This is a genomic window from Streptomyces sp. NPDC034085 (genome assembly GCF_055575555.1).
The window spans coordinates 57,120-113,407 of sequence record NZ_JBVISL010000010.1; the positions used below are offsets into that span (position 1 = coordinate 57,120).

Annotated in this window: 54 protein-coding genes and 1 tRNA gene (1 of these 55 only partly in view); 19 read left to right on the forward strand and 36 right to left on the reverse strand. The window is 73.3% G+C overall.

The window, feature by feature from the left end; genetic code table 11:
* Positions 1-132: 132 nt before the first annotated feature.
* The 8 genes from ACZ501_RS28395 to galU all read right to left on the reverse strand — a co-directional run bounded on the left by ACZ501_RS28395 (position 133) and on the right by galU (position 7,676).
* A complete protein-coding gene (locus tag ACZ501_RS28395; protein WP_468799295.1) occupies positions 133-1,449 on the reverse strand; it encodes a CoA transferase in 1,317 nt (438 codons plus the stop codon).
* Between the two features lie 855 nt (positions 1,450-2,304).
* Positions 2,305-2,378 (reverse strand) — tRNA-Ala (locus ACZ501_RS28400).
* 78 nt (positions 2,379-2,456) lie between these two features.
* A complete protein-coding gene (gene sepX, locus ACZ501_RS28405; protein ID WP_468799297.1) occupies positions 2,457-3,485 on the reverse strand; it encodes a divisome protein SepX/GlpR in 1,029 nt (342 codons plus the stop codon).
* Positions 3,486-3,639: 154 nt separating this feature from the next.
* The gene (locus ACZ501_RS28410; protein ID WP_468799299.1) at positions 3,640-4,257 is read right to left on the reverse strand and encodes a GNAT family N-acetyltransferase; all 618 of its coding nucleotides are present in this window, start codon (positions 4,255-4,257) and stop codon (positions 3,640-3,642) included.
* Positions 4,258-4,274: 17 nt separating this feature from the next.
* Positions 4,275-4,835 carry a MogA/MoaB family molybdenum cofactor biosynthesis protein gene (locus ACZ501_RS28415; RefSeq protein ID WP_468799457.1) on the reverse strand — a complete coding sequence of 187 codons (561 nt, stop codon included), beginning with the start codon at positions 4,833-4,835 and terminating at the stop codon, positions 4,275-4,277.
* A gap of 32 nt (positions 4,836-4,867) precedes the next feature.
* On the reverse strand, positions 4,868-5,347 hold the full coding sequence (moaC, locus tag ACZ501_RS28420) for a cyclic pyranopterin monophosphate synthase MoaC (protein ID WP_361597419.1): 480 nt from the start codon (positions 5,345-5,347) through the stop codon (positions 4,868-4,870).
* Between the two features lie 81 nt (positions 5,348-5,428).
* Positions 5,429-6,769 carry a molybdotransferase-like divisome protein Glp gene (gene glp / locus ACZ501_RS28425; RefSeq protein WP_468799301.1) on the reverse strand — a complete coding sequence of 447 codons (1,341 nt, stop codon included), beginning with the start codon at positions 6,767-6,769 and terminating at the stop codon, positions 5,429-5,431.
* A gap of 4 nt (positions 6,770-6,773) precedes the next feature.
* Positions 6,774-7,676 carry a UTP--glucose-1-phosphate uridylyltransferase GalU gene (galU, locus tag ACZ501_RS28430; RefSeq protein ID WP_361597425.1) on the reverse strand — a complete coding sequence of 301 codons (903 nt, stop codon included), beginning with the start codon at positions 7,674-7,676 and terminating at the stop codon, positions 6,774-6,776.
* Positions 7,677-7,770: 94 nt separating this feature from the next.
* On the opposite strand from galU, the gene ACZ501_RS28435 reads away from it, so the two are divergent.
* Positions 7,771-8,397: a 5-formyltetrahydrofolate cyclo-ligase gene (locus ACZ501_RS28435; RefSeq protein ID WP_468799303.1), complete on the forward strand. Its 627-nt coding sequence runs from the start codon at positions 7,771-7,773 to the stop codon at positions 8,395-8,397.
* Between the two features lie 24 nt (positions 8,398-8,421).
* Here ACZ501_RS28435 and ACZ501_RS28440 read toward each other — a convergent pair whose 3' ends face one another.
* Positions 8,422-11,355 carry a penicillin acylase family protein gene (locus ACZ501_RS28440; RefSeq protein WP_468799305.1) on the reverse strand — a complete coding sequence of 978 codons (2,934 nt, stop codon included), beginning with the start codon at positions 11,353-11,355 and terminating at the stop codon, positions 8,422-8,424.
* Between the two features lie 281 nt (positions 11,356-11,636).
* On the opposite strand from ACZ501_RS28440, the gene ACZ501_RS28445 reads away from it, so the two are divergent.
* The 7 genes from ACZ501_RS28445 (at position 11,637) to mscL (ending at position 18,163) form a co-directional block, all read left to right on the forward strand.
* Complete coding sequence (locus tag ACZ501_RS28445; protein WP_468799307.1) at positions 11,637-13,097, forward strand: potassium/proton antiporter; 1,461 nt, start codon at positions 11,637-11,639, stop codon at positions 13,095-13,097.
* Positions 13,098-13,514: 417 nt separating this feature from the next.
* Complete coding sequence (locus ACZ501_RS28450) at positions 13,515-14,825, forward strand: MFS transporter (protein WP_468799309.1); 1,311 nt, start codon at positions 13,515-13,517, stop codon at positions 14,823-14,825.
* Between the two features lie 67 nt (positions 14,826-14,892).
* Positions 14,893-15,192, forward strand: a complete 300-nt coding sequence (locus tag ACZ501_RS28455) for an FmdB family zinc ribbon protein (protein WP_468799311.1) — start codon at positions 14,893-14,895, stop codon at positions 15,190-15,192.
* A gap of 87 nt (positions 15,193-15,279) precedes the next feature.
* Positions 15,280-16,113: an S-methyl-5'-thioadenosine phosphorylase gene (locus tag ACZ501_RS28460; RefSeq protein WP_468799313.1), complete on the forward strand. Its 834-nt coding sequence runs from the start codon at positions 15,280-15,282 to the stop codon at positions 16,111-16,113.
* Between the two features lie 163 nt (positions 16,114-16,276).
* Entirely contained in the window at positions 16,277-16,834 is a 558-nt protein-coding gene (locus ACZ501_RS28465; RefSeq protein WP_468799315.1) for a carboxymuconolactone decarboxylase family protein, read from the forward strand.
* A 138-nt stretch (positions 16,835-16,972) separates the two neighbouring features.
* A complete protein-coding gene (locus tag ACZ501_RS28470) occupies positions 16,973-17,530 on the forward strand; it encodes a hypothetical protein (protein WP_361597449.1) in 558 nt (185 codons plus the stop codon).
* Between the two features lie 123 nt (positions 17,531-17,653).
* Positions 17,654-18,163, forward strand: a complete 510-nt coding sequence (gene mscL, locus ACZ501_RS28475) for a large conductance mechanosensitive channel protein MscL (protein WP_361597452.1) — start codon at positions 17,654-17,656, stop codon at positions 18,161-18,163.
* A gap of 13 nt (positions 18,164-18,176) precedes the next feature.
* On the opposite strand, the gene ACZ501_RS28480 is transcribed toward mscL, so the two are convergent.
* From ACZ501_RS28480 to ACZ501_RS28510, 7 genes are all read right to left on the reverse strand, one after another.
* A complete protein-coding gene (locus ACZ501_RS28480; RefSeq protein ID WP_468799317.1) occupies positions 18,177-18,404 on the reverse strand; it encodes a hypothetical protein in 228 nt (75 codons plus the stop codon).
* Between the two features lie 61 nt (positions 18,405-18,465).
* On the reverse strand, positions 18,466-19,899 hold the full coding sequence (locus ACZ501_RS28485; protein WP_468799319.1) for a NarK family nitrate/nitrite MFS transporter: 1,434 nt from the start codon (positions 19,897-19,899) through the stop codon (positions 18,466-18,468).
* 2 nt (positions 19,900-19,901) lie between these two features.
* Entirely contained in the window at positions 19,902-20,270 is a 369-nt protein-coding gene (locus tag ACZ501_RS28490; RefSeq protein ID WP_468799321.1) for a hypothetical protein, read from the reverse strand.
* Entirely contained in the window at positions 20,267-20,926 is a 660-nt protein-coding gene (locus ACZ501_RS28495; RefSeq protein ID WP_468799323.1) for a QcrA and Rieske domain-containing protein, read from the reverse strand. Before ACZ501_RS28495 ends, ACZ501_RS28490 begins: the two co-directional genes overlap by 4 nt.
* Positions 20,923-21,522, reverse strand: a complete 600-nt coding sequence (locus tag ACZ501_RS28500) for a 4Fe-4S dicluster domain-containing protein (protein ID WP_362463114.1) — start codon at positions 21,520-21,522, stop codon at positions 20,923-20,925. Before ACZ501_RS28500 ends, ACZ501_RS28495 begins: the two co-directional genes overlap by 4 nt.
* Positions 21,523-21,529: 7 nt before the next feature.
* Positions 21,530-23,860: a molybdopterin oxidoreductase family protein gene (locus tag ACZ501_RS28505; protein ID WP_468799325.1), complete on the reverse strand. Its 2,331-nt coding sequence runs from the start codon at positions 23,858-23,860 to the stop codon at positions 21,530-21,532.
* Positions 23,857-24,951 carry an MFS transporter gene (locus ACZ501_RS28510; protein WP_468799327.1) on the reverse strand — a complete coding sequence of 365 codons (1,095 nt, stop codon included), beginning with the start codon at positions 24,949-24,951 and terminating at the stop codon, positions 23,857-23,859. The genes ACZ501_RS28505 and ACZ501_RS28510 overlap by 4 nt, the downstream gene beginning before the upstream one ends.
* Before the next feature lie 328 nt (positions 24,952-25,279).
* Here ACZ501_RS28510 and ACZ501_RS28515 point away from each other — a divergent pair, with 328 nt between their 5' ends.
* Positions 25,280-26,452 carry a low temperature requirement protein A gene (locus tag ACZ501_RS28515; protein WP_361597473.1) on the forward strand — a complete coding sequence of 391 codons (1,173 nt, stop codon included), beginning with the start codon at positions 25,280-25,282 and terminating at the stop codon, positions 26,450-26,452.
* A gap of 76 nt (positions 26,453-26,528) precedes the next feature.
* Positions 26,529-27,818, forward strand: a complete 1,290-nt coding sequence (locus tag ACZ501_RS28520) for a cytochrome P450 (protein WP_468799329.1) — start codon at positions 26,529-26,531, stop codon at positions 27,816-27,818.
* 195 nt (positions 27,819-28,013) lie between these two features.
* Here ACZ501_RS28520 and ACZ501_RS28525 read toward each other — a convergent pair whose 3' ends face one another.
* Both ACZ501_RS28525 and ACZ501_RS28530 read right to left on the reverse strand, forming a co-directional pair.
* Positions 28,014-28,508, reverse strand: coding sequence for a DUF5949 family protein (locus tag ACZ501_RS28525; RefSeq protein WP_361597479.1), 495 nt, complete (start codon positions 28,506-28,508; stop codon positions 28,014-28,016).
* Between the two features lie 56 nt (positions 28,509-28,564).
* Positions 28,565-29,194: a DUF4352 domain-containing protein gene (locus ACZ501_RS28530; RefSeq protein ID WP_361597482.1), complete on the reverse strand. Its 630-nt coding sequence runs from the start codon at positions 29,192-29,194 to the stop codon at positions 28,565-28,567.
* Positions 29,195-29,363: 169 nt separating this feature from the next.
* Between ACZ501_RS28530 and ACZ501_RS28535 the strand changes: the two genes are divergently transcribed.
* Positions 29,364-29,810, forward strand: coding sequence for a DUF6299 family protein (locus tag ACZ501_RS28535; RefSeq protein WP_468799331.1), 447 nt, complete (start codon positions 29,364-29,366; stop codon positions 29,808-29,810).
* Between the two features lie 151 nt (positions 29,811-29,961).
* On the opposite strand, the gene ACZ501_RS28540 is transcribed toward ACZ501_RS28535, so the two are convergent.
* From ACZ501_RS28540 to ACZ501_RS28555, 4 genes are all read right to left on the reverse strand, one after another.
* Positions 29,962-30,153 carry a hypothetical protein gene (locus ACZ501_RS28540; RefSeq protein WP_361597488.1) on the reverse strand — a complete coding sequence of 64 codons (192 nt, stop codon included), beginning with the start codon at positions 30,151-30,153 and terminating at the stop codon, positions 29,962-29,964.
* Between the two features lie 113 nt (positions 30,154-30,266).
* Positions 30,267-32,354, reverse strand: coding sequence for a SpoIIE family protein phosphatase (locus ACZ501_RS28545; protein ID WP_468799459.1), 2,088 nt, complete (start codon positions 32,352-32,354; stop codon positions 30,267-30,269).
* A gap of 391 nt (positions 32,355-32,745) precedes the next feature.
* Positions 32,746-34,032 (reverse strand): NAD(P)-binding domain-containing protein, encoded by a 1,287-nt coding sequence (locus tag ACZ501_RS28550; protein ID WP_468799333.1) that lies wholly within the window; start codon positions 34,030-34,032, stop codon positions 32,746-32,748.
* A gap of 33 nt (positions 34,033-34,065) precedes the next feature.
* Positions 34,066-35,469, reverse strand: a complete 1,404-nt coding sequence (locus ACZ501_RS28555) for a carboxylate--amine ligase (RefSeq protein ID WP_468799335.1) — start codon at positions 35,467-35,469, stop codon at positions 34,066-34,068.
* Between the two features lie 150 nt (positions 35,470-35,619).
* Between ACZ501_RS28555 and ACZ501_RS28560 the strand changes: the two genes are divergently transcribed.
* Positions 35,620-37,077 (forward strand): glycoside hydrolase family 26 protein, encoded by a 1,458-nt coding sequence (locus ACZ501_RS28560; protein ID WP_468799337.1) that lies wholly within the window; start codon positions 35,620-35,622, stop codon positions 37,075-37,077.
* Positions 37,078-37,145: 68 nt separating this feature from the next.
* Here ACZ501_RS28560 and ACZ501_RS28565 read toward each other — a convergent pair whose 3' ends face one another.
* The 10 genes from ACZ501_RS28565 to ACZ501_RS28610 all read right to left on the reverse strand — a co-directional run bounded on the left by ACZ501_RS28565 (position 37,146) and on the right by ACZ501_RS28610 (position 49,117).
* Positions 37,146-38,288, reverse strand: coding sequence for a GNAT family N-acetyltransferase (locus ACZ501_RS28565; RefSeq protein ID WP_361597500.1), 1,143 nt, complete (start codon positions 38,286-38,288; stop codon positions 37,146-37,148).
* Positions 38,285-38,986: a YveK family protein gene (locus tag ACZ501_RS28570; protein ID WP_468799339.1), complete on the reverse strand. Its 702-nt coding sequence runs from the start codon at positions 38,984-38,986 to the stop codon at positions 38,285-38,287. Before ACZ501_RS28570 ends, ACZ501_RS28565 begins: the two co-directional genes overlap by 4 nt.
* A 110-nt stretch (positions 38,987-39,096) precedes the next feature.
* Positions 39,097-40,374: a glycosyltransferase gene (locus tag ACZ501_RS28575; RefSeq protein ID WP_468799341.1), complete on the reverse strand. Its 1,278-nt coding sequence runs from the start codon at positions 40,372-40,374 to the stop codon at positions 39,097-39,099.
* Entirely contained in the window at positions 40,371-41,153 is a 783-nt protein-coding gene (locus ACZ501_RS28580; protein WP_361611027.1) for a polysaccharide deacetylase family protein, read from the reverse strand. The genes ACZ501_RS28575 and ACZ501_RS28580 overlap by 4 nt, the downstream gene beginning before the upstream one ends.
* On the reverse strand, positions 41,143-42,708 hold the full coding sequence (locus ACZ501_RS28585; protein WP_468799343.1) for a lipid II flippase MurJ: 1,566 nt from the start codon (positions 42,706-42,708) through the stop codon (positions 41,143-41,145). Before ACZ501_RS28585 ends, ACZ501_RS28580 begins: the two co-directional genes overlap by 11 nt.
* 14 nt (positions 42,709-42,722) lie before the next feature.
* Entirely contained in the window at positions 42,723-43,301 is a 579-nt protein-coding gene (locus ACZ501_RS28590; RefSeq protein WP_468799345.1) for a hypothetical protein, read from the reverse strand.
* 441 nt (positions 43,302-43,742) lie between these two features.
* Complete coding sequence (locus ACZ501_RS28595; protein ID WP_468799347.1) at positions 43,743-45,203, reverse strand: O-antigen ligase family protein; 1,461 nt, start codon at positions 45,201-45,203, stop codon at positions 43,743-43,745.
* 2 nt (positions 45,204-45,205) lie between these two features.
* Complete coding sequence (locus ACZ501_RS28600; RefSeq protein WP_468799349.1) at positions 45,206-46,732, reverse strand: exopolysaccharide biosynthesis polyprenyl glycosylphosphotransferase; 1,527 nt, start codon at positions 46,730-46,732, stop codon at positions 45,206-45,208.
* Positions 46,729-47,922, reverse strand: coding sequence for a glycosyltransferase (locus tag ACZ501_RS28605; protein ID WP_468799351.1), 1,194 nt, complete (start codon positions 47,920-47,922; stop codon positions 46,729-46,731). Before ACZ501_RS28605 ends, ACZ501_RS28600 begins: the two co-directional genes overlap by 4 nt.
* Positions 47,923-47,941: 19 nt before the next feature.
* Positions 47,942-49,117 carry a DUF3344 domain-containing protein gene (locus tag ACZ501_RS28610; RefSeq protein WP_468799353.1) on the reverse strand — a complete coding sequence of 392 codons (1,176 nt, stop codon included), beginning with the start codon at positions 49,115-49,117 and terminating at the stop codon, positions 47,942-47,944.
* A gap of 118 nt (positions 49,118-49,235) precedes the next feature.
* On the opposite strand from ACZ501_RS28610, the gene ACZ501_RS28615 reads away from it, so the two are divergent.
* The 5 genes from ACZ501_RS28615 (at position 49,236) to ACZ501_RS28635 (ending at position 52,205) form a co-directional block, all read left to right on the forward strand.
* Entirely contained in the window at positions 49,236-49,469 is a 234-nt protein-coding gene (locus tag ACZ501_RS28615) for a chaplin (protein WP_361607578.1), read from the forward strand.
* Between the two features lie 118 nt (positions 49,470-49,587).
* A complete protein-coding gene (locus ACZ501_RS28620) occupies positions 49,588-49,998 on the forward strand; it encodes a rodlin (protein WP_361607566.1) in 411 nt (136 codons plus the stop codon).
* 235 nt (positions 49,999-50,233) lie between these two features.
* Positions 50,234-50,467: a chaplin gene (locus ACZ501_RS28625; protein ID WP_361607563.1), complete on the forward strand. Its 234-nt coding sequence runs from the start codon at positions 50,234-50,236 to the stop codon at positions 50,465-50,467.
* A gap of 121 nt (positions 50,468-50,588) precedes the next feature.
* Positions 50,589-51,683: a chaplin gene (locus tag ACZ501_RS28630; protein WP_468799355.1), complete on the forward strand. Its 1,095-nt coding sequence runs from the start codon at positions 50,589-50,591 to the stop codon at positions 51,681-51,683.
* Positions 51,684-51,860: 177 nt separating this feature from the next.
* Positions 51,861-52,205 (forward strand): hypothetical protein, encoded by a 345-nt coding sequence (locus ACZ501_RS28635; RefSeq protein ID WP_361607557.1) that lies wholly within the window; start codon positions 51,861-51,863, stop codon positions 52,203-52,205.
* Between the two features lie 78 nt (positions 52,206-52,283).
* Here the strand turns inward: ACZ501_RS28635 and ACZ501_RS28640 are convergent, their stop codons facing one another.
* Together ACZ501_RS28640 and ACZ501_RS28645 are read right to left on the reverse strand one after the other, a co-directional pair.
* Entirely contained in the window at positions 52,284-52,526 is a 243-nt protein-coding gene (locus ACZ501_RS28640; protein ID WP_361607554.1) for a chaplin, read from the reverse strand.
* A 163-nt stretch (positions 52,527-52,689) separates the two neighbouring features.
* Positions 52,690-53,163, reverse strand: coding sequence for a hypothetical protein (locus ACZ501_RS28645; RefSeq protein WP_361607551.1), 474 nt, complete (start codon positions 53,161-53,163; stop codon positions 52,690-52,692).
* A gap of 283 nt (positions 53,164-53,446) precedes the next feature.
* Here ACZ501_RS28645 and ACZ501_RS28650 point away from each other — a divergent pair, with 283 nt between their 5' ends.
* On the forward strand, positions 53,447-53,857 hold the full coding sequence (locus ACZ501_RS28650) for a rodlin (RefSeq protein ID WP_468799357.1): 411 nt from the start codon (positions 53,447-53,449) through the stop codon (positions 53,855-53,857).
* A gap of 113 nt (positions 53,858-53,970) precedes the next feature.
* Here the strand turns inward: ACZ501_RS28650 and ACZ501_RS28655 are convergent, their stop codons facing one another.
* Positions 53,971-54,609, reverse strand: a complete 639-nt coding sequence (locus ACZ501_RS28655) for a vitamin K epoxide reductase family protein (protein WP_468799359.1) — start codon at positions 54,607-54,609, stop codon at positions 53,971-53,973.
* 193 nt (positions 54,610-54,802) lie between these two features.
* On the opposite strand from ACZ501_RS28655, the gene ACZ501_RS28660 reads away from it, so the two are divergent.
* Complete coding sequence (locus tag ACZ501_RS28660; protein ID WP_468799361.1) at positions 54,803-55,576, forward strand: DUF6227 family protein; 774 nt, start codon at positions 54,803-54,805, stop codon at positions 55,574-55,576.
* Positions 55,577-55,617: 41 nt separating this feature from the next.
* Here the strand turns inward: ACZ501_RS28660 and pfkB are convergent, their stop codons facing one another.
* A protein-coding gene (gene pfkB / locus ACZ501_RS28665) for a 1-phosphofructokinase (protein ID WP_468799363.1) crosses the window boundary here: on the reverse strand, positions 55,618-56,288 show its 3' portion. 268 nt of this gene lie beyond the right edge of the window; 671 of the gene's 939 nt are visible here — the last part of the coding sequence; its start codon lies off the right edge, out of view; the stop codon is at positions 55,618-55,620.

Here is a 56,288-nt window from a genome sequence, read left to right on the forward strand (position 1 = left end):
GGGACGGAACCCGCCCGGCGGCCGCACCGGCCCGCAGGGCGCGACCGCTCGGGGAACGCACCCCGCACGGCGTGCCGCACCGGCCCGGGCGGGCAGCGCCCCGCCCCCACCCGCCGGACCGGGCACCCCCGGTCAGCGGTCGAGCCAGGCCGCTTCGTCCGAGCCCCACCGGGACGGCCCGCGCGCCCAGTCCCCGAGGGGGCTCGCCGCGTACCGCAGGACCCCGTACCCGGACTCCGCCTCCCGCAGCCACGGCTCCGGCGAGTACCCCGGCACCCCCGCGCCCGCCGTCGGAATCTCCCGCACCAGCCACGACGCCGTCCCGGCCAGGGAGAACCGCAGCGCGCGGCCGCCGCCCTCCGCCAGCGCCCGCAGCACACCCGCGGCCACCAGGTACCCCGTCCCGTGGTCCAGCGCCTGCGCCGGCAGCACCCCCGGGGCGCCGCCCTCCCCGGCACACCGCGCGGCGATCCCGTACCCCGCCTGCACCAGCGAGTCGAAGCCCCGGCGCCCCGCCCACGGCCCGCGCCACCCCCACGCGCACAGCTGCGCCACCACCAGCCCCGGCCACCGCTCCAGCAGCTTCTCCGCGCCCAGCCCGAACCGCTCCAGCGCTCCCGGCCGGTACCCCGTCACCACCACGTCGGCGCCGTCGAGCAGCCCCTCCAGCACCCCCCGGTCACCCGCGTCCGCCAGGTCCAGCAGCGCGGACCGCTTCCCGAAGCCGGTGTCCGCGTACGCGTCGTCCGCCTCGGGCAGGCGCGGGGAGTCGATCCGCAGCACGTCCGCGCCCAGCAGCCCCAGCGTCCGCGTCGCGACGGGCCCGGCGATGACCCGGGTCAGGTCCAGCACCCGCACCCCGTCCGCCGGCAGCGCGCCCGGCCCGCGCACCCGCCCGCGCCCGGGCCCCCGTACCCACTCGACCAGCGGCTGCGGCTCCCCGTAGTCCTGCGCCACGGCGACGGCCAGCCCGCCCTCCGCGTACACCGCCTCCTGGGCCTGCGCCGCGTCCATCCCCGCGAGCGCCCCCCGCACCGCCTCCGGAGTCGCCGGCACGCCGAGCGCCCGTACCAGGGCGGCCTCGTGGTGCGGGTAGTTGGCGTGGGTCCGCACCCAGCCGTCGGCCGCCGGCCAGAACCCCGACAGCGGCGCGAAGCTCACCGGCGCGCGTCCCCGCACCCGCAGGTGCCGCTCGCTGACGAACGCCGTCGCCACGGCACCCTCGTCCACCACGACCGGCGCCGCGTCCAGGGCCGTACCCCCGGCCCGTACGGCGGCCAGCTCGGCCGCCGCCAACCCGCACACCCCGACGCAGGCCCGCGCCAACTCCCGCACCGGCAGCGGCCCCGCCAGCCCGCTCGCCCCCCGATAACCCACCCGCCCGGCCAACTCCGCGGCACCGCCGAGCGCTTCCCAAGCCTGAGCCGTAGCCCTGTCCACCGTGTCCATCCCCCGATACTCGCGCAGCCCCCGCCGACCCCACCCACCGGCCGACCCCTCACACCCCACCGCCACTCCGGAAACACCCACGGCAACGCCGAGATCCCGGTAGCCACCCGGGAACTGCGCCTGTCGGCTGTTCACTGCGCATGGCAGAGTGACCTGGCCAATGAGGTGGGGGTACGCAACCCGACGTGGGCGGATCACTGAACTCGCTCAGGGCGGCGAGGCCTGACCGAGGAACAGCTTCGGCAAGGAATCAACGACGCGATGGACCAGGTGGAGCAAGCGCAGCGCAACGGCGAGAACGTCCCGCAGGTCAGGAACCGGAAGTGACTCGGGGAGAGTGGGGCTGCGCAGTCGCCCCTGTGGCCGGCCTGGCCACCGGTGTACTCGGGTCGGTGCTCCTGGCAGCCGCCTGGCGGGCATGCGACGTAGGGGTGAACGGCGCGGCCAACGGGCTCGCGCTGATCTTCTACGCAGCCCTGCTCGCGATCATGTCGGCGGTGTGGTGGGGGGGTGCTCATCGGGTACGTAGGACGTTGGAACCTCCCGGTCGCCCTACTGGGCGGCACAGCCGGCGCGGCGGTCATGGTATGGATCTTCGTGGCTCTCCTCCAGGTTCCCGACGGCTACCGCTGCTGACGAGTCCGCTCCGACCCGGTGATGCGCAGAGCACCTCAGGCGTCCGGCCAGCAGGCCGGCGTGCGTTCCCCTTCACCCCATCCCCGGCAAGCCCCGCACCGGGACGGGCCATCGGACACCGTCTCGGATGCACCCCACAAACGCCGAGATCCCGCCCAGCCTCTCGGCTGAACGGGATCTCGTGACGATTCCTGAGAGCTACTCAAGAACTGTCGTCTGTGGACCTGTGGGGATTTGAACCCCAGACCCCCTCGATGCGAACGAGGTGCGCTACCAGACTGCGCCACAGGCCCTTGCGACGTGTGAAACATTAGCATCCCCGCGCGGGTGCTCCAAAACGGGTTGTCCGGAGCGTCCGCGCAGGTCACCGATCACTCGTTCGCGGCGCGCGGGCGGTCTTCGCTCTCGTACTGGTCGAAGAGCGGCGTCCGGCCCAGATCGCGGCCGCGGGGGCGGGGCGGGGCGGCCTGGGGCTTGGGCTCCGGCTGCGCGGGCGCCGGCGGGCCCGGCTGGGCGCGCAGGCGGGGTTCGGTCGGCTCGGCGGTGCTGGAGCGGGTGGCGCTCCAGCCGTCGGGGTTGACGGGGCCGGTGGCGCGGGGCGCGACCGGGGCCGTCACGTACGTCGGCAGCGGGACCGGCACCGGCTCCCAGCTGTCGCCGCGCGCCGGGCCGCGCTCGCGCTCGCGCTGCTGGTCCACCCACTCGGCGTGGTCGGTCTGCTCGACCAGCGCACGGCGCCCCGCCTCCTGCGGGGAGAGGGGGGGTGCGGGGTCCGGTTCGGTGGCGTCGGCGGGCTCCGGCTGTTCGCGGTGGCGCTGAGGGCGGTTCTCGCGGAGGCTGCGGGCGGCCGCCTCGGCGCGGCGCCGGTCCATCGTGAACTCGTAGCGCCGCCGCTCCTGGACGCGCAGGTGCACGATGTAGGCGCTCAGCAGCAGGGCCGGCACGGCCGGGGCCCACAGGTACCGGATGCCGCCGACGGCCGCGACGATGGCGCCGCCGCTGAAGGCGAGGAAGAGGAGCGCCGTGGTGCGCCGGCGGCGCGCGAGCACCTGGAGGCGCTGCTGGCGGCGGACCCGCTCGGCCTCCGCGGACCTCGGCTCGGCTCTGGTCGGGGGCACGCCGACGGCCCGGGCGTCGGCGTCCACGGAATTCACCGTTTCGGTCGCCGCGTCCGGGTCCGCGTGGGGCTGGGCCTCCGCCTGATCCTCACCGCGCTCACGCAGCCCCTTGGCGTAACGGCGCTCCATTCCCGCCCGGCCGGAAAGCAGCCGGATGGCGGTGGAGAAGCGTTCCGTCGGACGTGCTTCGTTCAGCTCGTCCTGCCTCCGGAGCCACATGGGCACCAAGTAGGCGGCCCAGGCCCCGACGATGACTGCGTAGATGAGGCCGCTGCTGCTCACACCTCACACCGTAGAGGGGTGCGGCCGAGGGGATCAGCCAATTGGGCCGGTGTGTCGCACGATCCGGCTGATATCACCGACTTTTTTTGTGATTCTTCGGATCAGGTTATGGGTGAATCACGCAGAAATTCGAACGCTTTTGCGATTACCTGCTTTACGCGGGTGCCGACGGCGGACTTTCCCGTCGGCGCGTCCGGTGCCAGCGGCGCAGCAGCCCCTGCGGAACCTCCTCCGCCGTGAGCGCGAAGACCAGGTGGTCGCGCCACGCCCCGTCGATATGTAGATAACGCGGCCGCAGCCCCTCCTCACGGAACCCGAGCTTCTCCACGACACGCCGGCTGGGCCCGTTCTCCGGGCGGATGCACACCTCGATCCGGTGCAGGCCGACCTTCTGGAAGCAGTGGTCCACGGCGAGCGCGACCGCCGTCGGCATCACCCCGCGCCCGGCCACGTCCCGGTCCACCCAGTAGCCCACATGGGCGGCGCACATCGAGCCCCAGGTGATCCCGGCGACCGTCAGCTGGCCGACCAGCCGCCCCTGGTACTCGATGACGAAGGGCAGCATCCGGCCCGCGTTCGCCTCCGCCCGCAGATGGCGGACCATCTGCCGGTACGTCGGCCGGTGGATCACCGGCCCCCACGGCGCGGGCGGCGGGATGGTGGCCTCCCACGGCCGCAGCCAGTCGCGGTTGCGGCGGTTGACCTCGCGCCAGGCGCGCTGGTCCCGCAGCTTTATCGGCCGGAGCGTGACATCGCCGTCCGCCAGCACCACCGGCCAGGAAGGGCCGTTCAGCTCGGGCTCCCGGGCACCGCGTCCGGTCTGGGGTGGTCGCCGCCCCGGATCTGGTCGACGGCGTGCGGCAGGATCCGGGACAGCACCGCGAGACCGTCCTTCACCCCGCCCGTGGACCCGGGCAGGTTCACGATCAGGGTGCGGCCGGCGACGCCCGCCAGGCCCCGCGACAGGGCGGCGGTGGGCACCTTCGCCAGACCCTCCGCGCGGATGGCCTGCGGAATGCCGGGGATCTCGTAGTCCAGCACCCGGGCGGTGGCGTCCGGGGTCCGGTCGGTCGGCGAGATGCCGGTCCCGCCGGTGGTCAGGATGACGTCGTAGCCGGCGGCCACGCCCTCGCGCAGCGCCCCCTCGACGGGATCGCCGTCGGGGACCACGCGCGGGCCGTCCACCGTGAAGCCGAGCTTCTCCAGGGCCTCGGCCAGCAGCGGGCCGCCCTTGTCCGCGTACACCCCTTGCGAGGCACGGTTGGAGGCGGTGACGACGAGCGCCCGCCCCGGCAGGGCCTCGGCGGCGGGACGCCGCGCCTCCTCGGCCCCGGCGGCCGCCGGCGGCACGTGGCTGTGCACCTCGCCGCCGCGCGGGGGCGTCACGGCCGGCTCCAGTCGCCCGACTTGCCGCCGGTCTTCTCCTCCACCCGGACGTCGGTGATCACCGCGCCCTTGTCGACTGCCTTCACCATGTCGATCACGGTGAGGCCGGCGACGGCGACCGCGGTCAGCGCCTCCATCTCGACGCCCGTACGGTCGGTGGTCTTGACGGTGGCGAGGATCTCCACGGCGTCGTCGGCGACCTTCAGGTCCACCTTCACCCCGGAGACCGCCAGCGGGTGGCAGAGCGGGATCAGGTCGGGCGTCTTCTTGGCCCCCATGATCCCGGCGATCCGCGCGGTGGCGAGGGCGTCGCCCTTCGGCACGCCCTCACCGCGCAGCAGCTCGATCACCCGGGGCGAGACGAGGACGCGGCCGCTGGCGCGCGCCGTCCGGGTGGTGACGTCCTTCTCCGAGACGTCGACCATCCGGGCCGCGCCGGCCTCGTCGATGTGCGTCAGCCTGCTGTGCGTACTCATGTCTGCGTGCCGCTCCCGCTCCGGGCCCCCTGGAGCCGTGGGGCCTGTGTGGTGCAACACGCTACCCGCACCGGCCGTTCCTCAGCCGAGCAGGATCACTTCCAGCTCGGCGCCGGGCTCCACCGAGGTGACGTCCTCCGGTACGACCATCAGCGAGTCGGCGTGCGCGAGCGCGGCGATCAGGTGGGAGCCGGATCCGCCGACCGGGGTGACCGTGCCGGCCTCGGCGTCGTACGCGCCGCGCAGGAACTGGCGGCGGGCCGCCGGGGAGCGCAGCGGCTGGTCGGCCTTCAGCACGGCGCGCACGCTGGGCCGGGAGACCTCGGACTGCGGCAGGCCCATGAGCGCCCGGATCGCGGGACGCACGAACAGCTCGAAGGAGACGTAGGAGGACACCGGGTTGCCGGGCAGGGCCAGCAGCGGGGTGTGGTCGGGGCCTACGGTCCCGAATCCCTGCGGCTTGCCGGGCTGCATGGCGAGCTTGCGGAAGTCGACGCCGCCGGCCGCCCCGCCCTCGCCGCCGGACCCGGCGGCGGTCAGGGCCTCCTTCACCACGTCGTAGGCGCCGACGCTGACCCCGCCCGTGGTGACGAGCAGGTCGGCGCGGATCAGCTGGTCCTCGATGGTGGAGCGCAGGGTGTCGGCGTCGTCGGCGACCGCGCCGACGCGGTAGGCGATGGCGCCGGCGTCGCGGGCGGCGGCGGCCAGGGCGAAGCTGTTGGAGTCGTAGATGGTCCCGGCGGCCAGCGCCTCACCCGGCTGGACCAGCTCGCTGCCGGTGGACAGGACGACCACGCGCGGCCGCGGGCGGACCCGCACGGTGCCGCGGCCGATCGCCGCCAGCAGCGCGATCTGCGGCGGGCCGAGGACCGTACCGGCGGCCAGCGCCAGGTCGCCGGCCTGTACGTCGCTTCCGCGCGAGCGCACGTGCGCGCGGGCCTCGGCCGCGCGGTGGACGCGTACCTCGCCGCCGGCGCCCTCGGGCGCCGCGCTGGCGGGGGTCATGCCGGAGGCGGCGCCGCCGCCCGTGCCGCCGTCGGTCCACTCGACCGGTACGACGGCTTCCGCGCCGGGCGGCAGCGGGGCGCCGGTCATGATGCGGGCGGCCTGGCCGGGGCCGACGGTGGGCAGCTCGCCGCTGCCGGCCGCCACGTCGCCGATGACGGCGAGCACCGCGGGGAACTCCTCGCTCGCACCCTGGACGTCAGCCGTCCGGACGGCGTAGCCGTCCATGGAGCTGTTGTCGAAGGGCGGCAGGGCGACGGGCACGGTGACGTCCTCGACCAGGACGCAGCCCTGGGCGTCCAGCAGCTGGAGCTCGATGGGCTCGAGCGGCCTGACGGCGGCGAGGACGTCGGCGAGGTGCTCGTCCACCGACCACAGGCGGTGGTGGCCGGTGTCCTGCGGTGCGCTGCTGCTCAAGGTGCTACATCTCCTCCGTGACGTAACGGCGAAGCCAGGTGCGGAACTCCGGGCCGAGGTCCTCACGTTCGCACGCGAGTCGGACGATGGCCCGCAGGTAGTCCCCCCGGTCCCCGGTGTCGTAGCGGCGGCCGCGGAAGACCACGCCGTGCACCGGGCCGCCCACGCTCTCGTCGGCGGCCAGCTTCTGCAGGGCGTCGGTGAGCTGGATCTCCCCACCGCGGCCCGGCTCGGTCTCCCGCAGTATGCCGAAGATCGCCGGGTCCAGGACATAGCGTCCGATGACGGCGTAGTTGCTGGGCGCCTCGGCCGGCTCCGGCTTCTCGACGAGTCCGGTGACGCGGACGACGCCGTCGTCGCCGGTCGGCTCGACGGCGGCGCAGCCGTAGAGGTGCACGCTGGCGGGGTCGACCTCCATCAGCGCGATGACGGTGCCGCCGGTGCGCGCGTGGACGTCGACCATCTGCCGCAGCAGCGGGTCGCGGGGGTCGATCAGGTCGTCGCCGAGGAGGACGGCGAACGGCTCGCTGCCCACGTGCGGCTCGGCGCACAGGACGGCGTGGCCGAGGCCGCGCGGGTCGCCCTGGCGGACGTAGTGCATGGTGGCCAGGTCGCTGGACTCCTGGACCTTCTTCAGCCGGTCGTCGTCGCCCTTGGCGATCAGGGCGGATTCGAGCTCGTAGTTCCGGTCGAAGTGGTCCTCGAGGGGCCGCTTGTTACGTCCTGTGATCATGAGTACGTCGTCCAGGCCGGCGGAGACGGCTTCCTCGACCACGTACTGGATGGCCGGCTTGTCCACGACGGGGAGCATTTCCTTGGGCGTCGCCTTGGTCGCCGGGAGGAAGCGAGTGCCGAGGCCCGCAGCCGGAATGACGGCCTTCTTGATCACAGGGTGCGACTGAGTCATGGGCAGAACGATAGTGGGTCACGGCGGAGCGCCGACGAGATTCCGGTAAATATGCCCGACTTGCTCCTTATATGAAAGGAATTGTGACAGGACTGTGGTAGAGAACCTGCCCGGGAATCACCCCTTCGCGCCCGAAAAGGCCTCCCTGCGCCGGGAACTCCTCGCCGCCCGCCGGGCCTTGTCCCCCGGGGCCCGGAGCGCGGCGGCCCGCGCGCTCGCCCGCTCCGCGCTGACCCTGCCGGAACTGGCCGGCGCGCGTACGGTCGCCGCGTACGTCTCGGTCGGTGCGGAACCGGGAACCCGCGAACTCCTCGACGCGCTGCGGGCCGCCGGCAAGCGCGTGCTGCTGCCCCTGCTGCTGCCCGACAACGACCTGGACTGGGCCGAGTACGAGGGCCCGGACAGCCTCGCCGAAGCAGCGCACCCGGGCAAGATGCGGCTGCTGGAACCCTCCGGCGCACCGCTCGGCCCGGACGCCGTGACCGGCACCGACGCCGTGCTGCTGCCCGGGCTGGCGGTGGACGCGCGCGGGATGCGGCTCGGCCGCGGCGGAGGCTCGTACGACCGGGTGCTGGCGCGGCTGGAGCGCGTCGGCGCGCATCCCGCCCTCGTGGTGCTCCTCTACGACGAAGAGGTGGTCGCGCGGGTCCCGGAGGAACCGCACGACCACCCCGTCCACGCGGTGGCCACCCCGTCGGGGGTGGTGCGCTTCACCGCGTGATCAGCTGCTGATCGGACCCCGTGGTCAGGGCTTGAGCGTCAGGGTGTCCACTGTCGACTTGTCGACGGCGCTCTTTCCGAAGGACCAGTCCAGCAGTTCGCCCTTGGCCCACAGCTGCGTCTGGTCCGTGTACGTGCTCTCGTACGCGTGGCCCGAGGCGCCGGTCAGGTTGATCCAGCGGGACTTGTCCAGGTCGCCGAGGTTGACGACCATCCGCATCGACGGCACCCAGGTGACGCCGTAGCCGCTGGAGGCGTTCCAGCCGGTCGCGTTGACGGTGGCCTCGCCGCCGCCCAGGTTCCACGGGCCGCGGTTGAGGAGCCACTGCATGAAGCCGGGGCCCTCCTTGCCGATGGTCTGGTTCTTCAGCGTCAGCTGGTGCAGCCGGCCCCAGCTCCAGGTCGACTGGTCCTTGCCGAGCTTGGCCGTCAGCTCCCAGCGGGCGTCTTCCATGGCGCGGGCGAAGAGCTCGTCGCGGGTGGTGACCGGCTTGTCGTGGACGGTCTTCGGGGTGGCCTTCCACCACGGCGACTTCTCGTCCTTGACCAGCCGGCGGACCACCTCGAACCAGCGGTCGCCGCCGTCCGGCTGCGCCGAGTCGGGACCGCGCGTACCGCACTCGCGGACCGTCTGGGTGAGGTCGTCGTTCGGGCCGGTGCTCTCCTCGCTGACGTTCATGCAGCTGCCCTCGATCCGCAGCTCCTTCGGCATCTTGTCGCCGAACGCCAGCTTGAGGATGTTGCGCCACACGGCGTTGAAGTACGCGGCGGCCGCCGAGTCGGGCTCCTGCGTGTAGTTCCAGCCCTCCAGCAGCTTCTGCGCCGAGCGCACGTCCGGGTCCGAGACCTGGATCTTGGCCAGCATCGGGGTCAGCAGCGCGGCGATCTCACTGCTGTTGTCCATCTGCATGGTGCGCATGTCGTCGGTGGAGATCTTGCCGTTGTCCTTGGTCTTCGCCTCGATGAGGTCGTTGATCCGCTGGCTGCGGGCGCCGTAACCCCAGTCCGTGGTCAGCACGTACGGGTACTTGCCGGTGCTGGCGCCGGTGCCGATGCCGGTACCGGTACCTGTGCCGGTGCCGGTGCCGGTGCCGGACTCGGTGACGGCCTGGTTGGCGGTGACGATGTACCCGCGCGCCGGGTTGAGCTCCCAGGGCATCTCGTTCTGCGGGATGTAGCCGGTGTTGCCGTCCCGACCGCCCTTCCAGGCGTACTTGGGGTCCCAGCCGGGCGCCGGCAGGCGGCCGTCGCCCTGGTTGCGGATCGGGATCCGGCCCGGGGCCTGGTAGCCGATGTTGCCGTTGGCGCCCTTGTTGTCGGCGTAGATCAGGTTCTGCGAGGGGACCTCGAAGTCGGCCGCCGCGGCGCGGAAGCTGTTGAAGTCCTTGGCGCGGTTGAGCTTGAACACGGCGTCCATCGACTTGCCCGGGTCCAGGGCGGTCCAGCGCAGGGCGACGGCGTAGCCGTCGCCGCGGTCGGGGGCCGAGCTGGGGACGGGGGCGCGGGAGCCGACGCTCTCGAGCTCGTCGCTGCGGTCGGAGATCAGCGGTCCGTTGTTGGTGGTGCGGACGGTGATCTTCTTGCTCTTGCCGCCGGCGACCTTGATCTCCTCTTCACGGGTGGTGAAGGGGACGACCTTGTTGTCGTAGACGTAGCCCTCGGGCCGGACCTGCTCCAGGTAGAGGTCGGTGACGTCGGCGCCCAGGTTCGTCATGCCCCAGGCGATGTCGGCGTTGTGGCCGATGACCACGCCGGGCATCCCGGAGAAGGTGAAGCCGGCGACGTCGTACTGGCACTGGGGCGAGGCGGCACGGCAATGCAGGCCCATCTGGTACCAGACCGAGGGCAGCTGCGGGGACAGGTGCGGGTCGTTCGCGAGGAGCGGCTTGCCGGTGGTCGTGTACTGGCCCGAGACGACCCAGGAGTTCGAGCCGATGCCGCTGCCGTTGGGGCCGAGGATGGCCGGGATCTCGTCCAGGGTCTTGGCGAGGGAACCGAGCTGCGTGCGCAGGCCCACCGTCGCGCCCTGGGCGGAGGCGTTGTCGGCGAGGCCGCTGGCGGTGCCCGTGCCCGCGCTGGGGGTCGTCGGCGAGCCGGTGCCGGCGGCCGTGCCGGTGTTCGCACCCGTGCCGGTGCCGGGGGTGGTGGTTCCCGTACCGCGGGCCGCGCCGGCACCCGTACCGGCGCCGGGCGTGCCCTGGGGCGCGTACTTGCCGCCCGCGACGGTGCCGCCCTCGACGATCGGCTTGTTCCGGTCGAAGGGGTACGGCGGGTAGAGCTCGTCGATCTGTGCCTGCGAGAGCTTGTTCGTCATCAGCGAGCGGTCGATCTCGTCCTGCATGTTGCCGCGCAGGTCCCAGGCCATCGCCTTGAGCCAGGCCACCGAGTCCACCGGCGACCAGCGCTCCGGCTTGTAGCCGTCGCTCAGGTCGAGGGCGGCGTGCTCGACGGAGAGGTCCTTGCCGGCCTTCCCCTTCAGGTACGCGTTGACTCCGTCGGCGTAGGCCTGGAGGTACTTCTTCGTCTCCGGCGAGAGCTTCTTGTCGTACTCCTCCTGCGCGACCTGGCGCCAGCCGAGGGTGCGCAGGAAGGCGTCGGTCTCGACCTGGCCGGAGCCGAACATCTCCGACAGGCGGCCGGAGGTCATGTGACGGCGTACGTCCATCTCCCAGAACCGGTCCTGCGCGTGCACGAAGCCCTGCGCGCGGAAGAGGTCCTCGTCGTTGTCGGCGTAGAGCTGCGGAATGCCGTGCTCGTCGCGCTTCACGTCGACGGTCCCGGTCAGGCCTGGGACCTTGAGGGAGCCGGTCGTCTGCGGGAAGGAGGCGCGCACGGTGTCCACGCTCCAGTACGCGCCGTAGCCGAGGCCCGCCAAGAGCGCCAGGACCATGACGAGCACGAGCAGGCGTGCGCGTCGTCCCTTCTTCTTGACGGAAGGTCCGGATTCATTGGCGGGCATCGCTGTCCTTAGAGGGGCAGGGTGGTCCTGGGAGTGCTGGGAGCAACCATAGGCGCAGGACCGCCTTCGTTGATCCGCCAGGGGTCGAGGTCCGTAGGACAGGCGGCAACAGCCGTTTCACAATGTGGTTATCGCGTAAAGAGTGCGTCAAAGATTAGGTAAGGTAACGAAGTACTTGCCGTACGCGCCGCCGGAGGAACGATCCGCCAAGCGCGCTCTGAGGAAAGGGCCGCCCGCTGACTGTCCACACGCTCAACGAGCTCCTGCTGGTCTGCTCGCTCGTGCTGCTCGTCGCCGTCGCGGCGGTGCGCGTCTCCTCACGCAGCGGCCTCCCCAGCCTGCTCATCTACCTCGGCATAGGCATCGCGATAGGCCAGGACGGCATCGGCAACGTCGTATTCGACAACGCCGAGCTGACACAGGTCATCGGTTACGCGGCGCTCGTCGTCATCCTCGCCGAGGGCGGTCTGGGCACCAAGTGGAAAGAGATCAAGCCGGCGCTGCCGGCGGCGGTGGCCCTGTCGTTGGTCGGCGTCGCGGTCAGCGTGGGCGTGACGGCGGCGGGTGCGCACTATCTGGTCGGGCTGGAATGGCGCCAGGCGCTGCTGATCGGCGCGGTCGTCTCCTCGACCGACGCGGCGGCCGTCTTCTCCGTACTGCGCAAGGTTCCGCTTCCGTCCCGGGTGACGGGTGTACTGGAGGCCGAGTCCGGCTTCAACGACGCCCCCGTCGTCATCCTGGTGGTGTCCTTCGCGACGGTCGGACCGGTGGACGAGTGGTACGTCCTGCTCGGCAAGATCGCGCTCGAGCTGTCGATCGGCATCGCGATCGGTCTGACGGTGGGCTTCCTGGGGGCGTACGGGCTGCGGCACGTGGCACTGCCGGCCTCCGGCCTGTACCCGATCGCGGTGATGGCGATAGCCGTGACCGCGTACGCGGCCGGCGCGATGGCGCACGGCTCCGGTTTCCTCGCGGTCTACCTGGCGGCGATGGTGCTGGGGAACGCGAAGCTGCCGCACTGGCCGGCCACCCGCGGCTTCGCGGACGGGCTCGGCTGGATCGCCCAGATCGGCATGTTCGTGCTGCTGGGCCTGCTGGTCACCCCGCACGAGCTGGTGCACGACTTCTGGCCCGCTGTGATCATCGGACTGGTGCTGACGATGGTGGCGCGGCCGCTGGAGGTCTTCGTCAGCCTGCTGCCCTTCCGGATCCCCTGGCAGGAACAGGCACTGATGTCATGGGCCGGCCTGCGCGGCGCCGTGCCCATCATCTTGGCCACGATCCCGATGGTGACGGGCATCGAGGGCAGCGACCGGGTGTTCAACATCGTCTTCGTGCTCGTCGTCGTCTACACGCTGGTGCAGGGGCCGACACTGCCCTGGCTGGCGCGCACGCTGAACCTGCGCGACACCGAGGAGGCCGCCTCGGACCTGGGGATCGAGTCGGCGCCGCTGGAGAAGCTGCGCGGGCACCTGCTCTCCTTCGCGATCCCGGCCGCCTCGCGGATGCACGGGGTGGAGGTCGGCGAGCTGCGGCTGCCGGCGGGAGCGTCGGTGACGCTGGTCGTCCGGGATGCGAAGAGCTTCGTGCCGGCGCCGTCGACCGTGCTGCGCCGCGGGGACGAGCTGCTGGTGGTGGCCACGGATCCGGTCCGGGACGCGGCGGAGGCGCGACTGCGGGCGGTCGCGCGCGGCGGCAAGCTGGCGGGGTGGCTGGGAACCGGTGGCGGAACGTCACTCTGAGTGGCGGAAAGGGCGGCCCGGCGGGCCGCCCGAACGATCTTTTCCTTTTAGAGCGACATTCTAATTGGCCGGTTTCGGTGGCGTGTGGCCGGGCTTGCACCCATTCCACAAGGTGCGGAATGCGAACTTCCAGTTAATCGCAGGTGAAGACATGCCTTGTCACCGTAATCACAGGACGTGGTAGTGGATTCCCCTGTACGATGAAGGCACACCAGATCGAACCAACTCTGCCTGACGCAGAGCTGGCGCGACCGCAAAGCGGCCGTGGCACCCTTTCGCAGGGGGCGCCCAGGTATCACTCGGTTCTGCGCAAGAGGACAGCTCTCGGGGCTCCCACATGTACGGGTGCGGTCGCTCACAAGGCGGCCCGCCGTCCGCAGACGGGGACGCTCTACCAGGCAGCGGAAAGGCCAGGCCGTGACATCCGCGGTCACGACCGACACGTCCGCCCGACCCGGCTACGGGCAGCTCCTGCGCACGCCCGGTGCCCTCACCTTCGTCCTCCCCGGCTTCGCCGCCCGCCTGCCGTTCGGCATGCTGACCATCAGCATCCTGCTGCTCGTGCAGCACGCCACCGGCTCCTACGGCGACGCGGGGATCGTCGCCGCCGTCACCGGCGTCTCCATGGCCCTGTTCGCTCCGGTCATGGGCAAGCTCACCGACCGCCGCGGCCAGAGCGCCGTCCTCGTCCCGGCCGTCCTCGTGCACGCCGTCGCCGTCTCCGCTCTGACCGCGCTGGCACTCCTCGGCGCCCCGCTGTGGGCGCTCGCCCTGGCCGCCGTCCCGGCCGGCGCCTCCGTCCCGCAGGTCGGCCCCATGGTCCGGTCCCGCTGGGCGGCCAAGCTGGAGGGCTCCCCGCTGCTGCCGACGGCCGCCGCGTTCGAGTCCGTCACCGACGAGTTCACCTTCGTCGTCGGCCCGGTCCTCGCCACCGCGCTGTGCACCGGCGTCCACCCGGCGGCCGGTCTGGCCACCGAGGCGGCCCTGACCCTGCTCGGCGGACTGTTCTTCGCCGCGCAGCGCGCCACGGAGCCGAAGGTCGCCGCGCCTGCGGAGGCCGGCGGCAAGCACCAGTCCGCGCTGTCCTTCGCCGGCCTGCGCGTCCTGATCGTCGCCTTCATCGGCATCGGCGCCGTCTTCGGCGGCATGCAGGTCTCGCTCGCCGCCTTCTCCAACGAGATCGGCAACCCGGGCGCCAACGGCCTGCTGTACGGCATCTTCGCGGCCGGCAACATGATCGCCGGCATCACGATGGGCGCCGTCGCCTGGAAGATCGGCCCGCGCCGCCGCCTGATCATGGGCTACATCGGCCTCACCGCCGCCGCCTCGGTGCTGTGGGCCGCGCACTCCGTGATCCTGCTGGGCGCCCTCGGCCTGGTCGTCGGCCTGTGCATCGCCCCCGCGCTGATCACCGGCTACACCATGATCGAGCAGCTGATCCCGGCCGCGTCGCGGACCGAGGCCTTCACCTGGCTGACCGGCGCGGTCGCCTTCGGGCAGGCCGCCGCGGTGACCCTGGCCGGCCGGCTGACGGACGCGCACGGGTCCTCGTACGGCTTCCTGGTGCCCCTGGCGGCCACGGCTCTCGCCCTGGCGACGCTGGTGGCGCTGCGCGCGAAGCTGGCGCCGAAGGCCCCGAGCCGGATCGTGAACTCGTCCGCTCCGACCGCCCGCAAGGCGGCGAACGAGCGTGGGATCGGTCACCGCACGCCTGTGACGGTGGACTGATCCGCCGGAATACGTCACCATGGAGCGTCGTTAGCACTCATTGAGTGAGAGTGCCAGGAGGAAATTCGTGCCGACCTACCAGTACCAGTGCACCGAGTGCGGTGAGGGCCTTGAGGCCGTGCAGAAGTTCACCGACGAAGCACTGACCGTGTGCCCGAGCTGCGACGGACGCCTGAAGAAGGTGTTCTCCGCGGTCGGCATCGTGTTCAAGGGCTCCGGTTTCTACCGGAACGACAGCCGTGGCGCCTCGTCGAGCAGCACCCCTGCCACGAAGCCGCCGTCCACGTCGACGTCGTCCGCGGCCCCTGCCGCTTCGTCCTCCTCGGCGACCTCGAGCACGGGCAGCAGCTCCACCTCCGCGGCCTGACCCGTACGTACGTCTCCCGCTTGCCGCAAGGCCCCGCTCGCCCTCTTGGGCGGCGGGGCCTTGTGCGTCCCCCGTTAGGGTGAGGCCATGGTGAACGCAGAGATCGGTGTAATCGGCGGGTCGGGCTTCTACTCCTTCCTGGAGGACGTCTCCGAGATCCAGGTGGAGACCCCCTACGGGCCGCCGAGCGACTCCCTGTACGTGGGTGAGCTGGCAGGACGGCAGGTGGCGTTCCTGCCGCGGCACGGGCGCAGACACACCGTGCCGCCCCACAAGATCAACTACCGGGCCAACCTGTGGGCGCTGCGCTCGGTCGGCGTCCGCCAGGTGCTGGGCCCCTGCGCGGTCGGTGGCCTGCGGGCGGAGTACGGGCCGGGCACGCTGCTGGTGCCGGACCAGCTGGTCGACCGTACGAAGTCCCGCGTGCAGACCTTCTTCGACGGCGAGCCGCTCCCGGACGGGACCGTCCCCAACGTCGTGCACACCACCTTCGCGGACCCGTACTGCCCGGTGGGCCGGTCGGTGGCGCTCGCGGCGGCGCGGGGGCGCCAGTGGGAGCCGGTGGACGGCGGCACCATGGTCGTCGTGGAGGGGCCGCGGTTCTCGACGCGGGCGGAGTCGCGGTGGCACGCGGCCGCCGGCTGGTCGGTGGTCGGCATGACCGGGCACCCGGAGGCGGTGCTCGCGCGCGAGCTGGGCCTCTGCTACACCTCGATGGCCCTGGTCACGGACCTGGACGCGGGCGCCGAGACGGGCGAGGGCGTCTCCCACACGGAGGTCCTCAAGGTGTTCGGCGAGAACGTCGGCCGGCTGCGCGAGGTGCTTTTCGACGCGGTGGCGGCCCTCCCGGCGACCGAAGCGCGCGCCTGCCTGTGCACCCACGCCCATGACGGCTGGGACCTGGGCATCGAACTGCCGTAGCGCCGGCTGAGGCCCGGTGGATGCCGGGTGCGGTGGAACGCCGGCCCTCGCGTCCGGGGCCTGTCCGGCCCCGGGCGGTGCGGGGCGGTGTCACATCCCGCGGGGCTGTCATGTCCTCATGGCGAAGGGGTCACCGGGACCCCCGCACCGGAAGAGGCCGGCCATGCCCCGCATCTCCCTCAGCCCGCCCCGCACCCTGCTCATGCGCATCGGCGCCTGGTACTCCCGCCGCACCTACGGCAAGGTCCTCGACCCCGGTCAGGCGTACGGGCACAACTCGCGCGTGCTGTTCTCGTACGTCCGAATGGAGCAGCGGGCGGCGAAGTGGAACGCGCTCGACGCCGGCCTCAAGCACCTCGCGGTGATGGCTTCGGCGGCACGCATCAACTGCTCGTGGTGCATGGACTTCGGCTACTGGGAGGGCCACGAGAAGGGCCTCTCCGCCGCGAAGATCGAGCGGGTGCCGCGGTGGCGGGAGTCCCGTGAGGTGTTCACCGAGCTGGAGCTGCTGGTCATGGAGTACGCCGAGGCGATGACCGAGACCGAGCCGGCGGTCACCGACGAGCTGGCCGCCGAGCTGATCGCCCGGCTCGGTGAGGCCGCGTTCGTCGAGCTCACCGCCATGGTGGCGCTGGAGAACTGGCGCTCACGGGTCAACAGCGCCTTCGGTCTGACGAGCCAGGGTTTCTCGGAGGCGTGCCGGGTTCCTTCGGGACGCTGACACCTGGGGGTGACGGCGTTGTCCACAGCCTGGGGATTGTCCACAGCCCGGAGCGGGGCCTGGCGCGGCGGCGGATCGTGAGGGAGTCCGGGCAGTGGGCCCGGACGCCGGAACTCGACCAGCCAGGCGGTGCACATCATGTCCAGGACCTCTCCCTCGTCCCCCTCGTCCCCCGATTCCCCCTCCCCTGTCGGCTCTCCCTCGCCCGTCTGCTCGTCCACGTGTCCTCCCGGGCGGCCCGTACCGGCCTTTCCGCCGCTGCGGGTGGGCCGGGCCGGGGGCCGGCTGCGGCGCGCGGTGCGCCGCCGACGGCGGGTCGCCTCGGCGGGCCTGGCCGTGGTGGCGGCCGCCCTGGCGGTGGGCGGAACGGAGGCGCAGGCCTCCCGCGGCACGGCGCCCGCCCCGGAGACGAAGCCGACGCCCGCGGCGGTACGCATGGTCTCGGCCCCCGTACGCATCGCGGACGCCGGCACGGTGCGGCTGCTGCGCCCCGGGGACCGGGTCGACGTGGTCGCGGCGGAGCGCACGGGGGCGCCCCGGGTGGTGGCCGCAGGGGCCCGGGTGACCCAAGTCCCCGCTGTGGAGGCGGGGGTGGGGGACGCCGGGGCGCTGGTGGTCCTGTCCGTTCCCCGGGATACGGCGCGCGCCCTCGTGGGGGCGGGCGCCGTGGCGCGTCTGGCGGTGACACTGTGCTGATTCGCACGGAATACCAGTCGAGTAGCCCGCACGTGGGTCCCAATTGGACACGCCGGGCCGTGACTGCCGTAGCTTTCGGAACCGTTGGCTCCGTCTACAGCAGGCACACAGAAAGGCTCAGTGGTGAGCGAGAAGAAGAAGGAGAGCGTCCTGGCGGGCTTCAAGGCCTTCCTGATGCGCGGAAACGTCGTGGACCTGGCGGTGGCCGTGGTCATCGGCGCGGCGTTCACGAACATCGTGAACTCGATCGTCAAGGGGATCATCAGCCCGCTCGTGGGCGCCATCGGCACCAAGAACCTGGATGTCTACACCTCGTGTCTGAAGGCACCCTGTGGGGTCGACGCGAAGGGCGAGCCGACCGGCGTGAACATCATGTGGGGCTCCGTCCTCAACGCCACGCTCAGCTTCCTGATCACCGCGGCGGTCGTGTACTTCCTGATGGTCCTGCCGATGGCGAAGTACCTGGCCAGGGTGGAGGCGCGCCGCAAGGCCAGGGAGGGCGTGCAGGAAACCATGGTGATCACCGAGCTGGAGGTGCTCAAGGACATCCGCGACGTCCTGATCGCCCAGCGGAGCGGGAACGGCGAGAGCGCCCCGGCGGCGAGCGCGCCGGGGGCACGCGACGCGTTCTGACGGCCGCGGACGCTCAGATGTGGTGCGGGGGCTTCTCGTCGAGGAAGCGGGCCAGGTCGGCCGCGCCGCCTCCGGCGGGCCGCTCGCCCCAGCCGCGGTCGGTGTCGTCCGAGGACTGCTGGTCCAGCGGGTCGTCGAAGACGAGCTTCGGCCTGGGCTTCGGCTTCGCCTCGGGCTTCTCGGGCTTCGCCCCGGCTTCGGGGTCCGGGGACTGCGGGGCGGAGGCGGGGGCGGTGCTCATGCCTCAAGGGTACGGCCGCCCCCGGGTCCGGCCCCGGTCCCGGTCCCTGCCGCGGCTCCGGTCAGCTGGGAGCCTCCGCGCCCTTGCGGGCGTAGAACCACCAGCAGACGGCGAGGCACGTCGCGTAGAAGCCGATGAACATCCACAGCGCGTGGGTGACCGCCATGGCGGCGAACATCGCCGGGATGAAGAAGAACCCGTAGGCGGCGATGGCGGAGGAGAAACCGGTGACGGCGCCCGCCTCCATCTCCGACTGCTTGAGCGCGGCCGCCTGCGCCTGGGGGCCTTGGCCCTCCGCCTGGCGCATGTGCTGATCCCGGAAGATCACCGGGATCTGCCGGAAGGTGGAGCCGTTGCCCAGGCCGGAGAAGGCGAAGGCCGCCAGGAAGCCGGAGAAGAAGGTCCAGAAGCTGCCCAGGTCGCCGCTGGTGGGCAGCGCGAAGATCACGACCACCAGAGCCACCGCCATGCCGACGAAGGACAGCATGGTCACCTTCGCGCCGCCGATCCTGTCGGAGAGCCAGCCTCCGGCCCAGCGCATGAGCGCGCCGACGAAGGGGCCGATCCAGGCGTAGGTGGTGGCCTGGTAGCCCTGCGTCTCGAAGTTGTTCTTGATCAGCAGCGGCAGGCCGGCGGCGAACCCGATGAAGGAACCGAAGGTGCCGACGTAGAGCCAGGTCATCAGCCAGTTGTGCTTGCGCTTGAAGATGACCTTCTGCTGGCTGAAGGGGGCCGCGGCGACCTTGAGGTCGTTCATCAGGAACCAGGCGAGCAGCGACATGATCACCAGCAGCGGCACCCAGAGGAAGGCGCCGTTCTGGAGCCAGATGTCCGTGTTCTCCTTCGCGTCGTGCTGCGGGCCGCCCGCCGGGGCGCCCAGCACGGCGGCGGTGACCACCAGCGGGGCGACGAGTTGGACCACGCTCACGCCGAGGTTGCCGAGGCCGCCGTTGAGGCCGTTGGCACTGCCCTTCTCCCTCTTGGGGAAGAAGAAGCCGATGTTGGCCATCGAGGAGGCGAAGTTGGCGCCGCCGATGCCGCAGGCGGCCGCGATGAGCACCAGCTCCCAGTACGGGGTGCCCGTGTCCTGGAGCGCGAAGCCGAGCCACAGCATCGGCCCGACCAGGATGATCGTGCTGAAGGCGGTGAACTTCCGCTCGCCCGACATCGGGCCGATGAAGGTGTACAGGATGCGGAAGGTGCCGCCGGTGATGCCCGGAATGGCGGTCAGCCAGAACAGCTGCGACTTGGAGAAGCCGAAGCCGACGTCGTTCAGTTTGACGACGGTGACCGACCAGACCTGCCACACCACGAAGCCGAGCATCAGCGCCGGGATGGAGATCCAGAGGTTGCGCTGCGCGACCCGGCGGCCGGTGGCCTGCCAGAAGCTCTCGTCCTCGGGACGCCAGTCACCGATGACAGCGCCGGGCTTGTAGGTCTCCGCGCGGTGCGAGCGCACCGCGGACGGGGTGGGCGTGGGTGTGGGTGTGGACATGGTCACCGGTCCTTCGGGTCAAGGAGCCACAGGGCGATCACGACGAGGAAGGACAGGACCAGGAATCCCGCTCCCCACCAGGCCGTGGCGGTGTGGCCCTTCATCCACTCGTTGACGGTCACGGTCAGCGCCCAGAGCTGCCCGATCACGACCGTGAGGGCGAGGGTGAGCCGGGCGTTGAGCTTGGAGGAGCGCTCGGGTTCCTGTTCGGTGCCGGCTCCCGGGCCGGGGCCGGTGTGCCGGATGCGCGGGTCGCCGTAGCCGCTGGTGGAGCGGATCTGCGGGTACCGCTCGTGGACCGGCCGGTTCAGCCGGGGCTGGGCGCTCCCCGGGTGGTAGGCGGGGCGGGGAGGAAGCTGCGCGTCGCTCATGTGCGTCCGCTTTCTTCGGCGCGGGCCGCTCCGGGGCAGTCGAGCCGCTGCGCCATCGCGGGGTGGGAGTCGCCGAACTGCCGGCACAGGGCTTCCTTGGCGGGCTCGCCGGAGCGGGCGGTGGCGATGGCCCAGACGCTGCCGTCGGCCTGTTCGGTCAGGAAGATCCTCGGGAGCGGTCGGGGTGGCGGGCCCGCGGTCACTTCGCCGGTGCGGGCGTCGAAGACGCCTTCGTGGCAGGGGCAGTACAGCTCCCCTTCGGGGCCGCGGTCCTCGCGCCACAGCACGGCGCAGGCCAGGTGGGTGCAGACGGCGGAGTAGCCGACGAGGCTGCCGTCGCCGAGGCGGACGGCGAGGGCGCGGTCTTCCGCACCGGGGAACCGGAAGGCCACGGACTCACCCGGTGCGAGCTGGTCGGTGACCTTCTTCGCCTCGGGCAGCGTCTCGCTGTCCCCGTGCCGGTGGAGGATGCCGGAGGCGACGCCGACTCCGCCGATGGCCAGTCCGCCGGAGACGGTCGCCACGATCCGCAGGTAGTCGCGCCGGGTGGTGAGGGAGTCGGCGCTGATCCGGTCGCGCAGCTGCTCGGCGGCGGCGTCACGGCCGGCGTCCGGGCCCGGTGCGGACCCGGGTGCGGGCTGCTGGGTCACGCTCATCGGACATCCACCCCGTTCACTTCCACGACGGGCAGGCCGCCGGGGACGGGCCACTGCACCTTGTCCGCGGGGACGACCATGGCGACGCCGGTGGAGACGACCACATCGCCGAAGGCGAAGGAGTCTGCGACCTGGACGCCGGGGCGTTCGGCCTGGAGTTCTTCGAGGGTTCCGTAGAAAAGGGCACCGGTCGGGCAGACCGTGGCGCACATGGGGGCCAGGCCGTAGGCGGTGCGGTCGTAGCAGAGGTTGCACTTCATCTGGAGCTTCGCCTGGAGGTCGATCTTCGGGACGCCGAAGGGGCAGGCGTTGACGCAGTTGGCGCAGCCGATGCAGCGGGTGGTGTCGGCTTGCTGGACCACGCCGTCGGCGGTGACCAGGATGGCGTCGGCGGGGCAGACCTCGGCGCAGGGCGCCACGGGGTCCTCGCAGTGCATGCAGACGGTGGGCAGGGAGGCGACGGACCGGCCGGCGTCGGTGTAGTCCAGGTGGATCATCGACTTGCCGCGGTGCGAGTCGCATTCGCGGCAGGCGGAGACGCAGGCCTGGCAGCCGATGCAGCGGCCGGGGTCGATGAAGATCGTGCGGCCCATCATGGCGGCGTCAGCTCCTCTCCGCCGTGCCGCGGCCCTGCGGGGCCGTGGGCGGCAGGGGGTCGGTGCGGGAGATCTGGGTCTCCGGGTAGGCCTCGCGGCCGGGGGCCGTGGGCGGCGCGGGCACCTCGTCGATCCGCTCGGCCGCCTCGATCCGCGCGGCGCAGACCTTGTACTCGGGGATCTTCGAGCGGGGGTCGAGGGCGTCGATGGTGAGGGCGTTCGCGGCCGTCGGGACGGGCCAGTGGTAGGGGATGAAGACGGTGTCGGGCCTGATGGCCTCCGTGACCAGGGCCGGGAAAACTGCACTGCCGCGGCGGGTGACCACCCTGACGGGGTCTCCGTCGCGGAAGCCGTGGGAGGGGTGGACCTCGACCCAGGGGCGCGGGGTCTGTTCGACGAGGGCGCCCAGGCGGCGGGTCTGGTTGCCGGACAGGAAGTGCGCGACGGTGCGGCCGGTGGTGAGGGACAGGGGGAACTCGTCGCTGTAGGCGTCCATGGGCGGATGCCATTCCACGGCCTGCATGTGGATCTTGCCGTCGGGGTGGTACGTCCGGCCGTTCTCGAACAGCCGCGGGGTGCCGGGGTGTTCGGTGGAGGGGCAGGGCCAGGCGATGCCGCCGGTCGTCTCGAGCCGGTCGTAGGTGATGCCGTAGTAGTCGTTGACGGTCCCGGCGGAGGCGACGCGCAGTTCCTCGAACACCTCGCGCGAGCCGGCGAAGTCGAACTTGTCGCCCGCCCCGAGGCGCCGGGCGAGTTCGCACATCACCCAGGTGTCGGTGCGCACTCCGGCGGGGGGCTCCTGGGCCTTGTTGTGCTTGACGACGCGCGCCTCGGTGTTGGCCATGACTCCCTCGTCCTCCGCCCAGACGGTGACGGGGAAGACCACGTGCGCGTTGGCCGCGGTCTCGGAGAGGAAGAAGTCGAACTGTGCGTGGAACTCGAGGGCGTCGTAGCTGAGCCTGACCTCGCCGTAGTTGGGGAGGGAGACGAACGGGTTGTTGCAGATGCCGATCAGGCCGCGGATCTCGCGCCGCTGCATCTGCCAGACCATCTCCATCATGGAGGTGCCGGCGGGCGGGAGGTCGGCTTCGTCGATGCCCCAGATCCGGCAGATCTGGCGGCGGTGCTCCTCGTTCATGATGGACCGGCCGCCGGGCAGGAGATCGGCTTTCTGGCCGTGCTCGCGCCCGCCCTGGCCGTTGCCCTGGCCGGTGATGGTGCCGTAGCCGGCTCCGGGTCTGCCGAGGTTTCCGGTGGCGACGCACAGGTTGATCACGGACAGGCAGTTCTCGACGCCCTGCGAGTGGTGTTCGATCCCGCGCGCGTGGAAGGCCATCGCCTTGTCCGCGCCGCCGAACATCCGGGCCACCTGGACGATCTGTGCGGCGGGGATGCCACAGATCTCCGCGGACCGGGCGGGCGGGTAGGCCTGGACGGTCTGCTTGACCACGTCCCAGCCGGTGGTGTGGGCGGCGAGGTACGCCTCGTCGGTCAGGCCCTCGGCGACGATCACGTGCAGCACCGCGTTGAAGAAGGCCGAGTCGGTGCCCGGCTTGAGGGCGACGTGGACGTCGGCGGTGCGGGCGACGGCCGTCTCGCGCGGGTCGACGACGATCAGTGACGCTCCCCGGTCGCGGGCGCCCCAGAGGTACTGGGTCATCACCGGGAAGCACTCCCCCACGTTCGACCCGGCGATCAGCAGGCAGTCGGTGAGGAGGATGTCGGCGAAGGGGCTGGCTGCGCGGTCGATGCCGAAGGCGAGCTTGTTGGCGCCGGCCGCGCTGACCATGCACAGGCGGCCGTTGTAGTCGACGTGTCTGGTTTTTAGCGCGACCCGGCCGAACTTGCCGACGAGGTACGTCTTCTCGGAGAACAGGCTGGCGCCGCCGAGCAGTCCGACGGCGTCATTGCCGTGGGTGCTCTGGATGCGCCGGATCTCGGAGACGGTGAAGTCCAGGGCCTCGTCCCAGGAGGCCTCCTTGAACTCCTCGTCGCGGGAGCGGCGCAGCAAGGGTGAGGTGAGCCGGTCGGGGTGGTTCACCTGCTGGTAGGCGTTGATGCCCTTGGGGCACAGCCGCATGCGGTTGATGTCGTGGTTGCGCGGTTCGACGCCGAAGACCTTCCCTGCCCTGTCGACCCGCAGGTACATCCCGCACTGCACGCCGCAGAAGCAGCAGTGGGTGGGGACGAGGGTCTCGCTGTTCTGGTCGGCGTGCCACCGGTCGGCGGGGATGCCGCCGGCGTCGCGGAAGGTGCGGGTGCCGGGCGGGGCGACGGCCGGGTCGAGGGGCAGGGGCAGGGGTCGGGGCGCGGGCTTGGCGGGGTCCGTCGCGGTCACTTGAAGCCCTTCTTGACCTGGGTCAGGTAGGCGTTGCCGCGCAGGACCCGCTTGCAGCGGGGGCAGTATTCGGCGAAGGCGTCGAAGTCGAGTCGCAGGTCCTGCATGGTGCCGCGCAGGTTCTGCACGTACGGGGTGGTGTCGATGGGTTCGCCGCAGCGCTTGCAGGCGAAGATCTCCTCGTCCTGGCGGGCGGTGTACTTGAAGAGCTGCATGCCGACCGCCGCCGGCCGCTGGACGATGTGGAAGAACTTCCCGAAGGGGATGTAGATGAGGGTGAAGACCACCGACACCATGTGCAGGATCGCCAGGAACTCGTAGCCGTCGCCGTGCAGGAAGATCGACGAGAAGGTGAGCAGCAGCCCCGTCACCGAGATCACGATGAGGCAGATCAGCGGGAGCAGGTCGTAGGCGAAGCGCTGGCCGGTGATGGCGCCGCGGTCCTTCATCCGGCGCCACAGGAAGTACGACGCTCCGGGGATGACGAGGACTGCGGCGATGTCCAGGCCGTGGAACATCAGCCAGCCCACGGCGTCGAGCGAGTCGAAGCCGAGGATCTTGAAGCCCCAGATCCGCATCTCGTAGCCGGGGCCGGAGCCGCTGGCGGAGGTGAAGGTGAACCAGCCCCAGGTCAGCGGGAAGGTGATGGCGGCGGCCAGCAGGCATCCCCAGAAGATGAGCTGGTGCGCGGCCCAGCGGGCGCGTGAGCGGGCTCCGAGGAACTTCTGGAAGCCGAGGTAGGTGGCGGCCATCCTCGGCAGGGCGGTGGGTGCCTTCTTGAAGTTGGCGGCCGAGAGGAAGCTGCCGAAGCCCTTGGTGAAGAGGCGGCGCGCGCCGGGTGCGGAGACCCACGTCGTGTACCGGTAGGCGACGCCGAAGGCCAGGAAGACGGTGGCGACGGCGTACGGCAGCAGGGCGGAGTCGAAGTCCCGCAGCAGGCGGCTGCCCAGCACGATCGCGGCGATGAGCAGGAGGGAGACGGCGGTGCCGGCCGCGGTGGCCCGGGCGGTGACGGACCGCCCGGCCGGTGGCGGGGTCTCGGTCGGCCCGGGGGGTGGGGCTGCGGCGAGTACTTCTGCGGGCTCGGACACAGCCCCACGCTAGGTGGTCTAGGCCGATTCAGCCCTTTATGCACCGCTTGCGGCTGGTCCGAACGGGTGGGCTGGCCGGGTCATACGGCGTGCAGCCCGTGCGCCGCGAAGACCGCCTGCGTCGGCCGCCTGCCCGACGGTGGGCGTCGGGGTGTCGTGGAGGCCTGGGGTGGCGTCCGCGGGCGGGGAGAGGTCCCGGTTGTCGGCCGCGTGCCCCCTGGTCGGGCCGGGGCGGTGGGGCGGCAGTGCGAGTCCGCCCGGGCTACCCGGGTGCCGCGGGCCGCGCGCCTCGCGGGCCGGTCGGCCGGGCCCTGGTGTGCTGGGCGGTATGACGTACGTACCGATGACCGCCCGCAGCCGTGACGAGGGCCACCGGACGGCGACCTCGCTGGAGCTGTTCTTCGACCTCTGCTTCGTCGTCGCGATCGCCCAGGCGGGGGCACGGCTGGTGCACGCGCTGGCGGAGGGCCATCCGGGGACCGGGGTGATCGGCTACGCCTTCGTGTTCTTCGGCGTGTGGTGGGCCTGGATGAACTTCACGTGGTTCGCCTCCGCCTACGACTGCGACGACGTGCCGTACCGGATCGCGACGCTGGTGCAGATCGCGGGCGTCCTCGTCTACGCGGCCGGGGTGAGCCGGGCGTTCGACGCGAGCGACTGGACGGTGGCCGTCATCGGCTACCTGATCATGCGGGTGGCGCTGACGGCGCAGTGGCTGCGCGCGGCGGCCGGGGAGAGCGGTGAGGCGCGTGCGGCGGCGCTGAAGTACGCGGCGGGCCTGGTGATCTGTCAGGCGGGCTGGGTCGGGCTGCTGTTCGCCCCGGACGGGTCGAAGCAGTGGCTGTTCGTGGTGCTGGTCGTGGCCGAGCTGTCGGTGCCGGTGCTGGCCGAGCGCGGGCACCAGACGCCCTGGCACGCGCACCACATCGTGGAGCGGTACGGGCTGTTCACCATCATCGTGCTGGGCGAGACCATCGCGGCGAGCACGGTCGCGGTGAAGTCGGCCCTCGACGAGCACGAGGCGCTGGGTGAGCTGCTGCCCATCGCCGCGGGCGGGCTGCTGATCGTCTTCGCCGCCTGGTGGATCTACTTCGCGGTGCCGATGCACGAGCGGCTGACCTCCAACCGGGAGGCGATCCCGTGGGGTTACGGGCATCTGCTGATCTTCGCCTCGGGTGCGGCGATCGGCGCGGGCATCGAGGTCGCCGTGGAGCACGCGGTGGGCAAGGCGCACATCTCGCAGCTCGCCGCGAACGCCGCGGTGACGGTCCCGGCGGCGCTGTTCCTGCTGATGGTGTGGCTGCTGCACTCCCGCCACTTCAAGCGGGGCGCCGCACAGCAGATGGTGCTGCCGCTCGCCTCCCTGGCACTCCTCGCCTGCACCTGGGCGGGCTCGTACGCGGTCCTCTACGCGGGGCTGGTGGCGACGGCCACCGTGGCGGCCGGCACGACCCTCGCCGTGCGCGGCGGGCATCCCGCCCGCGCCGGGGCCGAAGCCTGAGCCCGCGCCCGTCACTCCCGCGCCCCCGAACCCGTTCAGCAGCTCAGCGAAACGGCGACAGGAAGGGACAGCCCCCATGACACTCCCCCCACAACGGCACGGCACCGGATCGGACGACACGGACGGCGACGGTGACAGCCCCGGCCCCGGCCCCGGCGCGGAGCTGGCCGAGCCGGGCTTCTGGCAGCGGCCCCCCGACCAGCGTCTCGCGGCGTTCGGCCGGCTGCGGGCGCTGGACGCCCCGGTGTTCGTCCCCGAGGGCGGCGGCCACTGGGCCCTCGTACGCCACGCGGACGTGCAGGAGGCGAGCCGCCTGCCCAGGGTGTTCGCGAGCGCGCCCGGGGTGACGACGCCGGAGCCGGCCCGCTGGGTGCGGGCGCTGTTCGGGGATTCCATGGTCAACCTGGACGGCCCGGACCACGCGCAGCTGCGGAAGATCGTGCAGCGGGCGTTCACGCCGCGGCTGCTGGCGGCGGCGGAGGCGGACATCCACGCGGTCGCGGCCCGGATCGTGGACGACGTCCTCGCCGAGCACCCCGAGGAGTTCGTCTCGGCGGTGTCCTCCCGGCTGCCCCTGGAGGTCATCTGCAACATGATGGGGATCCCGGAGCACTACCGCGCGGAGATCGCCGACCGGGTCAACCACGCCTCCGAGAACATCGGTGTGGAGCGCGGCCTGGCGGCCCGGCTGCGGATGCCCGGGCGCGGGCTGCGGGCGCTGGCCCGGATGCAGCGGATGGTCGCGGGCATCGGGCGGGAGCGCCGCAGGAACCCGGCCGACGACCTGATCTCGGCCCTGGTGTGCGCGAACGTGGACGGGCAGGCGCTCGGCGCCCGCCAGCTGGGCGCGTTCTTCAGCCTGCTGATGGTGGCGGGCGTGGAGACCACCCGCAACGCGATCAGCCACGGGCTGACCCTGCTGACCGACTTTCCCGAGCAACGGGACCTGCTGCTCTCGGACTTCGAGAAGTACGCGGACGGCGCGGTGGACGAGATGATCCGGCACTCGACGCCGATCATCCAGTTCCGCCGGACGGTCACCACCGAACACGCGCTGGGCGGGCGCCTGTTCCGTCCGGGGGACAAGGTGGTGCTCTACTACGCCTCCGCCAACCGCGACGAGGCGGTCTTCCCCGACCCGGACGCCTTCGACATCACCCGCTCCCCCAACCCGCACCTGGGTTTCGGCGGCGGCGGACCCCACTACTGCCTGGGCGCGCACCTGGCGCGGGTGGAGATGAAGGCCCTGTTCCGGGAGCTGCTCACCCGGCCGGTGGGCCTGCGCGCGGTGGGGCTGCCCGATCTGGCGGGGTCCAACTTCGACAACCGGGTCCGTTCCCTGCGGTTCGCCTTCGAACGCCCCTGACGGCCGGCCGCGGCGGTGGGGAGGGGACCGGCCGCCGGGCAGGCTGGAAGCCCGGCGGCCGGGGCACGGCGGCCACCGCAGGCGCGGCGGCGGCTGCCGCGTAAGGGGGCCGGTGCCAGGGGGGTGCCCGCAAAGTCCCGCCTGCCCTGCGGGCGGCCGGCGCTACTGTGCGGACACCCCCTGGGGGGCGTCCGCCTAGCGCTGCAGGCTCTGCACCGTGACGACGCAGTGGGCGCTGCTCGTCAGCACCTCCTCGTCACCGGCGAAGGCCTGGAGGAGCTCCGCGCTCACCGGCTTGCCGGGGACGGCCTCGGGCCAGGCGCGCGTCGCGAACAGGAAGTACGCCTGCCCGCTCTCGTTCGCCGCCGCGACCCACTCGTCCGGCGCCGTGCAGGTGGCGTTCAGTCCGGGCATGGTCAGCGCGATCTGGTTGTCGGCGAGGAGGACCTTCACGTCGAACTTCTGCGGGTTCATGGTTCCGTCCATGACCACGTCGCCGATGGGCAGGCCCATCTCCTCCAGCAGCCCGCGCGCGGCCGCCTCGCCCGCCTCCCGGCCCTGCGGGCCGTCACCGAGCGTGTAGGCGAGCAGGTACGGGATGTCGTGGCCCTCGTCGGGGTCGCCGATCCAAGCGAGCACGGAAAGGGTGCCGAGCTGGGTCCGGTCGATTTCGGCTTGCGTAGAAGTCATGCGCGCACCTTAGTGCGCCCGCGCCCGGCCCTTTCACGGCCTTTCACCCGGGCGGGCTAGACCGACCAGAATCCCCCTCCGGAATTCGCCTGCATGTTCGCGTCCTGGTACTGGAGCCGCACGATCTTCTGGTTTTCCGGAATTTCGAACACGACCCATCCTTCGGCCCGCTCACCGACCGCGAGGGAATCGAAGACGAGCGGTTTGCCGGTCGTCAGTTCTCCGGTGCGCACCACCGGGTGGCGCTTGCCCGCGCCGTCGTACGCCCACATGCGCCCGAGTGGCCCGTACGAGGCGCCGCCGACGTTGACGAACGACATGGAGGCGGCCACCCAGCGCGTCCCGGCGGCCGGCCCGAAGTTCGGCTCGACGCTGACCGCCGGGTCCACGAACGCGCCCAGCACCACCTGGAGGTGACGCCCCACCTCGTGCCCCCGTACCCGTACGGAGTCACCCACATGGGCGTCCTTGTCGGTGCCCGGCAGCGCCGCCCGGTCCTGCCCGGCGGGATCCTCGTCGGCGCCGGCCGCCCCGTCGTCCACCGGGACGGCGGGCACCGCGGCGGGGGCGAGCGCGGCCCCCTCCGGGGCGCTCTGGCAGGCGGTGGCCGTGAACAGCAGGACGGGCAGCAGAGCGGGCAGCAGGGCGGACGCCAGGACGGAGGCGCGCGGACGGGGCTGACGCATACGGGAACCCCTTCGGGGATCTTCGGGGCGGGGAGCGACTCCCGCCAGTCTCACGCGCCCGAGCGGGGAATTGCACTCACCGACACGGGCGCGCGGGACGAGTCGCCCGCCAATTGCCAGCACAATGCGTTCCGTCGGAATCCCGCCACCGCACCCACCTGGAGGAACAATGCGCACGCCCGCCCGCCGAATGGCCCTCGGGGCCTTCTCCGCCCTGGCCGCGACGGCCCTGTTCACCACTCCCGCCCACGCCACCGTTTTCCATCAGGCGATTTCCCTGCGGTCCGGAGCGCACCTCGCCGAGGACGGCTCCGTCACCCTTTCCGGCACCTACCACTGCGAGACCGCGTCACCCTCGGGGGCGGTTCAGATCAAGGCCACCGTCGTGCAGGACGCCTCCCGGCTGAGCATCGGCGCCGGCCAGGTCGTCTGTGACGGCGCCGAACACTCCTGGGTGGCCCGCAGCCCGCTCACCGGGGGCATCCGGCCGGGCCGCGCCAGGGCCGTGGCCGAACTCCAGGAGATCCACTTCGCGGGTCTGATGCCGCGCGCCGTGGACACCGTCGCGCAGGACGCGAAGGACATCGACGTGGTCGAGGTGACCGGGCAGCGGTGACCCGCGTGGTCCACCCGGCAGGTCCGGCAGCCGCCCCCACCGGCACTCGGGCCGGGACCCGGCGGCCGCCGGCCCCGGCCCCGGACCACCGCAGCCGGCCCCGACCCCCGGCCGTCACGCGGCAGCCACCACCCGCACGCGGCCGCCTCCGTCAGCGGCACTCCGGCGCGACGCCCGTCATCGACATGAACGCGACCCGCTGGCACCCGGGGTCCGTGTGCGGGCGCCCCGTCGTCCAGTCGACCACCGCCCGGTCCCCGGCCGCCGGCAGCAGCAGCGCCGGCACCACCACCAGCACCGCCACGGCGGCGACCGCGACCGCGCCCCCGGTCAAGCGGCGCACGGTACCCCCTGAAGCAGCGGGGCGCCCGGGGAGAGGGGCAGCTCCCGCAGAGCCAGCATCCGTTCCATGGCCGCATCATCACCCCGCCCCCCGCACCCCACAACCGGAGCGCGTCACCCGGTGCCGCGCGCGCTGCCGCCGGCGTCGAACTCGCACCAGACGGCCTTCCCGTCGCCCCGCGACTCCACCCCCCAGTGCACGGCCAGCGCGTCCACCAGCAGCAGCCCGCGCCCCGTGGTGGCGGCCTCCCCCGGGGTGCGCCGGCGCGGCCACACGCTGGAGCGGTCCTTGACCCACAGCCGGATCCGCCGCACCGGCTCCGGCAGCACCTCCATGGTCAGCACCGCCCCGCCGTCGGTGTGCAGCAGGGCGTTGACCAGCAGCTCCCCCGCCGCCAGCTCGACGTCGTCGGCCAGTTCGGCCATGCCCCAGTCGCGCAGGGCCTGCCGCAGCGCGTAGCGGGCCTCCGACAGGCCCTCCGGGTCGGCCTGGTGGACGTACTGGTGGATGCGCGGCGCCCGGTGCGTGCCCGGGTCCGGGGCCCGGCGCAGCACCAGCAGCGCCACGTCGTCGCCGGAGCCCCAGCGCTCCCAGAGCCGGTCGGAGAGGTGGTCGGCGAGGGCTCCGGCGCCCTGGGGGCCGCTGCGGACGGCGTGGGCCAGGGCCTCCATGCCGTCGGTGATGGCGGTGCCCGGTTCCTCCACGAGCCCGTCCGTGCACAGCACGAGCGTCTCGCCGGGCACCAGGTCGAGGCGGGTCTCGGGGAAGTCCTCCTGTTCGAAGACGGACGCCAGGCCGAGCGGCAGGCCGCCCCGTACGTTGGGCCAGCCGGTACGCCCGTCCGTGTGCCGGATCAGCGGGCCGAGGTGGCCCGCGCGGACGGCCCGTACGCCTCCGGTCTCCAGGTCGACCTGTGCGTACATGCAGGTGGCGAAGCGCTCGGTGTCGAGTTCCGCGAGGAAGCGCGAGGCCCGCGCGAGCACGGTGGACGGCGGGTGCCCCTCGCCCGCGTAGGCGCGCAGCGCGATGCGCAGCTGGCCCATGATGGCCGCCGCGTGCGTGTCGTGGCCCTGTACGTCGCCCACGACGATGCCGACCCGGTCGCGGGGCAGCGCGATGACGTCGTACCAGTCGCCGCCGACCTCGCGCCCGCTCCACGCGGAGTGGTAGCGGACGGCGATCTCCGCTCCGCTGATCTCGGGGATGCGGCGGGGCAGCATGGCGGCCTGGAGGCCGGTGGCGAACTCCCGTTCCTGGTCGAAGAGGAGGGCCCGCTGGAGGGACTGGGCGACGATGCCCGCGAGGCCCAGGCACAGGTTGCGCTCCTCCGGGCTGAAGTCGTTGCGCCGGCGGTAGAAGAGGACGAGGCCGCCGATGGCCTTGGCCTGGGCGATCAGGGGGAGGTAGGCGGCGGCGTCGTAGCGGATGCGGCGCAGGTAGTCGGCGAGGAGCGGGAACTCGCCGGCCAGGTCGGTCAGCGAGGTGACGAAACGTGCCTTCCTGGTGAGGACGGCCTGGGAGAGCGGCAGCGAGCCGTCCAGGCGGGTGAACTTGCGTTCGCTGAGGATTTCGAGGGTCTCCCCGCTCAACGCGATGATCTTGATGGCGCCGTTCTCGACCAGTCCCAGCGCCAGCCCGTCCGCGCCGAGCCGCTCCAGTGCGCCCGCGCCGGTCAGGGCGGCCGTCACGTCGTCGACGGTCACCGCCCGCGACAGGGCCTCCGTGGTGCGTTGCACGATGGCGGCCTGCTGGACGCGGGCGCTCTCCAGCCTGCGCAGCACCGTCGCGTGGGCAAGTTCGGCCGTCGCGTCCCGGACGATCCCGACGATGCGCAGGGGCCGGCCGCCCGCGTCGCGCAGCACCCGGCCGGTGGTGTGGGTCCACTGGTCGCGGCCGTCGCGCCGGCGGACCGTGAAGTACGAGCCGTACGTCGCCCCGCCGCCCTCCAGCACGCCGGTCACGGTGTCCGAGAGCCGGGCCGCGTCATCGGCCGGGATGCGCAGGCCGAGGCCTTCGGGGGTGTCGTCGAACTCGGCCGCCTCCAGGTCGAAGACGGCCAAGCCGGCCTCGTCCAGGACGAGGGCACCGCTGTCGAGGTTCCATTCGAAGCTGCCCATGCCGTTGAGCGCGAGCCGCTCCGCCGGGCCCGTCACGAGGCCAGGAGTGCCCTGGTCCGGTTCGTCGCGCTCCGCCGCTGCCACGAGAGACACACCACCTAACGGCCTGGCCAGCACGGCTGGGAGATGAGCCGCTCCCACTCCTCGTCAGGATGCCCCGGAAGGGTGCGTCCGGCCTCCTGCCAGCGCTTGACCAGGGAGAGGTAGATCGAGGGCTGGTCGCCGGAGCCGAAAGGACCGGAGGACCACGACCCGTACGGTGTGCCGGCCGCCGCCCGGGGCTGCGTGCCCGCAGTCCGCTGCGGTGCGCCCGCCGGCGTCCACGGCGGCGGTGTCCCCGGCGCCGTCCGGGGCGGTGTGCCCGTGGCCGCCGCCTGCGCCGGGGGCTGCTCCCCGCGGCTGGCGGGGATGCGCACCCAGCCACGGCCTCCCTGTGCTCGCTCCGCGTCCATCGCGGACCCCTCTCAGGTGGATCTCAGCGTAGATACGTCTCGGGACGCCCGGCGGCGGCCCGGACCGGCCGGACACCGCCGGAGGTACCCGGCAGCGGACCCCGCGCGCCGAGGCGGCTGCGGACTCCCTTCACCAGTCTCCCCGCCGTGAACCCCGCACCGTGCACGAATCGCATGGAAGGTCCGAATGAGGGAGCCGTCAGCAGCCCCGCGAAGAACAGCCCCGGCCAGGAGGATTCGAAGCCCGGGCTCAGTTCCGGCGTGCCGCTGCCGCCCACGGTGGCCAGCGCGGCCCGCAGCCGGGCGTCGAGCAGTTGCAGCCGGTCCAGGCGGGCGGTGAACCCGGTCGCCGCGATCACGTGCGCGGTGTCCAGTACGACGGACTCCCCGGCGGCCGTGGTCAGCCCGAGCCGGGTCCGGCCGCCCACCGCCACCGCCCGGTGCAGCCGGTGCCCCATGAGCGCGGGCACCCGCCGCTCGAAGCGGTCCCGCAGCCACCACGCCCCGGCGGGCCCCAGCGCGGTGGCGGCGATCCGCTCCCGCGTCGGCGCGGGCAGCCGCCGCACCGCCCACGGCAGCTCCGACCACGCCCAGCTGCGCCATCCGGTGCCCAGACCGCTGTGCGGGTCGCGCAGGGCGCGCCGCAGCGGCCGCTCCAGGGGCTGCGGGACGGTGTTCCAGTTCAGCCGGGACCGCCGGGCCACCAGGCACGGCCGGGCCCCCGACTCGGCGAGCAGCGCCGCCGTCTCCAGCGCGGCCTGTCCCGCGCCCAGGACGGCCACCTCGCGCCCGGCGAAGCGGGACAGGTCGCGGTGGCCGCTGCTGTGCGAGTAGTGGGTCGGGGGCAGCTCGCGCAGCGCCGCCGGGCAGTGCGTGAAGGGCATCACCCCGACGGCCAGGGCCACCGTACGGGCGAGCAGCGGCGGCCCGTCGGCAGTGCGGACCAGGAAGCCGTCGCCCTGCGGGGTGACCTCGGTGACGGTGCGCTCCTCCACCTCGGGCAGGCCGGCATGCCGGGCGAACCAGAGCCCGTACGCGCTGAAGGTGCCGATCGGCAGCGGGTCGCCGTGCTCGGCCCTCAGGCCGCGGGTGGCGCAGTAGTCGGCCAGGGTGTAGCGGCCGTCGGGCGCGGAGAGGTTGGAGGACCACGGCTCCGACTTGAGGTACATGCCCTCGGGCATGTGGTCCCGCCAGGACGCCATGGGCCGGCCCAGGATCCGCACGCCGAGCCCGGCCGCCGCCGCGTGCGCGGCGATCGACAGCCCGTACGGACCGGCGCCGACCACCACGAGATCGTCCGTCCGCCTCACGGCCACTCCTCCCACCGGCTCAGCACCGGATCGTCACCGGATCACCAGCTCGTCCGGCTCCGCCGGTGCCTCCGGCGGAGCCTGGCGGCCCGGCGCTGCGGACTGCGGCCGCGTGCGGGGCCGTTCGCCGCCGCGCCGGTGCGGGGCCCGCACCGCGCGGGCCCTGCGCCGCCCCTGCGCGGGAACACCCCGCAGGGCGCGGGCGCCCTTGTCCAGGCCGCGCCCGAGGAGGGCGCCGAGCATCGCCAGGAACGGCCACGGGTCGTCGGGCGCGAACCAGGCCGTCTCCACCCGCCCCCGCTCCCCGCGCGGCAGCGCCCGCCCCGGGCCGGCGGCGGGGGCGGGGGCCGCCGCGGCGCGGCGGGGCAGCGTGCGTCCCCGTACGGCGGCCAGCAGCGCGTAGTTCTCCGCCACGAAGACCCGGCCGGGGCCGCCCGAGGGCGCCGGTACCCGCTGGCCCGTCAGGTCCAGGTACAGCGCCTGGACCACGTCCAGCCCCGCGTCGTCGGCGAACAGCCGGAACTGCGCGCCGGGGCGCGGGTTGAAGTCCACCAGGCGGACGGTCCCGCGCTCGTCCCGGCGGAAGTCGAGGTCCAGGATGCCCTGGTAGCCGAGCCGTTCGGCGAGCCGCAGCCCCGCTTCCTCCACCGCCGGGTCCGGCAGCCAGCGGCCGACGGCCGTCAGCCCCGTCCGCACCGGCCAGGACAGCTCCTTGCGGCCCGACCCGGCCAGCAGCGGACGCCCGCCCCGGCCGAACGCCCCGTGGAAGAACCAGTCCGTGTCGGGTCCGGCGGGCAGGAACCGCTGGAGCAGCAGCCGGCTCCCCGCCTCGGCGGAGCGCTCGTACAACCGCCGCGCCCCGGCGGCGGTGTCCACCAGCGTGGTGCTCCGCAGCCCGGCGCCCGCGGGCAGCAGCCACGGCCGGCTCCACTTCGCCACCACCGGCAGCCCGAGCCGCCAGGCGGCCCGCGCCGCCTCGCCGCCGCTCGCCGGCACCACCGTCTGCGGGTGCGGGACGTCCCAGCGGGCGCAGAGCCGTGCCAGTTCCGCCTTGTCCGCCACGCGGGCGGGCAGACCCTCGGGCTGATGGGGCATCCGGAAACGGTCCGTCAGCACCGGTGCCATCCGCGCCAGCGCGATGGCGCTCAGGTCGTCCATGGCCACGAGCACCGCCGGCCGCCCGATCCGCTCCGACACCCCGACCAGGCATTCCAGCAGCGCCTCGGGCGCCTCGGGATCCAGCCCGCCCGCCGGACCGGCGTGCACGGCACGCAGATAGCGCGAACGCCCCACGGGACCTCCCCCGGCTTCGACGACGGCATGGACCTCCACGCCCCTGCGCCCCAGGGATCTGACGGCGCCGAGGGTTCCGTGGTGGAACGGATTGCGATCGAGTCTGAGCAGAACAGCGGGCACATGGCCGTCGAACGCGTACATGGGAACGGGGTCTTTCACCTAGTCGGACCAAGCGGAGAGGATGCGCAGCTGCGAATGGCCTACGCAGCGGTCACCGGACAGGCCATTCGTCAGATGTGATGCCTAACGTCGTGTGGAAGCACACCGGTTAGCGAAAGCACGGGAGACGCCATGCCCAGACCACGCCACCGCCTGGTGAGCACCTGCGTCGGTACGGTCACGGCCGGGCTGCTCGCCACCGGCGCCGCGCTCGCCGCCCCGGACGACGACCCTCCGCAGGGCGCCGACACCGCCATGGGCGCCTACCTCGGCTACGGGCCGTCCGGGGTCGCCCGGATCCCGTACCTGTCGCAGTGGCTGGGCGGCAGGGAGATCCGCGTCGGGCACACCTATCTCCCCGGTGAGCAGTGGTCCGGCGTCGAGGGCGACGTGGAGTTCCTCGAGGAGTGGGCCGAGTGGCGCCGCGCCGAGAAGGACCGGATGTTCGTGCTCAACGTGCCCATGCAGGCCCGCAACGAGGAGCGGGTGCCGGACTGGGAGGTGGCGCAGCTGATCCGGGCCGGCGCGGAAGGCCAGTACGACCGGCACTTCCACAAGCTCGCCGAGCGGCTGGTGGCGCTGGGCGTGCCGGACACGGTGGTCGTGCTCGGGTGGGAGATGAACGGCACCACGTACACCCACCGCTGCGCGCCCGACCCGCGGAACTGGAAGGCGTACTGGCGGCGCGTCGTCAACACGATGCGCTCCGTCCCCGGACAGGCGTTCAAGTTCGATTTCGCCCCCAACCGGGGGACGGACGCGATCGGCTGGACCACGTGCTACCCGGGCGACGACGTGGTCGACGTCATCGGCATGGATTCGTACGACCAGGGGCCCGGACGGACCTTCGAGGAGCACGTCAGCCAGCCGTACGGGCTCCAGCAGCACGTCGACTTCGCGAAAGCACACGGCAAGCGGATCTCGTTCCCGGAGTGGGGGCTGTTCCGCAACGGCGACAACGCGCAGTACGTGCGGCAGATGCTGAAGTGGATCGAGCAGCACAAGCCGCTCTACCACACGATCACCGACTACTGCCCGCACGGCGTGTGGCGGTGCAAGCAGAACCCGCAGTCGGCGCTGGTCTTCCGCGAGGCGTTGGGCGAGCCCCGGGCGGCCGAGCCGACGCCGGTGGTCCCCACGCCGGTCATTCCGACGCCCGTGGTCCCCACGCCCGTCATCCCGACGCCCGTGGTCCCGACGCCGGTGGTCCCGACGCCGGTGGTCCCGACGCCCCAGATCCCGACGCCGGACGTCCCGACGCCCGTCCCGGCCCCCAGTCCCAAGGACTCGGTGCCGCCCGTGCGGCCGCCGTCCCCGTCCCCCGACGCCCCGGAGCCCGCGCCCTCGCCTTCCAGCCCGTCCCCGAGCCCGCTGGCACCGCGGCCCGAGCCGACCCGGCCCACCCAGGCGCCCAAGCCCGAGCCGAAGCCGGAGCCGAAGCCCGAGCCCAAGCCCCAGCCGAAGCCCGAGCCGAACGACAGCAGGCAGTGGTGCGTCCCGCTCGACTTCGGCGACTGGCTGAACTCGATCGTCGGCAACCAGTCGGTCTGCGTCAGCTTCGACTGGGGCAAGAACTTCTGGCCCTTCTAGCCCTTCCGGCCCTCCCGGACCTTCCTGCCCTTCCACCCCTTCCAGCCGTGCCGTCCCTTCCAGGCGGGTCATCGCACCCGCAGTTCGTTCAGCCGCGCCCGCCAGTCCCGGGCGGCCGGCAGCGCCTCGCGCAGCGCGTCCACCGCCCGCTCGCGCCCCGTGATCTGCGACTCGTGCAGCCGCAGCAGGGGCGCGAGCGCGTGCGTGGCCAGCAGCAGGCGCCGGTTGACCACCGTCTCGGGCCGCCAGTGGTTCTTGTACGGCTCGTTGCCGCGCAGGAAGCTCACCACCGGCCGGCCGTCCGCGAGGGCCCGGCCCGCCTCGTAGCGCAGCAGCAGCGTCGCGACGTCCACCTTCCGCTCGCGCAGGTCCGGATCGGCGCCGTACAGGTAGCCGCCGCTCAGCGAGGCTGACAGCAGCGTGATGTTGGCCGCCACCACCTTGCCGTCCAGCCGGAACTCGGTCAGCCGGCCCTCCCCGGCCCGCACCATCCGCCTGGTCGCCCGGGTCAGGTGCTCGGCGAAGCGGGGCCGCAGGTGCTCGGGCGTCACCCCGCGGCCCCGCCACTGCTTCTCGTGCAGGCGCAGCAGGGTCCGTACCGCCTGCGGCACCTCCCGTTCGGTGACCTCGTGCTCCTCGATCCCGGCCGCGTCGGTCTTGCGCAGCTTGGCCCGCACCCGCTGGCCGCCCGAGGACGGCATCCGCTTGACGAGCTGGTCGAAGGGCAGCGCGGGCAGCTCCATGCAGGTGGAGTCGGTGAGCGTGCTGCTCACCCCGGGCCACGCCGCGCACACCTGTTCGGCGGCGGCCCCGGGCCGCACCTCGCGCAGGTCCACCACGGCACTGCGGGCGGCCCGGTGCAGCCCGTGGGCCAGGGCGGGCACGACCTGGGCGGCGTACTCGGCGGCGACGAGCACGTCGAAGTAGTCGGTGATCGCACCGCCGAGCGGCACCAGCCGCGGCAGCGGCCGGTGTACGAGCATCAGCGCGGCCGCACCGACCAGCTCCTCGCCGCGCCGTACGAGCAGCAGCCGCAGCCGGCCGTCCTTCCCGTACGACAGCCACCAGGAGTGCAGCCAGGCGTGGCTCTGGAAGGGGGTGGCGGTGGGGCAGTTGCGCACGAGCCGGGTCCAGGACTCCTCCAGCGCGGCGAACTGCCGGGGGTCCCGGCACAGCGTCACCGACAGGGCCCCGGCGGAGCCGTGCGTCATCGCACGGACTCCTTCTCCTTGGTCTCGGTGTGCTCGCCCTGCGCGGGCAGCGAGGCGTACTCCTCCACCACCGGGACGGCCTCCTCCTGCGTACGGCGGCCCGTGCGGGCCGGGCGGGCCAGCATCCACAGCCCGCCGAGGAGACCGCCCGCGCACAGCCCCACGGCTCCGCTGACGGGGGCGGACGGGGAGGCGGGATCGGCGGGCGCGACGGCCTGGTTGAACAGCAGCAGCTGCACACCGGTGTTCTTCGCGGCCGTGTTGCTGCTCAGCGAGAGGGCGTCGGCGACGGCGTTGGCGATGTCGGCGGCCTCGGAGGGGCTCGTGGAGGTCCCGGTGACGGCGATCATCGGAGAGTCGGGGGAGGTCTCGGCGCGGACCTGGGTGCGCAGCTGCCGGGCGTCGATGCCCGCGCGGGGCTGGGCGTAGGCGAGGGTGGAGCTGCTGGTCGCGATCCGGCCGTAGGCCTGGGCGAAGCCGAGGGCGGTGGCCGGCTCGGTGGTCTCGTTCGGTACGGCCACGACGTAGCTGGTGGCGGCGTACTCGGGGGCCTTGAGCACCCCGTACGCACCGCCCGCGGCCAGCCCGAGCAGGGCGCAGGCGGGCAGCGGCCACCACGCGGGCGGCGGCAGGAGCCTGAGCCTGCGCTTCTTCTCCGAGCGGTGGTCGGACTTCTTCTGGTCGGCGGTGTCGGCCATGTGCGGTGCCTTCCTGGGAGGAGGGGAGTTCGGGGGCCCCGGCCGTTCCCCTGGCCGGGGGTGAAGCTGAAGGGGGGCTCGACCGGCCCGTACGGGCGTCCGTCCGGCGCTCAGCCCGATCCGGCCGGGGCCTGCGGCGACTCCTGCCCGGCCGGTGTTCCAGGCGCGGGGGCCGGGGCGGGGCCGCGCGGCTCCGCCGCCGGCGCCGGCTCCGACCCGACCGGGGCCCCGGACCCCGGCCCCGGCACGGGCGCCGGCACCGGCGCGGCCAGCGCGAGGGCGTAGACGTCCAGCAGCTGCCGCGCCGTGCGCGCGATGTCGTACCGGCGCACCACCGGGGGCGGCGGGAGCCGGCGCGCGCCGGCCTCCATGTGCCCGCGCAGCGCGGCGACGAGCTCCTCGGTGCCGGTGCCGATCCGCCGCGCCCCGGGGGCCTGTGCGGCGGGCAGGTCGTCGATGGCGGGGCAGGTCACGTGCAGCACCGGCAGCCCGGCGGCCAGCGCCTCGACGACCGCGAGCCCGAACGCCTCCTCCCGCGAGGGGGAGACGAAGACGTCCATGGCGGCCAGCAGGGCGGGGATCCCGGGGGTGCGCCCGTCGGGGCTGTCGCCCAGCGGGTCCCGCTCGCCCAGCAGGTGGATCCGGCCCTGTGCGCCCAGTTCGGCGGCGAGCAGCCGCAGCGCGGCCCGTTCGGGGCCGTCCCCGGCCAGCAGCAGGTGGGCGCCGGGGAGTGCGGCGACGGCCCGCACGAGTACGTCGAACCGCTTGCCCGGCACCAGCCGTCCGACGCCGCCCACCACGAAGGCCCGTTCCGGCAGCCCGGTCCGGGCCCGGGCAGCGCGGCGTACGTCCTGGTCGAAGCGGAAGCGGGCGGCCTCGATCCCGTTCGGGACCACGTGCAGCCGGGCGGCGGGCACCCCCCACGCCTCCAGCCGGGCGGCGACGGTGTCGGACACCGCCACCGTGGCCGCGCCGAGCCGTTCGCTCGCCAGGTACAGGGCCCGTACCCCGCCGGTCAGCGGCCGGCCCTCGATCTCGCCGTCCCCGAGGGAGTGTTCGGTGGCCACCGTCGCCGGGACGCCCGCGAGCCGGGCCGCGAGGCGTCCGTACACGCAGGCCCGGTACAGGTGCGTGTGGACCAGGTCGTAGCGGCCGCGCCGGATGAACCGCGCCAGCCGCGGCAGCGCGCCCAGGTCCCGGTTGCCGCGCATGCCCAGGTGCACCACGCGCACCCCGTCGGCCCGCAGCCCTTCGGCGACGGGGCCGGGGTTGGTGAGGGTCAGGACGTCGCAGGGCATCGGCATGTGCCGCAGCAGCAGCCGCAGCTGCTGTTCGGCGCCGCCGACGCCGAGCCCGGTGATGACGTGCAGGGCCTTGACGTCCTTCACGGCAGCACCCGCACCCTCCTGCGCAGCTCGCGCACCTGGTGCCGCAGCTGCTTGACGCGCAGCCGCACCGGTCCGTCGGCCTGGCTGACGTGGGTGCGCGGCAGGGCGTGCCGGCCCGTGAGCCGGCCGGGGGCGATGGCGCAGGCGTAGTCGTAGCCGGCGGCGCGGGCGGCGTCGGTGACCCGGGCGTCGAGGTGGCCGTACGGGTAGCAGAAGCCCTCGGGCAGGGTGCCGGTGAGTTCGCGCAGCAGGTCGCGGCTGCCGCGCAGCTCCTGCTGGAGGACGTCGCCGGGGGCGGTGGTGAGGTCCTGGTGGAGCAGCCCGTGCGAGCCGATCTCCGCTCCCTCGGCGGCCGCTTCGCGGATCTGCTCGGCGGTCAGCAGGGGCTTGCGCGGCCCCAGCGGGTCCCACACGTTGTCGACGCCGAGCCGGCCGGGCAGTACGAACAGGGTGGCCGTGCAGCCGTGGCGGCGCAGCAGGGGCAGGGCGCGGGTCAGGAAGTCGGTGTAGCCGTCGTCGAAGGTGAGTCCGACGAGTCCGCGGCCGCGCCCGGCGGAGCGGGCCCGCAGCAGCTCGCCGACGCCGACCCCGCGCAGCTTGCGGGCGCGCAGCCACAGGAGCTGGGCCTCCAGGGCGCGCGGGGTGACGGTGATCCCGTACGGGTCCTCGGCGGGGTCGGTGAACTCGGCGACCGAGTGGTACATCAGGACCCACGGGAAGGCGCCCCGGCGGGCGGGGCCCGTCACGGCGGCGGGCGCCGTGTCGGTGTCAGCGGACATTGCGGAACCTCTGGGTGAGCCGGGCGATCCGGGCGGTGGTCTGGGAGCCGAGCTGGGCGATCTGGCCGGGCAGGGCGGTGATCTCCAGCGCCCGTATGGCCATCCCGGTGGCCCCGAACATGGCGGGGATCAGCAGGCAGCCGAGGGCGGCGCTGAGCATCGGGTCGGCGATCATCGGGCCGGCGAGCCAGCCGGTGCCGCAGGCGGCGGCGGCCGCGACGGCGAGGCGGGCGATGCTGACGGCGACCCGGCGGACCTGGATGGCGACGATGCGGGAGCCGAGGCCGGTGAGGAGGAGGGCGGCGGTGGTGGTGATGCCGGCGGCGTTGGCGGCGGCGATGCCGTGGATGCCCCACCAGCCGACGGCGAGGGCGCCGGCGACGATGTTGACGAGGAGTCCGGCGCCCATCGCGAGCGCCGGGAACCAGGTGGGCCGGGAGGTCGAGAAGAAGGGCCGGGACAGCGCGCCGACGAGGCAGTGGCCGAGGAGTCCGAGGCCGTAGACGCGCATGGCGGACGCGGTGGCGAGGGTGTCCTGGTGGGTGAAGGCCCCGCGTTCGAAGAGGACCTGGATGATCTGCGGGGCGTAGCCGATGACGAGCGCGCTGCCCAGCAGGACGGCGAGGGCGGCCAGGGCGAGGTCCTGCTCCACCCTGCGGCGGGCCTTCTCCCGTTCCCCGCCGGCCATGGCCTGGGCGACGACCGGGAAGGTGACGGTGCAGATCATCAGGGAGAGCACCATCGGCATCTGCGCGACCTTCTGCGCGTAGTTCAGGTGCGAGATGGCGCCCGGGGGGAGGGAGGCCGCGAGGAAGCGTTCGACGAGTACCTGGGACTGCCGGAAGACGGCGAAGAAGATCACCGGGGCGATGACGCCGAGGGCGATGAGGGTGGGCCGGTCGCGGTCGCGCTGGCTGCGCGGGGCGCCCTTGGGGCGACTGGGGGCGAAGCCCACGTTGCGGATGAAGGCGGGCAGTTGGACGAGGGCCATCAGCAGCCCGCCGACGGCGACTCCGGCGGCGGCGGCCCGCACCCCCCACAGGGTGTGCAGGGCGACCATGGTGGCGATGATCCCGACGTTGTACGAGACGTAGATCGCGGCGGGCGGCAGGAACGACCGGTGGGCGCGCAGGGCCGCGCTGAAGTACCCGGCGACGCCGAAGGTGACGACGGTGAGGGCGGTCAGCCGGGTGCACTGGACGGCCAGTTCGGGGTCCGGCAGGCCGGGTGCGAGGACGCCGACGACGAGCGGCGCGGCCACGATCAGCACGGAGGCCACGGCGGCCAGGAACACGGCGAGCCGGGGCAGGGTCGCGCCGACGAGCAGCCGTACGGGGTCGGCCGCGCGGGCCTCCCTGCGGGTGAGCCCGGCCCGGCTGGCGGCCCGGCGGGCGAGGGCGTGGCTGAAGGCGGGCACCATCAGCAGGGCCATGGCGTCCTCGATCAGCAGGGTGGAGGCCATCTCGGGCACGGTCCAGGCGATGAGGAACGCGTCGCTGTCGTGCCCGGCGCCGAAGAGGTGCGCGATGGTCTGGTCCCGTACGAGCCCGAACACGGCCCCCGCGGCGGTCAGTCCGGCGGTGACGGCAGCGGCCTTGGCGAGGAACCGCCCGAGCGGAGCCCCCGTACCGCCGCCGGGCCTGCCGGCTCCGGGCCCGCCCGGGCCCGGGCCCCCGGCGGGCCGGGGCCGCCCCCGCCGGGCGGGAACGCGCCCGACGCCGGCCCGACCGCCACCACCGCCCGCACGGAGCACACCACCACCACGCACACCACCACCCGCACCGCCGGGCGCACCGCCGGGCGCACCGAGCATGCCACCACCCCGCGCACCACCGCCCGCCCCACTGGGCACGCCGAGTACGCCGCGACCACCGCCCGCACCACCACCCGCCCCCAGCGCGCCACCACCACCCCGCGCACCACCGGCCGCCCCACCGGGCACACCGAGCACACCCCCACCACCGCGCGCGCCACCACCCGCCCCACCGGGCGCGCCAAGCACGCCGCCACCACCGAGCGCAGCACCCGGCGCACCGGCACCGCCCGCCCCACCCGGCACGCCCGGAACACCGCCACCACCGAGCGCACCGCCACCACCCGCCCCACCGGGCGCGCCGAGAACACCACCACCGCCCAGCGCGCCGCCACCGCCGCCCGCAGCCGGACCCCCTCGCCGCACGTCCACCGCCGCCACCGGGTCCCCGCCCGCCGGCACCGGTTCCCGGGCCGCGGGTGCCGGGTCGGCGGAGCCCGCCGCCGGGGCGCCGCCGCGGGCCGCCACCGCGTAGCCGCTCCACGTGGCTTCCCGGGCGTCCGCCGCCCGTACGCCGTTCCGCACGTCCGCCCCCCACCGCTCTGCCGTCATCCGGCCCCCTCCCGCCCCGCCCGGCCCCGTGTCCGGCGCGCCGGGCGCACGCCCGTGCCCGTGGGGCGGCAGGGCCGGCCGCCCGTCCCCCGGTGTCCCGGCCCCTCCCGGGCCGTCGGATCCCGGCGCGCCCGTACCGGGGGCCGGGGCGGTTCCCGCGGAGCCCGCGGCCGCGGCGACTTCGGTCGCCGCGGCCGCGGGCCGCCGCCAGGGAGTCGTGTCGGTCACCGGCCGGCCGGCCCCTCGGCGGCCCGCGGGCCACAGGCGGCGGCCGCGTCCCGGCCGCTCGGCCTCGGCCCGTCGCCGGTCCGGCCGCGGACGGGCGCGAAGGCACCCCCGGCACGGCCGGAGGCGGCCACCTCGTCCCCGGGCCCCCCGGAGGGCAGGGCCCACCAGGCCGCCAGGCCGATGATCACCCCGGTCAGCACGGTGGACGGCCCGCCGATGTCCGCGTACAGGAAGTCGGTCAGCTGCCACACGAACAGCCCGACCGCGATCAGCCCGCAGTCCCGCACCGCCCCGTCGGACCCCACCGCGCACCGCCGCAGCCCGGCGACCAGCAGCGCGGCCCAGCCGCCCGCCAGGGCGAGCAGCCCGACGAGGCCCTGCTCGCCGAGGATGAGGAGGTACATGTTGTGCGGGGACAGCAGCGGCTGCTTGACGAACGCCTGTCCGGCGCCGGCGGTGTCGCTGCCGGAGGACAGCCCGAGCGAGGAGTGGCCGTCCCGGTGCGCGGGGAAGCCCTTGAGGCCCACCCCCACCGCGGGCCGCTCCCGCCACATCGACTCGGCGGCCGCCCACATCGTGTAGCGGTCCGTCACCGACTGGTCGGGGGCGCTGGAGACCTGGGTGATCGAGTTCAGCCGCTCCGCGACCATCTCGGAGCCCAGCCCGAGCCCGCCGACCAGCACCACGCCGACGGCGGCCAGCGCCACCAGCACCCGCAGGGCCCGCCGGATCCCGGCCATGGCCATCACCAGCACCGCCGCCCCGAACGTGGCGATCCAGGCGCCCCGGCTGAAGGACAGCACCAGCGGCAGCACCAGCGCCAGCGCGCACGCCCCGGCGGTCCGCCGGACGCGCCGGGGCAGTCCGGGGGCGAGCGCGGCGGCGGTCGCGACGACCAGCCCGTACGCGACGACGGTGGCCATGCCCATCACGTCACCGGGGCCGAAGGTCCCCACGGCGCGCACGTCCTCGCCCTGGTACGAGGCACCGGTGTGGGTGGCGTACTGGACGACCCCGACCGCTCCCTGCACCAGCGCCAGCACCACGAAGCAGCCGGCGGCGAGCCGGAACTCCCGGGCGTCGCGCACCAGCAGCACCACGGCCGCCGGGACCAGGACGAAGACCTGGAGGTAGCGCACGAACCCGGGCAGGGCGGCGTACGGGTCTCCGGCGGTCATCGTGGCCACCGCGAGGCCGACCCCCGGGGCGCCGAGCACGAGCACGCCCAGCGGGGTCAGGGTCCGCACCCGGCCGCGCAGCGCCTGGACGCCGCAGACGAGCGCGAGCAGCAGCGAGGCGGCGTCGGCGGGGCCGACCTTCCCGGAGGCGGTCGCGTCGCCCGCGGGCAGCGGGGCGAGGAGGAACAGGACGGTCGCGGCGAGCGGCAGCAGCGGCCAGTGCCGGCGCAGCGGGCCCGGGTCCGGGGCGAGGACGGAGCCGGAGACGGCGAGGGTCATGCTCAGCTCCCTCCCAGCCGGAAGCGGAAGAAGGAGGCGGCGGTCCGGGCCAGGATCCACAGGTCCTGCCACAGCGACCAGGTGTCGATGTAGTGGTTGTCGAAGCGGGCCCGGTCCTCGATGGAGGTGTCCCCGCGCAGCCCGTTGATCTGGGCGAGGCCGGTGATGCCGACGGGCATCCGGTGGCGGGCCTCGTACCCGGGGTGGACGGTGCTGAACTTGGCGACGAAGAAGGGCCGTTCGGGACGGGGCCCGACCAGGCTCATGTCACCGCGCACGACGTTCCACAGCTGCGGCAGCTCGTCCAGCGAGGACTTGCGCAGGAAGGAGCCGACCGGGCTCATCCGGCGGTCGCCGGCCACCGTCCATCGGGTGGCGGACTCGTGCGCGTCGGCGCGCAGGGTGCGGAACTTCAGCAGGGTGAAGGGCCGTCCGTAGAGGCCGACCCGCTCCTGGCGGAAGATCACCCCGGGGCCGTCGGAGAGCCGCACGGCGAGGGCGCAGGCGCCCATCACGGGCGCGGCGGCGATCAGCGCGAGGGTGGCCAGGCAGGAGTCGATGGCCCGCTTCGCGCACCGCTCCAGCGGCCGGGAGGGGCGGGGCAGCAGCGGCTGTACGGCGTACCCCCACAGCTGGTCGGCGGGCTGCGCGACGCGCATGCCGGTGACCTTGGCGGTCCCGGCGGGGTCGGCGAGCCAGAGCCGGCAGCCGTGGTCGTGGAAGAGCCGGACCAGGGAGGCGGTGCGTTCGTCGGCCTCGGGCGGACAGGTGAAGACGGCGTGCCGGACGGAGTTCTGGATGACGGCGCGCCGGACGTCCTCGTGGGTGGCGAGCACCGGGAGCGGGCCGCCGTCCCCGTCGGCGGGAGCGGCGGTGTCGGCGATCCCGACCGGCCGCAGCCCGTACTCGCGGCGTCCGTGCAGGGCGGCGGCGACGGCGCCGGTGCCCTCGCCGGGGCCGACCACGAGCGCCGAGGCGGGCCGCCGCAGGGCGGAGCGGCGGCGGAGCCGGTGGACGAGGCCGCGTCCCGCGCAGGCCAGTACGGCCTGGAGGCAGACGGCGCCGAGCAGCACGCTCCAGCCGAGGGCGCGTCCGGGCGCGGCGGCGGCGAGTACGGCGGCGGCCCCGCACCACAGCACGGCGGCGCGTGCGGCCAGCGCGGGCAGGTCGAGCAGGGCGGAGGGTGCGAGGCGGGGCCGGTAGAGCCCGGCGTGGGCGTGCAGGGCGGTGAGCAGCGCGGCGGCGGGCAGGGCCGCTCCGGCCGGCAGGGTGCCGGCGGGCAGGGCGGTCGCGGTGACGGCGGCGGCGAACGCGTCGGCGGCCAGCAGCGCGGCGAGGCCCTCGCGGCGGCGTGCCCGCTGCGGCCGGACGGCGGCGCGGGCCTGGCCGGCGCGGGGGCCGCGCGGGGGGTGGATGGCGGTCACGGCACGGCGGGCTTCGGCGGGAGCCGAGGGGGCGAAGGCGCTGCCGCCGGCGTGCCCCGTGCCGCCCTGCCCGGTGTGCCGGGCGGGTGCGCTGTCCATCGTCATCGGCTGATGCGCTCCTGGTTCAAGGGCCGGGGCCTGCCCAGCAGTTCGTGGTACAGGCCGGTGACCGCGTCCGTGGTCCGCCGCACGTCGAACTCCGTCCGGGCGTGCTGCTGGGCCTGCTCCCCGAGTTCGGTGAGCAGCCGCGGTTCGGCGAGCAGCCGTCCCAGGGCCTTGGCCAGTGCCGTCGGGTCCTCCGGCGGCACCAGGCAGAGCCGGCCCTGGCCGGACGGCAGGCTCTCCCGGGCGCCGCTGACGTCGGAGACCAGGACCGGGCGGCCGCAGGCCATGGCTTCGAGCGGGGCGAGCGCCATGCCTTCCCACCGCGACGGCAGTACAACGAGATCGGCGGCGTGAAGCCACGGTCGGATGTCGGCGGCGGCGCCCGCGAAGTGGACCGCGGGCGGTGCGGTGCGGCGCAGCCGCTCGGCGTCGGGGCCGTCGCCGACCAGGGCGAGGCGGGCGTCGGGGACGGTGCCCAGCACCTCGGGCCAGGCGCGCAGCAGGATGTCCTGGCCCTTCTGCGGGCAGAGCCGGCCGACGCACACGGCGAGGGGGCCCCGGCCGGGCAGCGGGAGTGCGGCGCGGGCTTCGGCGCGGCCCTCGTCCCCGCCGGGGGGCGGGCGGAAGCGTTCGAGGTCGACGCCGTTGCGGACCACCGACCAGCGGGCGGTGATCCCTTCGGAGGCGCCCGCCCGGCGTTCGGCCTCGCTGACGCAGAGCACCCGGTCGGCCCAGCGGGCGCCGATCCGCTCCCAGCGCAGGGCGAGGGCGGCGGTGGCGCCGCCGACGGCGTCGAAGGACCAGGCGTGGGGCTGGAACACCGTCGGCACGGAGCCGCGTACGGCCAGCCGCCCGGCGAGCCCCGCCTTGGCGCTGTGGGCGTGCAGCAGGTCGGGGCTCAGGCGCCGGATGAGCCGGGCGGCGGCGAGCACTTCGGCGGGCAGGGCGGGCCCGGGGGACCGTCCGGCGCGCCAGGTGTGCACCTCGGCCCCGGCGGCGCGGGCGCCGTCGGCGAGCGTGCCGCCGCGCGGGCAGCCGACGAGGACGCGCAGTCCCGCGGCGGTCTGCGCCCGTACGAGGTCGGTGACGACGCGGGCGACGCCCCCGTCGACGGGCTGGACGAGGTGGAGGACGGTGAAGGGGGAGCCGGAACCGGCGGGTGACGGGTCGGGCGAGGGGTGTTTCGGCACGTGGAGTGGTCTCCTGCGTTCAGCGGCGTGCGTCTGTCTGAACGAAGAGCACACCGAGGAATTGGCCCTGACTTTCGCCCGCGAACCGGAAACTGAGGTTGCGGGCTCCACCGGACAGGGCGGGACTCAGGTCGAACACGTCCGCGTCATATCCGAGATTATTCATATGTTCGGGCTGTCGCACGAACGAGGGACGTCCGAATTCCGTGATCGTGGAATTCATAACATCATTAAAAGGATTTTCTGCATCGCTGACGTCAACCCGGCGGCCGCTGTCGGCGGTCACGGTGAGCGAGTCCCCGAGGGCCCCCCGGTCCCCGTCGTACGCCACCACCCCGGCCTTGCCCGAGGCGCCGGGCGCCGCGTCCAGGCCGGCCATCTCCACCGTCTCCCCGGCGGCCTCGCCGGCGCCGGCGGCCAGGGACTCGAAGCCGTCCCAGAGCGAGATCCGGCGCAGCGGCTCCTGCGGGTGCTCGTAGGCGACCACCAGCGTCCAGCCGCCCCAGGCGCCCGCCGCCGAGTGCCCCATGGCGACGTTGAGCTGGGCCACGGTCCACATCCCGGCCCCGCCCTTGCGCACCAGCGGGGTCACGTCGGCCGAGGCCTGGTAGGCGTCGCTGCCGCCGTCGGTGTGGTGCCCGATCACGGTGTCGGCCAGCACCGCCTTGTACGCGCCCCCGGGCTCGGCGACCAGCACCCGCCCGTTGTCCTCCGGCGGCTTCTGCTCCCCCACCCGCAGGTTCCCGCCCCAGTACAGCCGCGCGTACGAGACCTTCGCGCCCTGCGGGACCTTGAGCTCGGCCCGGGTGGAGTTGTAGGTGTCCGGATCCTTGTCGACCTCGTCGTAGAACATCTCGAAGTCGCCGTTGACCCCGGCCGCGCCCTTCTTGACCTCGGCGCACGGCTCGGCCTGCTCGTTCTCCTGCCGGCGGCAGCTGATGGCGGAGTTGGAGGCCCGGACCAGCCCGCCGTGCTGGACGGCCTGGTAACGCTGCGTGAAAGGAACCCGGGGCAATTCACGCATCCCGGCGGGCGCCGCGGCGCCGGCTGCGGGCACGTGTGCGGAAAGCGTGAGGCAGGACAGCAGGCCGAGCGTGCCGAGGATTCTGCGGGAGGAACCCATGACCCTGTCTCCATTTTCGATCAAGGGGTCAAAACAGGAGTGAACTTTGTCAGAAATCAGGCTGGAAATCACGCCGGACTCGCTCGTACGGCCTTTTGGGCGATAGCACGCACCCTTGAAGCGGGCGCGTCGTTATGCGGGTGCACCATTGTTCGAACCGAAAGGAAAATCGGAGATGAAGAAGAGGCTGATGCGCGGCGGCACCTTGGCGGTCGCGGGTGCGGCGCTGCTGATGGGCGGCGCGGGCCTCGCCTCCGCGCACGGCGGTGCCACGGCGGACGGCGTCGCCGCCGGCTCCCCCGGCGTGCTGAGCGGCAACCTCGTCCAGGTTCCCGTCCACGTCCCGGTGAACGTCTGCGGAAACACCGTCAACGTCATCGGGCTGCTGAACCCCGCGTTCGGCAACACGTGTGTGAACGCCTGAACGTCAACCGCGCCACCCGAAACGGCGGCATCCGGGTGAAGTCACGCAACCCGAGCCGGGGCGGAGCCGTTGATCCGGGTGCTCCAGTACCGGGCAATCCTGCAAAAAAGGGACGATAATGATCAAGAAGTTCGCGGCCGGCGCAGCGGTTGCAGCCACCACCGTGGGTCTCGGTGCCGCCATGGCCCCGCAGGCGATGGCCATCGGGAACGACAACGGCATCAACACCGTCAACGGCAACAACTCCGCGCAGATCTACGGCAACCAGGCCACCTACGGCAACATGAGCCCGCAGATGGCGCTCATCCAGGGCTCCTTCAACAAGCCCTGCATCGCCCTGCCGGCCAAGGTCAACGCCCAGTCGCTGCTCGCGCTCGTCAACGTCGGCGTCCAGGACATCCCGGTGCTGTCGAGCCCGCAGAACCAGCAGTGCACCGAGAACTCCACCCAGGCCAAGGGCGACGAGGCCCTCTCGCACATCCTGGAGAACATCCCGATCCTCTCCGGCAACGCCTCCGCCGGCAGCTGATCACGCACCACCCCGAGCGAGGCCGTCGCACCCCCGGGTCGCGGCGGCCTCGCCGCATTCCGGGCCCGGCTCATTCCGGCCGGCCGTGAAAATAGCGGCCGGAATTCACGTACCGGAAGCGGGGCCCCGGGCTGAATTGCCCGAGACCCCCGGAAATTCTTCGGTTTCTTTTTCCGGGCCCACTCGTTGATATCTGTGCAGCGGATACACCTCTGCGGGAAGGAACGAAAGAAAAATGAAGTACAAGAAGGCAGTGGTGCTGGCCGCCGGCGCGCTGATGGCCGCCGGTGTCGCCTCCCCCGCCATGGCCGACGCGGGTGCCCACGGAGCCGCCCTGAACTCCCCCGGCGTCCTGTCCGGCAACCTCGTGCAGGTCCCGGTCCACATCCCGGTGAACGTCTGCGGCAACACCGTCAACGTCATCGGGCTGCTGAACCCCGCGTTCGGCAACACCTGCGTCAACAGCTGACGTAGCGCCTCAGCCCGCAAGGGCAGACCTCCTCGGGGTGGCCTCGGAGTGCACGGCGGTGCACTCCGAGGCCACCTTCGATTCAGCACCGGCCCCCGCGCCGGTAGACAGGGAAGGACCCATGCGACAGGTACTGAGCCGACAGGTACTGGGCAAGGGGGTGCTCACCGCTGCGGCCGCCTCCGGCCTGCTGTCCCTCGCGGCCGGCGCGGCGTGCGCCCATTCCGCGGAGGCCTCTCATTCGCCGGGCGTGCTGTCCGGGAACAGCGTCTCGGTACCGATCACGGTCGCACCGAACCTGTGCGGCAACAGCGTGGACGCGGGCGCGGCGCTCAACCCCTCCTTCGGGAACACGTGCGTCAGCACCACCGCCTCCGACGGCGGTTCGCACGCCGCCGGGCACGACCACGAGCGCCACCTGAGCCCCGAGCGGGCCGAGGACCTGCGGCGCTACCTCGACGAGCAGCCGGGCGGGCGGCACGCCCTGCCCCGCCCGCACCACGAGGAGGAGCGTGAGTCCGCGGAACCCCGCGCGCACGCCCCCCGGCACGCGGCACCCCGCCACGACGCCCCCGCCTCCTGGCACGCGGGCGGCCCGCACGGCGACGGCCCGCACGCGGACGGCCCCGGCGACGGCGGCGAGGAGGAGTGCGACGACCACCCGCCGCGGCACGCGGAGCACCCGGCGCCCCACTCGGCCCCGCCCGCGCCGCACCACCCGAAGCCCGGGCCGGAGGTGTGGCCCGCCCCGAAGCCGGAACCGCGGCCGCAGCACGGGCCGATGACCGGGCACCCGGCCCCGCTCCCCGCCCCGGCGCCGCAGACCCCGCAGCCCGAGGAGCAGCCCCACACGCTCCCGGCCCCGCAGCCCGAGGAGCAGCCCGGCGCGGAACTCCCCGAGCCCCGGCCGCCGCACGGCAGCCAGCCGGTGCGTCCCGCGCCGGCCCCCGCCCCCGTACCGGAGGCCGTCCGTCCGGCGGACCAGCCCCCGGCGGCCCCGGCCGGCGACTTCCCGGTCCACGTGCCGTCGGCGCCCGCCCCCGCGCCCGCCCCCGCCCAGGCGGTCGCGGCCGCCCAGCCGGCTCCCGCGCCCGCCCTCGCGGCCCCGCCGGAACTGGCGGCCACCGGAGCGGGCCAGACCTCGGCCCTGGCGGCCCTCGCCTCGGCCCTCGTCCTCGGCGGCGCCATTCTGTACCGGCGGTCCCGCATCGTCTGACCGGGAATACCGGTAATCAGAAGAAATATCGGCCGGAGAATCCCCAGCGGATTCTCCGGCCGCTGCCGTGCGTCCCGCTCCGGCGTTTCCGTAGCCACCGGTAATCGTTAGCCAGGTCGAAAGCGGCGCGACGGCGCCGCTGGCACCTCTGTCCACGAAAAGAAGAGGATTTCGATAATGAAGCTCTCCAAGGCCGCTGCTGTCGTCGCCGGCTCCGTCGCCGCCCTGGGTGCGGCGGCTCCGGCCTTCGCGGCCGAGGCTCCCGCCGGCCCTCCCATGAGCCTGTCGGCCGGATGGAACACGGCGCTGAGCGCTGTCGAGCCCGTCGTCGCCTCGTCCCCCGAGACGGTGGGCATGGCCCTCGCCGAGCAGGGGGACGCCGTCAACGGGGTCGTCCACACCGCGCAGGGGGTGAACAAGCTCCGCAACAACGCCCCCGCCGAGGTGCTGGGCCTGGCGAACGGGGCGACCAAGGCCTCCCCGCTGCTCGGCGGGGTGAAGCTCAACGGCGGCGCCAACTGAGCGGCCCGGAAACGACTGTGGGCGCCCCCGGCCGTGCCGGGGGCGCCCACAGTCGTGTGGTGCGGATCGCGACGTGCGTCAGTCGTTGACGCAGACGTTGCCGAAAGCCGGGTTCAGCACGCCGATCACGTCGACGGAGTTGCCGCAGACGTTGATCGGGATGTGGAGCGGGACCTGGACCAGGTTGCCCGAGAGGACACCGGGGGAGTTCACGGCCGCACCCTCGGCCAGGGAGTCGGCGGAGGCCGCGCCGGCGGCACCGGCCACAGCGAGACCAGCGGAGGCCAGGGCCACAGCGGCCTTCTTGGCAGCAGCGTTCATGAGGAGTGCACCTTCTCTTCGATGTCCAGCCCCGGTCCGGGGCTCACACGAAGCGAAACGGTCCAGCTTCCCGGACGACACGGCTGCGGGCCGGATCGGAGCAGAACCAGACTCGTTCGGCTCAACCGCCGCATCCGTGTCGCCCGCCAGCCTCCGCTCCCGCCTAGTTGCGGACGGGGAGGTCGGGAATGTCGGGGATGTCAGGGATCTCGGTGAGGTCGGGGATCGCCGGGGTGGCCGGCGTCGCGGGGGTGGCCGGCGCCGCCGACGGCAGCTTGACCGGCGGGACGGTCACCCCGGCGGGCAGGTCCGGCAGCTTGATCTCGGGGATCTTGGGCAGCTCGATGACCGGCAGCTTCACCCCGGGGGGCAGCAGGCCGCTGAGGGACTTCAGCAGGTCCTGCAGGGTCTTGTTCAGGCTCGTCAGGAGGTCGTCGATCGGCCCGGCCGCGACGCGCCCGGGGGCCGCTCCGACTTCCTCGATCCGCTCGATCTGCTCCTGCACGGCGGACGCCCGCCTCTCCAGGACGGAGCCGCCGTCGGCGGCGGCTGCGGGGGCCGCCGCCGCGCCGGACAGTATGACGGCGGTGAGGACCGACGGGACGAGGACGCGGAGGCGGGACGGCTTCGTGCGCATGAGGGCTTCCTTCGGTGGTCGCGCGTGAGCGGACGGGAACAATCCGCTTCCTCACCCACCGTGCGTACACCTTCTACGGAGCGCAACACGATCTTGAACGGGCAGAGCCGGACTTGGGGGCTGCGTACGGGCTTCGCGCAGGCGTCCGGAGCGGCCTCACCCGCCCTGGGGAAAAGCCGTCCCCGCGCGAGCCGTTTGAGTGAAGCAGCGGAACCAACCCTCCGGGAGCCCAGTTGATCAGGGCGCTCCACAAGCGGGCACTCGTGCGACAAAAGGATCAATGATGCTCAAGAAGATCATGACCGCCACCGCGGTCACCGCCGCCGTCATCGGTGCGGGCGCTGCCGCTGCCGCCCCGGCCATGGCCGTCGGCAACGACAACGGGATCAACACCGTCAACGGCAACGGTGCCCAGCAGATCTACGGCAACCAGAAGACCACGGGCGCCATGAGCCCCCAGCTGAGCCTGGTCCAGGGCACCCTGAACAAGCCCTGCATCGGCCTGCCGGCGAAGGTCAACGCCCAGTCGCTGGTCGCCCTGCTCAACATCGGTGTCCAGGACATCAACGTCCTGTCCAACCCGCAGAACCAGCAGTGCACCGAGAACTCCACCCAGGCCAAGGGCGACGAGCCGCTTTCCCACATCCTGAGCAACATCCCGGTCCTCTCCGGCAACGGCTCGATCGGCAGCTGATCCCTCCGCTCGACCCTTTCCGGTCAGGGCCCACCGGCGCCCGTGGAGCGAAGTGACGAGGGCCCCGGCGGCGTCCAGCCGCCGGGGCCCTCGTGCGCGTCCGGCCGCCGCCGTCAGCCCGTCCAGAAGTCCCACCACCGGGTCAGGACCAGCATCCCGATCACCCCGGTGTGCAGGGCGGGCGGGGCCCACGCGAAGTCGGTGAACAGGACCCGCAGCGGGCCGGGCGCGGGCAGGTGTCCGGCGCGGACGTTGTGCGCCGTGACCGCCCAGAACATCAGCAGGGTCGCCACCCAGGCCAGGCAGCACCACAGGCACAGGGCGTTGATCTCGTACAGGGACTGGACCATCAGCCAGGCGCAGAAGCCGGTACCGAAGAGCGTCCCGGCGTTCAGTCCCAGCCAGAACCAGCCGCGGTGGCGGGCGCCGGCCAGGAGTCCGGCGCCGACGCAGACCACGACGGCGTAACAGGCCAGCCCGAGCATCGGGTTGGGGAAGCCGAAGGCCGCGGCCTGCTCGCTCTGCATGACGCTGCCGCAGGACACCACGGGGTTGAGGCTGCAGGCGGGCTTGAAGTCCGGGTCCTCCAGCAGGAGGAACTTGTCGAGGGTGATCACCCAGGAGGCGAGCAGCCCGGCGGCTCCGGTGGCCGCCAGCAGCCAGGCCAGACCCCGGGGGGCGGCCGGTTGGTCTTCGGGGCGGATGCGGGGGCGGCCCTGCTGGCTGGGGACGCCCACTGTGTTCGTTGCCATGGCGCCCATGCTGCCGGGCGGCGCGCCGTGAGGGCCGCGAACATGGGCCGGGCGTACGGAACTTGACCTGAAGGTGTGGCGCGAACCCTGGTTGCTTCCCGGACGTTTTACCGAATCCCGGACGTGATGTCAGCACGAGGGGCTACGTTGTGCTTCCGCTGAGTGACAAGCTGCGACGGCCTGGAGACCCACCTTGAGCGATCCGTACGAGACAACCGAGGCGCACCTCGAGCGACTCCTGGGCCGCGCCCTCAACTCCTTCGACCTGCCGGACCGGTTGGTCGAGCGCCTCGGCACGGCGCTCGCCCACAGCTCTTCGCTGTACACCACCCACCACAGCCCGTCGGCGGGTCTGTGGCGGGAGACCCACCGGCACACCTACCTGCTGTCGGACGGTGGCGCGGCCTCCCTGTGGGAGCTGTCCTACCGGCTCCGGGAGGACCGGAGCACCCGCTGCGAGGTCTTCACGAGCAAGGACGAACTGGCCCTGGCCGTGGCCCGGCTGTTCGGCGAGGCCCCCTCGGAGGGGCTGCCGCTGCCCGCGCAGGACCGGGGCGGGGAGGAGGGGGCGCAGGGCGATCTGGCGGAGCTGGGCGCGCTGTTGGCGGCCTCGGCGCCCTGCCGGCGCCGGCGCGAGTACACGCCGGAGCAGTCCGCGGACCACGCCCGGCGGGTGCTGCGCCGCGCGGAGAACGCCGACCGCCCCGGGGAGGGGGTGGCGACGCTGCTGCGCTCGGCGTACGCGCACCACATCACCCAGGCGTTCGGCGGCCGGCAGTGCCTGCCCGACGGGCGGGACGCCGGGTTCAGCCTGTACGAGCACGCCTTCGTGCTGCTCGACGGGAGCGAGCTCAGCCTGTGGGAGGTCGAGCACACGGCCACGCCGGACGGGCGGCACATGTGCGAGGTCTACGAGAGCGAGGCCGCCGCGCGCGGGGCGATGGAGCTGCGGGGCCGGGTGCGCTGACCGCGGCGGGCCGCCCGCCCCTGTGACCGCGGCCGGGCCGGTCAGGTCCGGGTCAGCGGGAGGTCCAGCGGCAGGTCCCGGGTGACGCGCACCGTCTCGGGGCGCAGGTCGGCCGGGGACGGCATGACGCTGCCCGGCAGCTGTACGGCGGCCGCGCCGTGGGCGAGGGCGGAGGCGAGGGCGGCGGGGCCGGTGCCCCCGGCGGTGAGGAAGCCGGCCAGGGCGGCGTCGCCGGCCCCGACGTCGCTGCGGACCGCCGGGGCCGGCGCCGTGCCGTGGTACGCGCCCTCGGCGGTGACCAGGAGCTGGCCGCCCCCGCCGAGGGAGGCCAGCACGGCGCCCGCGCCGCGTGACAGCAGCTCCTCGGCGGCCTTGACCGCGTCGCCGAGGGTGGCCAGCGGCCGGTCCACGGCTTCGGCGAGTTCGGCGGCGTTGGGCTTGACGACGTCCGGGCGGGCGGGCAGGGCCGCCGCCAGGGCGGCGCCGGAGGTGTCCAGGGCGACGCGGGCGCCGGCCTCGTGGGCGCGGGAGACGAGTTCGGCGTACCACCGGGGATCGAGGCCGGGCGGCAGGCTGCCGCAGCAGGCGATCCAGTCGGCGCCGGCCGAGCCGCGGACGGTGTCGAGGAGGAGGGCCGACTCCTGGGCGGAGAGCTCCGGACCCGCCGCGTTGATCTTCGTGAGGGTGCCGTCCGGTTCGGCGACCGCGATGT

Coding starts and splice junctions, on each gene's coding strand:
- ACZ501_RS28395 (WP_468799295.1), bottom strand. CDS start 1,449: ATGGACACGGTGGACAGGGCTACGGCTCAGGCTTGGGAAGCGCTCGGC.
- moaC (WP_361597419.1), bottom strand. CDS start 5,347: ATGAGTACGCACAGCAGGCTGACGCACATCGACGAGGCCGGCGCGGCC.
- galU (WP_361597425.1), bottom strand. CDS start 7,676: ATGACTCAGTCGCACCCTGTGATCAAGAAGGCCGTCATTCCGGCTGCG.
- ACZ501_RS28440 (WP_468799305.1), bottom strand. CDS start 11,355: ATGCCCGCCAATGAATCCGGACCTTCCGTCAAGAAGAAGGGACGACGC.
- ACZ501_RS28460 (WP_468799313.1), top strand. CDS start 15,280: ATGGTGAACGCAGAGATCGGTGTAATCGGCGGGTCGGGCTTCTACTCC.
- ACZ501_RS28465 (WP_468799315.1), top strand. CDS start 16,277: ATGCCCCGCATCTCCCTCAGCCCGCCCCGCACCCTGCTCATGCGCATC.
- ACZ501_RS28470 (WP_361597449.1), top strand. CDS start 16,973: ATGTCCAGGACCTCTCCCTCGTCCCCCTCGTCCCCCGATTCCCCCTCC.
- ACZ501_RS28480 (WP_468799317.1), bottom strand. CDS start 18,404: ATGAGCACCGCCCCCGCCTCCGCCCCGCAGTCCCCGGACCCCGAAGCC.
- ACZ501_RS28485 (WP_468799319.1), bottom strand. CDS start 19,899: ATGTCCACACCCACACCCACGCCCACCCCGTCCGCGGTGCGCTCGCAC.
- ACZ501_RS28490 (WP_468799321.1), bottom strand. CDS start 20,270: ATGAGCGACGCGCAGCTTCCTCCCCGCCCCGCCTACCACCCGGGGAGC.
- ACZ501_RS28495 (WP_468799323.1), bottom strand. CDS start 20,926: ATGAGCGTGACCCAGCAGCCCGCACCCGGGTCCGCACCGGGCCCGGAC.
- ACZ501_RS28500 (WP_362463114.1), bottom strand. CDS start 21,522: ATGATGGGCCGCACGATCTTCATCGACCCCGGCCGCTGCATCGGCTGC.
- ACZ501_RS28515 (WP_361597473.1), top strand. CDS start 25,280: ATGACGTACGTACCGATGACCGCCCGCAGCCGTGACGAGGGCCACCGG.
- ACZ501_RS28520 (WP_468799329.1), top strand. CDS start 26,529: ATGACACTCCCCCCACAACGGCACGGCACCGGATCGGACGACACGGAC.
- ACZ501_RS28525 (WP_361597479.1), bottom strand. CDS start 28,508: ATGACTTCTACGCAAGCCGAAATCGACCGGACCCAGCTCGGCACCCTT.
- ACZ501_RS28530 (WP_361597482.1), bottom strand. CDS start 29,194: ATGCGTCAGCCCCGTCCGCGCGCCTCCGTCCTGGCGTCCGCCCTGCTG.
- ACZ501_RS28535 (WP_468799331.1), top strand. CDS start 29,364: ATGCGCACGCCCGCCCGCCGAATGGCCCTCGGGGCCTTCTCCGCCCTG.
- ACZ501_RS28555 (WP_468799335.1), bottom strand. CDS start 35,469: ATGTACGCGTTCGACGGCCATGTGCCCGCTGTTCTGCTCAGACTCGAT.
- ACZ501_RS28560 (WP_468799337.1), top strand. CDS start 35,620: ATGCCCAGACCACGCCACCGCCTGGTGAGCACCTGCGTCGGTACGGTC.
- ACZ501_RS28565 (WP_361597500.1), bottom strand. CDS start 38,288: ATGACGCACGGCTCCGCCGGGGCCCTGTCGGTGACGCTGTGCCGGGAC.
- ACZ501_RS28570 (WP_468799339.1), bottom strand. CDS start 38,986: ATGGCCGACACCGCCGACCAGAAGAAGTCCGACCACCGCTCGGAGAAG.
- ACZ501_RS28580 (WP_361611027.1), bottom strand. CDS start 41,153: ATGTCCGCTGACACCGACACGGCGCCCGCCGCCGTGACGGGCCCCGCC.
- ACZ501_RS28595 (WP_468799347.1), bottom strand. CDS start 45,203: ATGACCCTCGCCGTCTCCGGCTCCGTCCTCGCCCCGGACCCGGGCCCG.
- ACZ501_RS28600 (WP_468799349.1), bottom strand. CDS start 46,732: ATGACGATGGACAGCGCACCCGCCCGGCACACCGGGCAGGGCGGCACG.
- ACZ501_RS28615 (WP_361607578.1), top strand. CDS start 49,236: ATGCGCGGCGGCACCTTGGCGGTCGCGGGTGCGGCGCTGCTGATGGGC.
- ACZ501_RS28620 (WP_361607566.1), top strand. CDS start 49,588: ATGATCAAGAAGTTCGCGGCCGGCGCAGCGGTTGCAGCCACCACCGTG.
- ACZ501_RS28625 (WP_361607563.1), top strand. CDS start 50,234: ATGAAGTACAAGAAGGCAGTGGTGCTGGCCGCCGGCGCGCTGATGGCC.
- ACZ501_RS28630 (WP_468799355.1), top strand. CDS start 50,589: ATGCGACAGGTACTGAGCCGACAGGTACTGGGCAAGGGGGTGCTCACC.
- ACZ501_RS28635 (WP_361607557.1), top strand. CDS start 51,861: ATGAAGCTCTCCAAGGCCGCTGCTGTCGTCGCCGGCTCCGTCGCCGCC.
- ACZ501_RS28640 (WP_361607554.1), bottom strand. CDS start 52,526: ATGAACGCTGCTGCCAAGAAGGCCGCTGTGGCCCTGGCCTCCGCTGGT.
- ACZ501_RS28645 (WP_361607551.1), bottom strand. CDS start 53,163: ATGCGCACGAAGCCGTCCCGCCTCCGCGTCCTCGTCCCGTCGGTCCTC.
- ACZ501_RS28650 (WP_468799357.1), top strand. CDS start 53,447: ATGCTCAAGAAGATCATGACCGCCACCGCGGTCACCGCCGCCGTCATC.
- ACZ501_RS28655 (WP_468799359.1), bottom strand. CDS start 54,609: ATGGCAACGAACACAGTGGGCGTCCCCAGCCAGCAGGGCCGCCCCCGC.